Origin of the sequence: Chlorobium sp. (genome assembly GCF_021740465.1) — a bacterium.
Taxonomy (GTDB): Bacteria; Bacteroidota; Chlorobiia; order Chlorobiales; family Chlorobiaceae; genus Chlorobium.
The window spans coordinates 1-57530 of record NZ_JAIOZR010000005.1 but is presented as its reverse complement, the minus strand read 5'-3'; the positions used below and the strand labels follow the sequence as shown (position 1 = coordinate 57530).

The 57530-nt window shown below is 52.6% G+C and carries 53 protein-coding genes and 1 pseudogene (1 of these 54 running past the window's edge); 31 read left to right on the top strand and 23 right to left on the bottom strand.

Translation table 11 applies throughout. From position 1 onward, the window contains the following. A protein-coding gene (locus K9G39_RS03590; protein WP_292003565.1) for a sigma-54 dependent transcriptional regulator crosses the window boundary here: on the top strand, nt 1–264 show its end. Its footprint begins 912 nt before the window's first position; 264 of the gene's 1176 nt are visible here — the last part of the coding sequence; its start codon lies off the left edge, out of view; it ends in the stop codon at nt 262–264. A 31-nt stretch (nt 265–295) separates the two neighbouring features. Here K9G39_RS03590 and lnt read toward each other — a convergent pair whose 3' ends face one another. Further along, nucleotides 296–1918: an apolipoprotein N-acyltransferase gene (gene lnt, locus K9G39_RS03585; protein WP_292003564.1), complete on the bottom strand. Its 1623-nt coding sequence runs from the start codon at nt 1916–1918 to the stop codon at nt 296–298. 210 nt (nt 1919–2128) lie between these two features. Between lnt and K9G39_RS03580 the strand changes: the two genes are divergently transcribed. Beyond that, nucleotides 2129–3229: a bacteriochlorophyll a protein gene (locus K9G39_RS03580; RefSeq protein WP_292003563.1), complete on the top strand. Its 1101-nt coding sequence runs from the start codon at nt 2129–2131 to the stop codon at nt 3227–3229. A 139-nt stretch (nt 3230–3368) separates the two neighbouring features. Here the strand turns inward: K9G39_RS03580 and K9G39_RS03575 are convergent, their stop codons facing one another. Further along, the gene (locus K9G39_RS03575; RefSeq protein WP_292003562.1) at nt 3369–3770 is read right to left on the bottom strand and encodes a MerR family transcriptional regulator; all 402 of its coding nucleotides are present in this window, start codon (nt 3768–3770) and stop codon (nt 3369–3371) included. 203 nt (nt 3771–3973) lie between these two features. Here K9G39_RS03575 and K9G39_RS03570 point away from each other — a divergent pair, with 203 nt between their 5' ends. Continuing rightward, nucleotides 3974–5731 (top strand): ABC transporter ATP-binding protein, encoded by a 1758-nt coding sequence (locus K9G39_RS03570; RefSeq protein WP_292003561.1) that lies wholly within the window; start codon nt 3974–3976, stop codon nt 5729–5731. Between the two features lie 15 nt (nt 5732–5746). On the opposite strand, the gene purT is transcribed toward K9G39_RS03570, so the two are convergent. The 3 genes from purT to mutS all read right to left on the bottom strand — a co-directional run bounded on the left by purT (nt 5747) and on the right by mutS (nt 11156). Next, entirely contained in the window at nt 5747–6916 is a 1170-nt protein-coding gene (gene purT / locus K9G39_RS03565) for a formate-dependent phosphoribosylglycinamide formyltransferase (RefSeq protein WP_292003560.1), read from the bottom strand. Nucleotides 6917–7113: 197 nt separating this feature from the next. Next, nucleotides 7114–8529, bottom strand: a complete 1416-nt coding sequence (locus K9G39_RS03560; protein WP_292003559.1) for a radical SAM protein — start codon at nt 8527–8529, stop codon at nt 7114–7116. Then, nucleotides 8526–11156 (bottom strand): DNA mismatch repair protein MutS, encoded by a 2631-nt coding sequence (gene mutS, locus K9G39_RS03555; RefSeq protein WP_292003558.1) that lies wholly within the window; start codon nt 11154–11156, stop codon nt 8526–8528. Before mutS ends, K9G39_RS03560 begins: the two co-directional genes overlap by 4 nt. A gap of 191 nt (nt 11157–11347) precedes the next feature. Between mutS and K9G39_RS03550 the strand changes: the two genes are divergently transcribed. From K9G39_RS03550 to mdh, 4 genes are all read left to right on the top strand, one after another. Further along, nucleotides 11348–11785 carry a hypothetical protein gene (locus K9G39_RS03550; RefSeq protein WP_292003557.1) on the top strand — a complete coding sequence of 146 codons (438 nt, stop codon included), beginning with the start codon at nt 11348–11350 and terminating at the stop codon, nt 11783–11785. A gap of 84 nt (nt 11786–11869) precedes the next feature. Further along, the gene (gene rplU / locus K9G39_RS03545; protein WP_292003556.1) at nt 11870–12160 is read left to right on the top strand and encodes a 50S ribosomal protein L21; all 291 of its coding nucleotides are present in this window, start codon (nt 11870–11872) and stop codon (nt 12158–12160) included. 39 nt (nt 12161–12199) lie between these two features. Beyond that, nucleotides 12200–12454: a 50S ribosomal protein L27 gene (rpmA, locus tag K9G39_RS03540; protein ID WP_292003555.1), complete on the top strand. Its 255-nt coding sequence runs from the start codon at nt 12200–12202 to the stop codon at nt 12452–12454. Nucleotides 12455–12609: 155 nt separating this feature from the next. Continuing rightward, the gene (mdh, locus tag K9G39_RS03535) at nt 12610–13542 is read left to right on the top strand and encodes a malate dehydrogenase (protein ID WP_292003554.1); all 933 of its coding nucleotides are present in this window, start codon (nt 12610–12612) and stop codon (nt 13540–13542) included. A 784-nt stretch (nt 13543–14326) separates the two neighbouring features. On the opposite strand, the gene K9G39_RS03530 is transcribed toward mdh, so the two are convergent. The 6 genes from K9G39_RS03530 to K9G39_RS03505 are packed head-to-tail and all read right to left on the bottom strand — an operon-like array spanning nt 14327 to nt 19936. Beyond that, a complete protein-coding gene (locus K9G39_RS03530; RefSeq protein WP_292003553.1) occupies nt 14327–15382 on the bottom strand; it encodes an agmatine deiminase family protein in 1056 nt (351 codons plus the stop codon). 28 nt (nt 15383–15410) lie between these two features. Beyond that, nucleotides 15411–16661: a M48 family metallopeptidase gene (locus tag K9G39_RS03525; RefSeq protein ID WP_292003552.1), complete on the bottom strand. Its 1251-nt coding sequence runs from the start codon at nt 16659–16661 to the stop codon at nt 15411–15413. 59 nt (nt 16662–16720) lie between these two features. Next, nucleotides 16721–17596 (bottom strand): carbon-nitrogen hydrolase, encoded by an 876-nt coding sequence (locus tag K9G39_RS03520; RefSeq protein ID WP_292003551.1) that lies wholly within the window; start codon nt 17594–17596, stop codon nt 16721–16723. Nucleotides 17597–17611: 15 nt separating this feature from the next. Continuing rightward, on the bottom strand, nt 17612–18520 hold the full coding sequence (locus K9G39_RS03515; protein ID WP_292003550.1) for a 1,4-dihydroxy-2-naphthoate polyprenyltransferase: 909 nt from the start codon (nt 18518–18520) through the stop codon (nt 17612–17614). After that, nucleotides 18510–19562 carry an NAD(P)/FAD-dependent oxidoreductase gene (locus K9G39_RS03510; protein ID WP_292003549.1) on the bottom strand — a complete coding sequence of 351 codons (1053 nt, stop codon included), beginning with the start codon at nt 19560–19562 and terminating at the stop codon, nt 18510–18512. The genes K9G39_RS03515 and K9G39_RS03510 overlap by 11 nt, the downstream gene beginning before the upstream one ends. A 38-nt stretch (nt 19563–19600) precedes the next feature. Beyond that, nucleotides 19601–19936: a hypothetical protein gene (locus tag K9G39_RS03505; RefSeq protein WP_292003548.1), complete on the bottom strand. Its 336-nt coding sequence runs from the start codon at nt 19934–19936 to the stop codon at nt 19601–19603. 237 nt (nt 19937–20173) lie between these two features. Between K9G39_RS03505 and hisF the strand changes: the two genes are divergently transcribed. Then, entirely contained in the window at nt 20174–20929 is a 756-nt protein-coding gene (gene hisF / locus K9G39_RS03500; RefSeq protein ID WP_292003547.1) for an imidazole glycerol phosphate synthase subunit HisF, read from the top strand. Between the two features lie 7 nt (nt 20930–20936). Here hisF and K9G39_RS03495 read toward each other — a convergent pair. Beyond that, nucleotides 20937–21312 (bottom strand): annotated as a pseudogene (locus K9G39_RS03495) (neutral zinc metallopeptidase); the annotation flags it as partial. Nucleotides 21313–21482: 170 nt separating this feature from the next. On the opposite strand from K9G39_RS03495, the gene K9G39_RS03490 reads away from it, so the two are divergent. The 7 genes from K9G39_RS03490 to K9G39_RS03460 are packed head-to-tail and all read left to right on the top strand — an operon-like array spanning nt 21483 to nt 30126. Then, complete coding sequence (locus K9G39_RS03490) at nt 21483–21713, top strand: hypothetical protein (protein WP_292003545.1); 231 nt, start codon at nt 21483–21485, stop codon at nt 21711–21713. Next, nucleotides 21710–22507: a DUF6602 domain-containing protein gene (locus K9G39_RS03485; RefSeq protein ID WP_292003544.1), complete on the top strand. Its 798-nt coding sequence runs from the start codon at nt 21710–21712 to the stop codon at nt 22505–22507. The genes K9G39_RS03490 and K9G39_RS03485 overlap by 4 nt, the downstream gene beginning before the upstream one ends. 20 nt (nt 22508–22527) lie before the next feature. Then, nucleotides 22528–24072, top strand: coding sequence for a class I SAM-dependent DNA methyltransferase (locus K9G39_RS03480; RefSeq protein ID WP_292003543.1), 1545 nt, complete (start codon nt 22528–22530; stop codon nt 24070–24072). Then, entirely contained in the window at nt 24069–25151 is a 1083-nt protein-coding gene (locus tag K9G39_RS03475; RefSeq protein WP_292003542.1) for a PDDEXK nuclease domain-containing protein, read from the top strand. Before K9G39_RS03480 ends, K9G39_RS03475 begins: the two co-directional genes overlap by 4 nt. Next, nucleotides 25120–26241 carry a restriction endonuclease subunit S gene (locus tag K9G39_RS03470; protein ID WP_292003541.1) on the top strand — a complete coding sequence of 374 codons (1122 nt, stop codon included), beginning with the start codon at nt 25120–25122 and terminating at the stop codon, nt 26239–26241. The genes K9G39_RS03475 and K9G39_RS03470 overlap by 32 nt, the downstream gene beginning before the upstream one ends. After that, complete coding sequence (locus K9G39_RS03465) at nt 26241–26933, top strand: abortive infection family protein (protein WP_292003540.1); 693 nt, start codon at nt 26241–26243, stop codon at nt 26931–26933. Before K9G39_RS03470 ends, K9G39_RS03465 begins: the two co-directional genes overlap by 1 nt. Then, nucleotides 26917–30126, top strand: coding sequence for a type I restriction endonuclease subunit R (locus tag K9G39_RS03460; RefSeq protein ID WP_292003539.1), 3210 nt, complete (start codon nt 26917–26919; stop codon nt 30124–30126). Before K9G39_RS03465 ends, K9G39_RS03460 begins: the two co-directional genes overlap by 17 nt. Before the next feature lie 117 nt (nt 30127–30243). Here K9G39_RS03460 and K9G39_RS03455 read toward each other — a convergent pair whose 3' ends face one another. Next, nucleotides 30244–30756: a CIA30 family protein gene (locus K9G39_RS03455; RefSeq protein WP_363319357.1), complete on the bottom strand. Its 513-nt coding sequence runs from the start codon at nt 30754–30756 to the stop codon at nt 30244–30246. 134 nt (nt 30757–30890) lie between these two features. On the opposite strand from K9G39_RS03455, the gene K9G39_RS03450 reads away from it, so the two are divergent. Next, complete coding sequence (locus tag K9G39_RS03450; RefSeq protein ID WP_292003537.1) at nt 30891–31382, top strand: YqhA family protein; 492 nt, start codon at nt 30891–30893, stop codon at nt 31380–31382. Between the two features lie 19 nt (nt 31383–31401). Here K9G39_RS03450 and corA read toward each other — a convergent pair whose 3' ends face one another. After that, nucleotides 31402–32523 carry a magnesium/cobalt transporter CorA gene (corA, locus tag K9G39_RS03445; protein WP_292003536.1) on the bottom strand — a complete coding sequence of 374 codons (1122 nt, stop codon included), beginning with the start codon at nt 32521–32523 and terminating at the stop codon, nt 31402–31404. Nucleotides 32524–32540: 17 nt separating this feature from the next. Here corA and K9G39_RS03440 point away from each other — a divergent pair, with 17 nt between their 5' ends. From K9G39_RS03440 to dxs, 4 genes are all read left to right on the top strand, one after another. Further along, the gene (locus K9G39_RS03440; protein WP_292003535.1) at nt 32541–32720 is read left to right on the top strand and encodes a hypothetical protein; all 180 of its coding nucleotides are present in this window, start codon (nt 32541–32543) and stop codon (nt 32718–32720) included. 26 nt (nt 32721–32746) lie between these two features. Further along, the gene (locus tag K9G39_RS03435; protein WP_292003534.1) at nt 32747–34189 is read left to right on the top strand and encodes an alpha-amylase family glycosyl hydrolase; all 1443 of its coding nucleotides are present in this window, start codon (nt 32747–32749) and stop codon (nt 34187–34189) included. A gap of 37 nt (nt 34190–34226) precedes the next feature. Further along, on the top strand, nt 34227–34652 hold the full coding sequence (locus K9G39_RS03430; protein ID WP_292003533.1) for a secondary thiamine-phosphate synthase enzyme YjbQ: 426 nt from the start codon (nt 34227–34229) through the stop codon (nt 34650–34652). A gap of 95 nt (nt 34653–34747) precedes the next feature. After that, nucleotides 34748–36679: a 1-deoxy-D-xylulose-5-phosphate synthase gene (gene dxs / locus K9G39_RS03425; protein ID WP_292003532.1), complete on the top strand. Its 1932-nt coding sequence runs from the start codon at nt 34748–34750 to the stop codon at nt 36677–36679. Here the strand turns inward: dxs and K9G39_RS03420 are convergent. The 3 genes from K9G39_RS03420 to K9G39_RS03410 form a co-directional block, all read right to left on the bottom strand. Next, nucleotides 36658–37134, bottom strand: coding sequence for a phosphatidylglycerophosphatase A (locus K9G39_RS03420; RefSeq protein WP_292003531.1), 477 nt, complete (start codon nt 37132–37134; stop codon nt 36658–36660). The two genes, dxs and K9G39_RS03420, sit on opposite strands and share 22 nt — an antisense overlap. A 3-nt stretch (nt 37135–37137) precedes the next feature. After that, on the bottom strand, nt 37138–37734 hold the full coding sequence (gene pgsA, locus K9G39_RS03415; RefSeq protein ID WP_292003530.1) for a CDP-diacylglycerol--glycerol-3-phosphate 3-phosphatidyltransferase: 597 nt from the start codon (nt 37732–37734) through the stop codon (nt 37138–37140). Between the two features lie 158 nt (nt 37735–37892). Continuing rightward, complete coding sequence (locus tag K9G39_RS03410; protein WP_292003648.1) at nt 37893–40283, bottom strand: Smr/MutS family protein; 2391 nt, start codon at nt 40281–40283, stop codon at nt 37893–37895. Between the two features lie 160 nt (nt 40284–40443). On the opposite strand from K9G39_RS03410, the gene K9G39_RS03405 reads away from it, so the two are divergent. From K9G39_RS03405 to K9G39_RS03370, 8 genes are all read left to right on the top strand, one after another. Beyond that, nucleotides 40444–41163 (top strand): pyridoxine 5'-phosphate synthase, encoded by a 720-nt coding sequence (locus tag K9G39_RS03405; protein ID WP_292003529.1) that lies wholly within the window; start codon nt 40444–40446, stop codon nt 41161–41163. Between the two features lie 14 nt (nt 41164–41177). Further along, nucleotides 41178–41870 (top strand): RdgB/HAM1 family non-canonical purine NTP pyrophosphatase, encoded by a 693-nt coding sequence (gene rdgB, locus K9G39_RS03400; RefSeq protein ID WP_292003528.1) that lies wholly within the window; start codon nt 41178–41180, stop codon nt 41868–41870. Further along, nucleotides 41867–42718 carry an undecaprenyl-diphosphatase UppP gene (gene uppP, locus K9G39_RS03395; RefSeq protein WP_292003527.1) on the top strand — a complete coding sequence of 284 codons (852 nt, stop codon included), beginning with the start codon at nt 41867–41869 and terminating at the stop codon, nt 42716–42718. The genes rdgB and uppP overlap by 4 nt, the downstream gene beginning before the upstream one ends. Before the next feature lie 502 nt (nt 42719–43220). Beyond that, nucleotides 43221–44081: a PHP domain-containing protein gene (locus K9G39_RS03390; protein ID WP_292003526.1), complete on the top strand. Its 861-nt coding sequence runs from the start codon at nt 43221–43223 to the stop codon at nt 44079–44081. A gap of 99 nt (nt 44082–44180) precedes the next feature. Then, nucleotides 44181–44975: an ABC transporter permease gene (locus tag K9G39_RS03385; RefSeq protein WP_292003525.1), complete on the top strand. Its 795-nt coding sequence runs from the start codon at nt 44181–44183 to the stop codon at nt 44973–44975. A 4-nt stretch (nt 44976–44979) separates the two neighbouring features. Continuing rightward, nucleotides 44980–45714, top strand: coding sequence for an ABC transporter ATP-binding protein (locus K9G39_RS03380; protein WP_292003524.1), 735 nt, complete (start codon nt 44980–44982; stop codon nt 45712–45714). A 21-nt stretch (nt 45715–45735) separates the two neighbouring features. Next, nucleotides 45736–46614 carry an MlaD family protein gene (locus tag K9G39_RS03375; RefSeq protein ID WP_292003523.1) on the top strand — a complete coding sequence of 293 codons (879 nt, stop codon included), beginning with the start codon at nt 45736–45738 and terminating at the stop codon, nt 46612–46614. A 10-nt stretch (nt 46615–46624) separates the two neighbouring features. Continuing rightward, nucleotides 46625–47764 carry a serine hydrolase domain-containing protein gene (locus K9G39_RS03370; protein WP_292003647.1) on the top strand — a complete coding sequence of 380 codons (1140 nt, stop codon included), beginning with the start codon at nt 46625–46627 and terminating at the stop codon, nt 47762–47764. A gap of 41 nt (nt 47765–47805) precedes the next feature. Here K9G39_RS03370 and K9G39_RS03365 read toward each other — a convergent pair whose 3' ends face one another. Continuing rightward, nucleotides 47806–49734, bottom strand: coding sequence for an FAD-dependent oxidoreductase (locus K9G39_RS03365; protein WP_292003522.1), 1929 nt, complete (start codon nt 49732–49734; stop codon nt 47806–47808). 127 nt (nt 49735–49861) lie between these two features. Between K9G39_RS03365 and queG the strand changes: the two genes are divergently transcribed. Next, entirely contained in the window at nt 49862–50869 is a 1008-nt protein-coding gene (gene queG / locus K9G39_RS03360; protein WP_292003521.1) for a tRNA epoxyqueuosine(34) reductase QueG, read from the top strand. Nucleotides 50870–50989: 120 nt separating this feature from the next. Here queG and purH read toward each other — a convergent pair whose 3' ends face one another. Beyond that, nucleotides 50990–52567: a bifunctional phosphoribosylaminoimidazolecarboxamide formyltransferase/IMP cyclohydrolase gene (gene purH / locus K9G39_RS03355; RefSeq protein ID WP_292003520.1), complete on the bottom strand. Its 1578-nt coding sequence runs from the start codon at nt 52565–52567 to the stop codon at nt 50990–50992. Between the two features lie 951 nt (nt 52568–53518). Here purH and K9G39_RS03350 point away from each other — a divergent pair. Together K9G39_RS03350 and K9G39_RS03345 are read left to right on the top strand one after the other, a co-directional pair. Further along, nucleotides 53519–54862, top strand: a complete 1344-nt coding sequence (locus K9G39_RS03350; protein ID WP_292003519.1) for a hypothetical protein — start codon at nt 53519–53521, stop codon at nt 54860–54862. Between the two features lie 41 nt (nt 54863–54903). Next, complete coding sequence (locus K9G39_RS03345; RefSeq protein ID WP_292003518.1) at nt 54904–55743, top strand: hypothetical protein; 840 nt, start codon at nt 54904–54906, stop codon at nt 55741–55743. Nucleotides 55744–55936: 193 nt separating this feature from the next. Here the strand turns inward: K9G39_RS03345 and K9G39_RS03340 are convergent, their stop codons facing one another. The 4 genes from K9G39_RS03340 to K9G39_RS03325 form a co-directional block, all read right to left on the bottom strand. Then, the gene (locus K9G39_RS03340; protein WP_292003517.1) at nt 55937–56170 is read right to left on the bottom strand and encodes a hypothetical protein; all 234 of its coding nucleotides are present in this window, start codon (nt 56168–56170) and stop codon (nt 55937–55939) included. A 37-nt stretch (nt 56171–56207) separates the two neighbouring features. After that, nucleotides 56208–57089, bottom strand: a complete 882-nt coding sequence (locus K9G39_RS03335; protein WP_292003516.1) for a UbiA family prenyltransferase — start codon at nt 57087–57089, stop codon at nt 56208–56210. 115 nt (nt 57090–57204) lie between these two features. Beyond that, on the bottom strand, nt 57205–57423 hold the full coding sequence (locus K9G39_RS03330) for a hypothetical protein (RefSeq protein WP_292003515.1): 219 nt from the start codon (nt 57421–57423) through the stop codon (nt 57205–57207). After that, nucleotides 57407–57530 (bottom strand): transposase (locus K9G39_RS03325; RefSeq protein WP_292001562.1); only part of this gene is annotated, 124 nt, incomplete at its 5' end. The genes K9G39_RS03325 and K9G39_RS03330, both read right to left, overlap by 17 nt.

The following is a 57530-nucleotide window of genomic DNA, read 5'->3' as shown; positions in this document are numbered from 1 at the left end:
ACCCAGCAACCTGCGCTTCTGTTGCCTCCCCCCGTGGCACAAACCGCCTCAACGCCTGAGCCGGACGAAAACGGAAGCGTTGCGACTCCTCAAAGAGAACAGGCATCCGAAACAGGAACATCCCCCTCGCTTGAGGAGATCGAGAAAAAAACCATTCTCGAAACCCTGCAGCAGCAGCATGGCAACAGGCGACAGACCGCCAGAGTGCTCGGCATCAACGAACGAACGCTCTACCGCAAGATCAAGGCATACGGAATAGGATAGGCTGAATGCCCTCTTTTACCCGTTCCGTCTCTTATGAGCGCTCCCTGCGGAAAAAACCGGTGATGAGCAGCAAAGCCGAAACTGCCGCTGCGACCTTCGGCAAAATATCGGGATACCGGGTATACAAGGTAAGGTGGCTCGAAAGCGGAACATCCGCAGTGAGCGTTTTTGCCTCCCACCAGGGAATTTCCGCATAAATACGACCGAGAGGATCGATAAAAGCGGTAATACCGGTATTTGCGCAACGCGCCATCGCCCGGCGATTCTCGATGCAGCGCAGCTTCGCTATGGCGGCATGCTGGTAGGGACCGTAGGAGGTCGAGTACCACCCGTCGTTGGTTACGAGAGTAAGAAACTGGGCACCATTACGAACAAAGGCGGTAACAAGGGACGGGAAAATGGACTCGTAGCAGATGATGTTGGAGGTTTTCACCGTGCCGTTCGCGCGGGAACTGAACTCCATCACCGGATAGTCCGAACCCTTTCCCCAGCTGCTGATCCCGGCAAGCGAAAAGGTAAACTGGTCGAGCCAGGGCAGATACTCCACATAAGGCACCCTTTCGGCAAAGGGAACCAGGCGGATTTTATGATAGACCTGGGGCTTGCGGGAATCGGGCGTAAGCAGCATGGATGCGTTGTAGGTTTCGAAAAACCGGCTGCTCGTACTGTCGTATTTCACCTCGCCGCTTTTTGCCTCGGCTGATTCGGGATGGAAATACACGATATCTGAAAAACCGCTCAGGAGAGGCACATTCCACTCTTTGAGGGAAAGGCGCAGGGAATGCAGGTAACCGGAATACCGGCTGTCGAGTATGTAGAAGGGAATGGCGGTTTCCGGCCAGATAACCAGTTCCGGATTATCCAGATAGACGGCCCTGACGGTAAGCCGGTAATAGAGCTCCATGATGTCGGCTCCGCTGTACCGCTTCCATTTTTCCATTGGATCGATATTGGGCTGCACCAGCGAAACCTTGACGGAACCTCCGGAATTGTCATCCTGCATGTTTTTCCGGAAGGCAAGCCCCGCGTAGAAAAGCGGCAGGGCTATCATCAGCAGAACACCTGCCAGAAGCTTCGGTCTCACCCTCCCCTGCTGCCGCTCCTGCCAGAACTGCACGGCAAGGACATTGAACCAGAGCAGCCAGAACGTGATGCCCCAGACGCCGGTTATATCGGCATACTGGATCATGAGATTCAGATTGGCCTGCGAATTGCCGAGGGTCAGCCAGCCGAGAGAGAGATCCTGCTGCATGTATGCCCACTCCCACGCCGTCCAGAAAAAAGGGAAAGAAAAAAGAGCGAAACGGAATCCTTTCCACCGCTTCAGAAGAAGAAATACAAGGAAAGGAACCGAAAGGAAAAAAGACTCGGCAAGGATGGTAAGCAAACCTCCCGTCAGGGTGGCCAGAGAGACCCACCAGAGCGAGATGGAAGAGAACGCCAGCATGGACAGCCAGACCTTCCGGAAAGCTTTTCCGAACGGCTCTTCCTGCCGAAGGGAGAGCAGCAGCGGGACAAAAGCGATCCATGCAAGGAGTTCAAGACGAACGAACGGATAGGAGGGAAATGATATGCCAAGCAGGATACCGCTCAGAAGCGGTAACCCGAAAGAGAGAGTTCCTGATTTATGCCGTGCAGGCCGGTTATCGTTCATGGGATTTTGCAGCAGTTTACAGAAAATGCAAAAAGCAGCTGTCAGTATACATTATTTCATGCAAAGCAGCGGAGCTGTGAGATATATTTTCCTTTAATTATTGATTTTTATTCTTTAAATTTATTCCAAGCTGTTATTTAACAGGAACCAACACCGTGTGCTTCCTGAAAATATCCAATTTCAACGCCACCAGAAAAAGGAGAAATCATTATGGCTCTTTTCGGCACAAAAGACACCACCACTGCCCACTCGGATTACGAGATTATTCTTGAGGGCGGATCGAGCTCATGGGGAAAGGTAAAAGGGCGCGCGAAGGTAAACGTACCTCCGGCAAGCCCGCTCCTCCCTGCCGACTGTAACGTCAAGATCAATGTCAAGCCTCTCGATCCCGCAAAAGGGTTCGTCCGGTTCTCCGCAGTGATCGAATCGATTGTTGACAGTACCAAGAACAAGTTGGTCGTCGAGGCCGATATTGCCAATGAAACCAAGGAAAGAAGAATCTGCGTAGGTGAAGGGTCCGTCACGGTCGGCGACTTCTCGCACACATTCTCCTTCGAGGGTTCCGTTGTCAACATGTACTACTACCGCTCCGACGCAGTCCGCAGAAACGTCCCGAATCCGATCTACATGCAGGGGCGCCAGTTCCACGACATCATCATGAAAGTGCCGCTCGACAACCCTGATGTGATCGACACCTGGGAAGGCACCGTAAAGGCCATCCAGAGCACCGGAGCATTCAACGACTGGATCCGTGACTTCTGGTTTATCGGCCCTGCATTTACCGCGCTGAACGAAGGCGGACAGAGAATTTCAAGAATCGAGGTCAACAGCATTGGCACCCAGGGCAGCGACAAGGGTCCTGTCGGGGTTACACGGTGGCGTTTCTCCCATGGAGGTTCCGGTGTTGTAGACTCCATCTCCCGCTGGATGGAACTTTTCCCGGCCGACAAACTCAACAGGCCCGCATCGGTAGAAGCCGGTTTCCGTTCTGACTCTCAGGGTATCGAAGTGAAGGTTGACGGTGATTTCCCCGGAGTATCGGTAGATGCTGGCGGCGGTCTTCGCAGGATTCTCAACCACCCGCTCATCCCGCTGGTACACCACGGCATGGTCGGAAAGTTCAATGACTTCACGGTTGACACCCAGCTGAAAGTCGTGCTTCCCAAAGGATACAAGATCCGTTATGCAGCACCTCAGTTCCGTTCACAGAACCTCGAGGAGTACCGCTGGAGCGGTGGTGCTTACGCCCGTTGGGTCGAGCATGTCTGCAAGGGCGGTTGCGGCCAGTTCGAAGTGCTCTACGCACAGTAAACTTTTCACAGCATCAATAAAAAAGCCGGCTTTCGCCGGCTTTTTTATTGATGCCTGGATTTCGTCGGCCAGGTACTGGTCCGACCTGTCGGAAAAATCCTCTCCCTGCTTGCAGCCAACCGCTTACCGATCACTATCTTCACCCCAGCATCTGCAGCAAATCTTCAACCTCTTCGCGGATCTCTTCGAGCAGAACCCTTCGCCGGTCGTCAACGGTCGAGTTTTTTTTCTGGTCTCGCTCGATCTGTTTGCGCAACTTGAGAATTTCCGCGGTTTTCCGGTCGGAATCGTTCTCCGGCGCATCACCTTTCACCAGCTCGCTGGCCCGGCCAAGCTTGTATCCCTTGTCGTACACCAGCTCCTTGATGTTGAGCACCATGGCGATATCCCGGTTGGTATAGCGCCTGTTTCCCCGGGTATCTCGCGAAGGGGTCAGTTCGGTGAAAAAACTCTCCCAGTAACGAAGAAGATAGGCCGGTACACCGGCTATGCGGCTTACCTCACCGATTGAATAATAGCTTTTCTGCGTCTCGAATGGCATAATTTGAAGGCGCCTCGGTATAATTGTGGAAGCATCCGCGTCAATAGTCGCAACCTGAAAAAAGAGGTATCCCGAAAAACTGAAAGATTTCAGGACACATACAACGTGACGATGCCGCTATGCGGAACAGGCTGACACTGATGCCTTTGTGTTTTGCATCTTCTTTATTATACATTACTACCGCAAAAACAAAAAAACACCGGATGAAAAATCTGCTTGCACTGAAACCCTACCTTCTCGGATATAAACGTCATCTCGGTGAAGGATTCATATACATTATCCTTACCAATATCTTCGCGGTAACCGGACCCCGCTATATCGGCAGCGCAGTTGATGCCATGCAGGAATCGTTCAGGATCGAGGATATCATCGGGTTCACGGCGCTCTATGTTCTTTTTGCCCTCCTCAGCGGATTCTTTCTTTTTCTCGTCCGGCAGAAAATCATCGTTACGTCGCGACACATCGAATATGATCTTAAAAACGATTACTACCGTCACCTGCAACAGCTCCCGCGCAGTTTTTATGATCGTACAAGTACCGGAGAACTGATCTCCAGAGGCACCAATGACCTGAATGCCGTACGCGACTTTCTCGGACCGGGCATCATGTACTCCATCAACACCTTCTTCAGACTTTTTTTTGCAATCATCGCCATGCTGGCGCTCTCTCCGACCCTCACGTTTTTCGCCCTGCTTCCCGCTCCGATTCTGAGTTATTCGGTCTACAGGATAGGACGTTCGATGCAGAAACGATCGAAAAGCATTCAGGAAAGCTATGCCGAAATCACCAACCTTGTCCAGGAAAACCTCACCGGAATCAGGGTAGTAAAAAGTTTTACGCGGGAGGAAGTCGAGATCGAGCGGTTCGAAAAGCTTAACCTCGACTATTATCGGAAAAACCTTTCACTCGGCAAACTCCAGGCGCTCTTTTTCGCCATGCTCACCGCCATGACGGCATTTTCCCTCATACCGGTAATCTGGATAGGCGGGATGGGCGCCATCGGAGGAAAGATGAGCATCGGAGGTATCGCGCAGTTCATCGTCTATGTGACCATGCTGAGCTGGCCCATCATTTCCATCGGCTGGGTAACCGGTATTGTCCAGAAAGCCGCTGCGGCCCAGGGCCGCCTGAACGAAATTCTCGATACTGTCCCGGATATAGCCAATGGCGAGAAGCAGGAAACAGGCGAAGCCGCACCCGGGAGGGGTGAAATTTCATTCAGGAATGTGTCGTTTCACTACCCCTCGCAGCCAGATATTCCGGTACTGAAAAACATTACCTTCAAAGCCGAACCCGGCTCGAAGATCGCTTTTGTGGGTGCAACCGGTACTGGAAAAACAACCCTTGTCAGTCTCATCCCGCGACTTTACGAAGCGAACGGAGGTATGGTCATGCTCGACAGCCGGGATATCAGGGAAATTCCGGTAGAGAACCTTAGACGGCAGGTCGGATTCGTTCCACAAAACAACTTCCTTTTTTCAGATACCATTGAAAACAATATCGGCTATGGAAGCCCGGAGGATGCCGATCCGGGCCGGATTGCCGCTGCCGCCCGCATTGCGATGCTCGACGACGATGTCAGGGATTTTCCGGAACAGTATAAAACCATGCTTGGCGAAAAAGGCATCAACCTCTCCGGAGGACAGAAACAGCGCGCATGTATTGCTCGAGCTGTAGCTTGCCATCCGAAAGTTCTGGTGCTCGACGACGCACTCTCGGCTGTCGATACCTCGACGGAAGCCAGGATTTTCGATGCCCTCCTCGAGCAGCTGCCGGAAACCACCATCATTCTGATCAGCCACAGGATCTCGACCGTTAAAAACTGCGACAGCATTTTTGTGCTCAGTGAAGGCACGATAGCCGAATGCGGAACCCACGATGAACTGCTGCACCAAAAGGGTATCTACTACGGCCTCTACAACCAGCAATTGCTCGAGGACGAAATTCTTTCCCTTGCCTGAAGGAAGAGTAAACGCCTACTCGCTCGTTACCCCTACCTTCCCTGCATTTGCGACGGCTTTTGCTTTCAGCGCATCGACATCGCACCCCGGCATATCATAAGCCAGCGTCACGGCCATTCGCCTGTATGGGCGAGTCGTCGGTTTTCCGAAAATGCGGATGTCGGTACCGGCTTCCCTGAGGGCATCCTCCAGCCCGGTATAACCGGGATTCTTTCCCTCGCTGCCGGCAAGAACAACCGCGCTTGCCCCCACCCGCAGCAACTGGATCTCCGGAATCGGAAGACCGAGCACGGCCCTTGCGTGAAGTTCAAACTCCGAGAGGTTTTGTGTGCCGGCCAGGGTCACCATGCCGGTATCGTGCGGACGGGGGGAGATCTCCGAAAAATACAGCCCGTCAGAGGCGAGAAAAAACTCAACCCCCCAGATGCCGGCTCCGGTCAGCGAACGGGTTACTTTTCCGGCAATCTCCCGGGCCTCGTGCAGATGCTCTTCGCTGATCCGGCATGGCTGCCAGCTCTCCTGATAATCGCCCCGCTCCTGACGGTGGCCGATGGGAGGGCAGAAAAGCGTCGGACCGTTTTTCTGCGTTACGGTCAATAGCGTTATTTCGGTATGGAACGGCACGAAGGCCTCCACGATCACTTCGGCAATATCGCCGCGCCTGCCGCTCTGCGAATAGCTCCAGGCCCGCTCGATGTCCTCCAGGGTTTTAATGGTGGACTGCCCCTTGCCCGACGAGCTCATCAGCGGTTTCACCACGCAGGGAAGGCCGATCTCGCTGACGGCAGCCTGCAGCTCACCGGAAGAAGCCGCATACCGGTATCGGGCCGTTCGAAAGCCGAGTTCCCCTGCGGCAAGGTCGCGAATGGCTTTCCGGTTCATGGTGAAGTTGGCCGCTCTGGCCGAAGGCACCACCTGTATGCCCTGCTTTTCGTAGTCGTAAAACCGTTCGGTACGGATGGCTTCGATTTCCGGCACGATCACATCGGGACGATGCCTGGCCACCAGGGCATCGAGAGCCCTGCCGTCAAGCATGTCGATCACTTCGCGCTCGTCCGACACCTGCTGTGCCGGCGCATCGTTATAGCTGTCGACGGCAATCACGTATTGCCCGAGACGTTTGGCAGCGATAACGAACTCCCTGCCCAGTTCTCCGCTGCCGAGCAGCATGATTTTTTTCATCATTCCGGTTCTGTTGTTGGTTGCTCCCCGGGCATTGCCGGAACTCCCTTCCGGCCTGAAGGTCAGCTCTGGAGTAACGTGGGTATATTACCGTATCGGCGTATCGGCTTTCGAAAAGATACGAACAACCAGGGAGCGCTCAACGGAAAAACAACGCAAAAAGGAAATTTTTCCATTCGTCTGCACAGGCAATTCCGGAATTATGCAAGATCCGCGAGCTGGCGAAGAAGATCCTTGCGGGCCGTACCGTACATGTGCACATAGAGCAGGTTGAACATGAGTACTGCGCTGCGGAGTCTGGGAGCCCGCATGGCGCGCTTCAGGGCATTTCGCACGGTAAAGACCCGTCCTGTCAGGGCCGTGTAGCTCGGTATGAACTCCCTGAGGGCTATCCGCTGCGGACGGTAGAGCATCTCCTGACCCCATGAAAAACGGAAGGCGTCGTGGTCGTCCGGCGAATGGAGCAGGCGGCCTTCAAGCGCAAGCCGGTCGAAAACTCCGGTTCCGGGAATCGGACGCAGAAGATTGATCCCGGGCACGTCGATACCGGTCTCCTCGATAAACTCCTCGAGCATGCACGGCATATCGAGCGTATCCTCGTCGAGGCCGTAAATGAAACTGCCGTAAACACAGATGCCCGCCTGGCGAATGTTTCTGATGCACGCAGCCTGGCGAACTGCCGGGTTATGAAACTTCTGATGGGCGTGGTTGCTGCCGTCAGCGAGACTTTCTATTCCCACCAGGAGCGCACCGCAGCCCGAACGGGCAAACGCGTCGAGCAGGCGCGGCTTTTCGCCCAGAGCGGTGGTGGCCTGGCCTACCCAGCTGATGCCGAAGGGAATGAGTTCGCGGAAAAGTTTTTCGGCATAGTGCTCGTCGGCATTGACGGTGTCGTCCAGAAAGAAAAAAATCCTTTTGTCCTCCCTGAGGAACGCTTCAACCTCCCGGAGCACCGAGGGAATGGTGCGATGGCGCAACCGGTGCCCGTTCATGACATGCACATTGCAGAAATCGCAGCTGTAGGGGCACCCTCTGGTGGTCTGTACCACATTGGTGGTGAAATAGCTGCCGATATCGAGAGCACTCTTGCCGACAATTCGCTCAACCGAAAGGTCGGGAAACGATGCCACCCGGTACTCCGCCTTGAGTGCCCCGCGGCGAAGATCCTCCTGTACCTCGCGCCAGATGTCGTCGGCCTCCCCGATCACCAGCGCATCGCCATGGTCGCGGCACCGGTCGGGAAAGATGGTCACATAAGGGCCGCCAAGCACAACCTTTATGCCTTTCGAGCGAAGCTCCCGTGCAAGATCAAAGGCGGGTTTCACCGCTCCTGTCTGGACGCTGATGCCTGCCATATCCCAGTGGCGGTCAAGAGGAAGGCGATCGAAACGCAGATCGCAGATGGTCTGAGTGACGCCAGGAACCTTAACCGAACTCAGAATCATAAGGGAGAGCGGCGGTATGGCGAACTGTGCACGCCTGATGACGTTGCTCAGTACCCTATCCTTCAGCAATCCCGGCAGTCCGCGCTTTGCCGAAGCACCGTCGAGCGAAGCGGTACCATCAACGCCGCTGTCGGCCTGAATGAAAATCAGTAAAACGGATTTGCCGCTCATCGTGCCGTATCCGGGGTTCTCAGGAGCATCTGCAGCTTCTTCAGCTCGAGCAGCGCCTCGATAGGGGTCATCCGGTCGGTATCGATCCCCTCAAGAGCTTTGCGAAGCCGGTTTTCGAGTTCCTCGAAAAGGCTTATCTGCATGCTCTGGCGCACCGGCTCATGAACGGCCGGAATATCGACATCGCGCCTCTCCATGCCGGCAAGAATCTCCTTCGCCCTTGAAATGACGGTCTGGGGCATACCGGCCATCCGGGCAACCTCGATGCCGTAACTGTTATCCGAAGCGCCCCTGACGATCTTGCGGAGAAAAACCACCCGGTCTGCGGTTTCGATAACCGTGGCGTTATAATTCACGATCCCGGGAAAACGGGCCTCCAGCTCGGCAAGTTCATGGTAATGGGTAGCGAAAAGCGTCCGGGCTCCGATATGGCGGCTGATATATTCGGCGATCGACCAAGCGATGGACAAGCCGTCGCTGGTACTGGTTCCCCGACCGATCTCATCGAGCAGCAGCAGACTTTTCGAAGTGGCGTTGTTGAGAATGGCCGCGGCTTCGTTCATTTCGACAAGGAAAGTGCTTTCGCCCGATGCAAGGTTGTCGGAAGCCCCCACCCTGGTGAAAATGCGATCGACGATACCGATCTCCGCCTTTTCGGCCGGCACGAAGCTTCCCGCCTGGGCAAGCAGCACGATAAGGCCGATCTGCCGGAGAAAGGAGCTCTTGCCGGCCATATTCGGTCCGGTGATCATGAGCATCTGCTGCTTTTCGTTAAAAAGACAGTCGTTGGCGACATAGGCCTCGCCCACGGGCATGATCCGCTCGAGCACCGGATGACGTCCGTTGACGATCAAAAACCCCATATGGCCCGAAATGCCGGGCTTGCAGTAACCATACTCTTCGGCGCACACGGCGAACGAAAGCAAACAGTCGATCTCGGCTATCACAGCGGCATTTTCCTGTATCGGAGCGGCATGGGTGGCAATAGTGCGGCACAGTTCCTGGAACAGCTGCTGTTCGAGCACGATGCTGCGCTCTTCCGCGTTGAGAATCCGTTCCTCATACTCCTTGAGGGTGGGAATGGTGAAGCGCTCGGCGTTGACCAGCGTCTGCTTCTTTTCGTAGTAAGGGGGCACCTTGTCGAGGTTGGCCCGGCTGATTTCTATATAGTAGCCGAATACCCTGTTGAACTGCACCTTGAGCGAGGAAATCGAGGTTCGCTGGCGCTCCTCCTGCTGTATTTCCAGCAGCCGGTCCTTGGCCGTCGATGCCGTAAGACGGAGCACGTCGAGCTCCTCGTGATAGCCTGCACGGATGTAGCCACCGTCCCTCATCGATGCTCCAGCCTCGGGGTCAACAGCCCTGTCGACAAGCTCGACAAGCTCCGGAAGCGGTTCGAGAGAACCGGCAAGCGCAGCGAGACGTTTTGAGGATACCTCCCGGAGAGCTTTTTTCAGACGGGGAATAACGCCAAGCGCCAAACCGAGCTGACGAACTTCGCGGGGTATGGAACGGAGCGTGGCAATCCGCGAAAGCACCCGCTCGAGATCGCTGACTTCCGCAAGCAGGTTGCCAGCCTCCTCTCTAAGGGATTTAACGGTTTTCAGCTCCTCTACGGCATCCTGACGCAGAACGATATCGGCACCTTTCAGCAGCGGACGCTGCAACCATTGGCGAATCAGCCGGCCGCCCATCGGGTTCCGGGTACGGTCCATAACCTCGAGCAAACTGCCGCTCAGCGAGCCGTCCTGCATGGAGAAAATGATTTCGAGATTTTTTTTTGTCTGCAGATCGAGCGTCATAAAGTCACCACTCTGGAGAGGAGTGATCCGCGTGATATAGTGCAGGCTGTTCTGTCGGGTTTCTTCGAGATAGTGCAGGATAACACCCGCAGCAATCCTGGCGGCACCGCCTCCCTGAATGCCGAAGCCTTTCATGGAGTGGGTCCTGAAATGACGGGAAAGCACCTCTCCGGCATGATCTTCCCTGAAAAGCCACTCGTCGAGCGAGGTAATTGCCGTACCATCGGAAAGCACCGTGCGGAGCATCTCCATCCGTTCACGCTCTCCACAAGAAACCAGCAGCTCCGCCGGGTTCAGGGAGCGCAGAAAATCGGCTGCATCGTCGGGATGCAGTTCGGCTATCCTGAACTCGGCGGTCGTGACATCGATAAAAGCCACGCCACAGAGCATCTGGCGGCCGGAACGGAGAAATGCGAGCGCCGAGAGGTAGTTGTTTCGACGGTCATCGAGAATGCTGTCACTGTAGGTGACACCCGGTGTAATAATATCGGTTATCTCCCTGCGAACAATCCCCTTGGCTGTTGCGGGATCTTCAACCTGATCGCATACCGCAACCTTGTAGCCTTTTTTCACAAGCTTCGCGATGTATCCTTCGCTTGCATGATGCGGAAAGCCCGCCATGGGAGTCTCGGACGAAGAACCGTTCGAACGTCTGGTCAGCACGATATTGAGAGCCGCCGCAACCTCGCGGGCATCATCGAAAAAAGTCTCGTAAAAATCGCCGACCCTGAACAGCAGCAGGTAATCCGGATAGCGATCCTTGACGTCCAGATACTGGCGCATCATGGGTGAATGCTCTTTGCGGGCAAGATCCTTGGCACTCATACCTTCTCTTGATCTTCTTTTGGAAACCTGTTAGTGTAGCGAAATCCGGCCTTGCCGGCAGGAGATGTTCCTGAAGCTACTGCAGAACCTTAAAATAAACAAGCCGCCAGTGGCATTCAGCACTTGACAACCCCGCAGGAGAACGATACCTTTAAGCGTCTACCGTTTTTCAATTTCAACCATCTGTGTTTATGGATTTTCACACCATACTGCTCTTCATTCATATCACCTGTTTTGCCGCCTGGTTCGGAACGGTACTGGCTTCGCTCTTTCTGCTTAAAACACTCGAATCAAGGCTGACCGGCACGGCCCTGAGAGCCGGAGAGGATGCGCTCCTGCTCAGGGAGTTCATCAAACGGGAAACGAAGGTCGCCGATGTCGCCTTTATCGGCGTTGTCATGTCCGGAATTCTTCTTGCCTCTTTTTTTTACGGATGGACGATTTGGGTAGTGGTGAAATCCGGCCTGATCGTCCTGCAGGTCGCCCTCACCATGGGCTACATCATTCGCGCCATACAGCCGCTCAGCTACCCCTGTCCACCTGAAATGTTCCGTAACTGGTACAGGCTCTTCGCCATTTCACTCGGCATGTTCGCTCTCGTGCTCTGCGTAACTTTTTTTCTGCTCTGAAGCGGGGTATTGGAGCAAATAATTTGATCTTAAGGTAATGATTGACTATATTCAAACCCTTTATCACTAAACTATAGGTGCAAGATGCAGGCGCTGATCAAGATTTCCGATAAACAGTATCTGGTTAAACAGGGTGACACGCTTTTCGTCCCGCGGCAGAAAGCGGCAGTAGGCGCAACCCTCGAAGTAACGTCCATGGCGGCAATCGATGGAGAGAATACATCTTTAGAGTCTTCCGGAACCGTACAGGTAAAAGTCCTCGGTCATGTCAAGGATGAGAAAGTCGTTGTATTCAAGAAAAAACGCAGAAAACGCTACCAGTCAAGAAACGGGCACCGTCAGCAGATGACCCGTATCGAAGTGGTATCGCTCTGAAAAACCAGTCAGGATTGCTAACGTTAATTATTTTTTACTATGGCTCATAAAAAAGGTGGCGGATCGACAAAAAACGGACGGGACAGCAACCCGAAATACCTCGGCGTGAAAGCGGCCGGAGGATCGACCGTATCAGCAGGCACCATTATTGTCAGACAGAGAGGCACGGTAATCAAACCGGGAAACAATGCCGGAATCGGACGTGACCATACCATTTTCTCACTTGTTGACGGAGTCGTAACATTCCGTAACGGCCGCAACAACAAAAAACAGGTAGATATCCTCCCCGCCTGATTTGGCTTAAAACAAAATAAGCTTATATTTCTTCAAGCCGTCTATTCACCTCTGGGCGGCTTTTTTTATACTTCATCGAAACCAGCTGTAAGCGGCAGAAGAACCCGAACCTCTGCCACGTGAGCATCCTTTACACTTTTAAAACATAGAGCCTTATGAAAATCACTGTTATCGGAGCCGGGAATGTCGGCGCCACAGCAGCTCTTCGCATTGCCGAAAAACAACTCGCGAAAGAGGTTGTGCTGATTGATATCGTCGAAGGAATTCCCCAGGGTAAAGCTCTCGACATGTACGAGTCCGGCCCTGTGGCGCTGTTCGATACCCGAATATTCGGCTCGAATGACTATAAAGATTCCGAAAATTCGGATATCATCCTCATTACCGCAGGTCTTGCAAGAAAACCCGGAATGACCAGGGAAGACCTTTTGATGAAAAATGCAACGATCATCAAAGAGGTTACCCAGCAGGTCATGAAGTATTCGAAAAACCCGATTATCATCATGGTATCGAATCCCCTCGATGTCATGACTCATGTCGCCCATACCATCAGCGGTCTCGAAAAGGAACGGGTTATCGGCATGGCCGGCGTACTCGACACGGCAAGGTTCAGAAGCTTCATTGCCGAAGCGCTCGACGTCTCCATGCAGGACATCAACGCGTTCGTACTGGGCGGACATGGCGACTCCATGGTCCCCGTAGTCAAGTATACCAGTGTTGCCGGAATTCCCCTTTCGGAACTCATGCCGAAAGAGCAGATCGATGCCATTGTAGAACGCACAAGGAATGGCGGCATTGAAATCGTGAACCATCTTAAAACCGGTTCCGCCTATTATGCTCCTGCCGCTTCGGCCGTCGAGATGATCGAGGCCATCGTTAAAGACCGCAAGCGCATTATCCCCTGCACAACGCTCCTCACCGGAGAGTACGGCATCGATAACGTATTCTGCGGGGTCCCGGTAAAAATCGGCAAAAACGGCATCGAGCAGATTCTCGAACTCGATCTTGCGGCAGAAGAACTTGACGCCCTTCAGAAATCCGCAGCACTTGTCGACGAGAACTGCAGAAATCTCAAGAGCCTGCTCGGCTGAGAAATCTTTATTTCATACAATGAAAAAAGCGGCACGAAGCCGCTTTTTTCATGAACAGATGTCCCCCATTACATCTGCTCGACCTCACTGGCGTGAGGAATATGAATTACAGATATTAATTTACAAATTCCATGCCAAAACCATCTTTCACGAGAAAATCGTTCATTTATCACTCTTTTTGGCGAAGAAACAGAGCCCGAAGGCCCTTCGACAGCTAATCGGACGGTGCGGGAAAAAATCAGCACCGGACAATCCGTCTCACTTTCACCTCTTTCTGTCTCTGCCTGAAACATTCAGAACGGCCTTTTTCACTTTCTATACCGGCATAGCTGTTCCAGCTCTGGAAAAGATGCGTGGAAATGGCGGGAACGCTTAAATCGAAGGAAAATATCCTATACCGGAAATTCTGTAGTGAACAAAATGACTTCAGGAGGATCAACGGTAGAAAAAGCTCGTTCGGGCAAAAAAAAAGAGGCCGTAAAGGCCTCCTTTTTTTTGAGCAGATGTCCCCCATTACATCTACTCATCTTCACTGGCGTGAAGATTTCATAAATAATTATGCAATCTTCATGCCAGAAATACCAGTCGCTGCCAATATCAAAGCTATTGCAGCATAAAATGGACAAAAATTCCGGAACCGGTCAGGATCGGGAAAAGGGCTGACGCAAAACCGTCTCAATTCATGACAATAACCATCCCGAAACGAGACAATATGCGATACACTGACACAGTTGTCTCACCCGGATCTGTGAGCACAGGCGGACAACCGGCGGCGTCTGCACTTTCAGGTACAACAGGGTAATGAGGGTTCTTCGTGGGTAATGCAGTGAATCGCGCCAAGCCCCCAGATCAGATCGGAACAGTCGATACCAACAACCTTTCTCCCCGGAAAACATCCCTGAAGCAGATCGAGAGCCGTACGGTCTTTCGATGAACGATAGGTCGGTACCAGTACAACCGTACCGGCTATATAGAAGTTTGCATAGCTTGCCGGCAGCCTTTCACCGTCAAAATAAACCGGCTCGGGCATCGGCAGTCTGAGAATCTGCAGTGGGCTGCCGTCGATATCGGTAGAGCTCCTGAGCCGCTCGTAATTCTCCATGAGCGGAAGATAGTTCTCATCCCGAGGATCATCCTCGACGGCGGTCACCACCGTTGTTTCAGCGACAAAACGCGACATGTCGTCCACATGGCCATCGGTATCGTCGCCGACAATTCCATCGCCAAGCCAGATAACCTTCCGGGCGCCAAGATATTTCCGAAGCTCGCACTCAATCTCAAGGCGGCTCATTGCGGGATTGCGGTTGGGATTGAGCAAGCAGGCCTCCGTCGTCAGGAGCAGCCCTTTTCCGTTTACGTCGATCGCGCCGCCTTCGAGCACCATGCCGGTCGAAACAACCGGAAGCTGCTGAAGAGCCGCTACCCTTTCAGGCACGGCATTATCGTCGTCGTAGGGCTCATACTTGCCGCCCCAGGCGTTGTACTCCCAGTTCACAATAACCTTATCCATCCGGTCGCCCTCCTGCCGGAATACATAGTTGGGACCGTGATCGCGGCACCACGCGTCGTTGGTGGGAATATAGTGAAAGAAAATCCTCTCCATCACCGCCCCGACGTGTGTGTCGGCACGGATAAGTTCGCGCGCCTGACTGGCCATGGCGTCGTCAAGAACGTTGATATGCACCTCCTCCGAGGTACTCAGCCATGCGGCTATTTCAGCAAAGACATAGGGAACCGGTTCGAACTTTCCGGGCCACGATTCAAGCTTGTGCGGCCAGGAAAGCCAGGTTGCCTTGCGGGGTGCCCACTCGGGCGGCATGGTGTACAGGTATTCGGTCATGATGGTAGGAAATGAAAGTCTGTTCTGTTCAGGATACCCCGGAGCCTGACATTTGCCGTATCCTCCGGATGCGATCGACCACTGGCGGATGAGAGTAGTTGAGAAAAACGTAGACCGGATGAGGAGTGAGGTTCGAGAGATTGCTGCGCGAAAGCTTTTTAAGCGCCTCGACAAGAGCTTCGCCGTTTTCCGAGGTGGAAACTGCATAGGCATCGGCCTCATATTCGTGCCTCCGCGACAGCACCTGCAGAAAAATCGAGAGCAGAAATTCAACAGGCGTATAAAGCAACATAAAAAAAACCAGGCTTCCGTAAACCGATACCTCGCTCATGAAAAACGCATCGAAAAGCTGGCGATTCTGCATGAAAAGCGATAGCAGAAAGAAAATAATACCGAGATTGAGCATGCTGAGCACCATATTGATCACCACATGCCGCTTTTTGAAATGGCCTGTTTCATGGGCAAGAACGCCGACAAGTTCTTCAACCGTATGATTGGCTATAAGAGTGTCGAAAAGAGCGATTCTTTTCCGATGCCCGAAACCGGTGAAAAATGCGTTTGCTTTTGAAGAGCGCGTTGAACCGTCTATGACGAAAACACCTGAAAGCGGAAATCCCGTGCGCTGTGCGTATTGCAGAATAGCAGTTTTCAGCTCGCCGTCGCCAAGCGGCTCGAAGCGGTTGAAAAGCGGCATGATCCATGCCGGAGCGACATATTGCAGTATAAGGGTCAACAGCACGAAAACGCCCCATGCCCAGAGCCAGGCGGAATCTCCGGCATAGCCGAAAAAAGAGAGGAGCAACGCAAGCGCAGGAGCTCCGATAAGCAGGGCAAGCAGAAGCGATTTCAATGTGTCGCCAGCAAACACTGCAGGCGTCGTCTTGTTGAAACCGAACCGTTCTTCGATGACAAAGGTGCGGTAGAGCGTAAAGGGAAGCCCCGCCGTTGCGTTCAGGAGCAGAATCGAACCAATATAGAGCAGTCCGGTCGGCAGGGTGCCGAAACCGAAACCCCTGAAAAAGCGGTCGAGCAGATCGAACCCCCCGGCAAACCAGAAAACAAAAAGCACCGCCAGCTCAAAGGCCGCTTCGGCAATCGAGAATCCAGTTGTCACCCGCAGATACTCCTGCGACTTCCTGTAGGCATCAGAATCGAAAACCCCCTGAAACTCCTCCGGAAGATCAGCCCGTGAAGAGGCGAGATTGAGGATGTCGGCAAAAACCTTCAGAAAAAAGGTCAGTAGCAGCGTCCAGAAAACAATCAGTCCATAACCATTCATAGCCGGATCCTTCTACCGGACAGTGTCCGCAACATTTTTTCTCTCCGGAAACCCATGCGTTACTCCTCGATGAAGCGCTTCTGTAAATCCCCATAAGTCTCTATCCGCCTGTCACGTAAAAACGGCCAGTGGGCACGGTAATAACCGATCCTGCTGAGGTCGCAGCTGGCCATGAGAACAGTTTCATCCTGATGGGCGGCTTCGGCGATAACCTGACCGAAGGGGTCGCTTACAAAGCTGTTGCCCCAGAATTCGAGATCACCCTCCACCCCGACACGGTTGACGGCTGCGACGAAAACCCCGTTGGAAATCGCATGACTCAGCTGCATGGTTTTCCATGCCTGTCGCTGTGCGCATCGAACACCCTCCGAATGTTCTTCGGCGGCCCATCCGATTGCAGTAGGATAGAAAAGAATCTCGGCACCATGCAGCGCGGTAAGCCGTGCAGCCTCAGGATACCACTGGTCCCAGCAGATCAGCACGCCGATGCGCGCATAACGGGTATCGAAAACCCGATAGCCGAGATCTCCGGGCGTGAAATAAAATTTTTCGTAAAAGCCGGGATCGTCGGGAATATGCATTTTGCGGTACTTGCCCAGATAGCTTCCGTCCGCGTCGATAACAGCCGCGGTGTTGTGATAGAGCCCCCTTGCCCTTTTCTCGAACAGCGAAGCGACAATCACAATCTCAAGTTCACGGGCAAGCTCCTGCAGCCGGTCTGTAGATGGCCCGGGAATCGGTTCGGCGTACCCGAACGGTTCATAGGCTTCGGTCTGGCAGAAGTAAAGCGTTGTAAAGAGCTCCTGCAGACAGACGATCCCGGCGCCGGAAGAGGCGGCCTGCCTGATTTTCTGACAGGCTTTTTCAAGATTTCCGGCGGGATTTTCCCCGCATGAGGTCTGAACAAGCGCGATGGAAACGGATTCTCGGCTCATGAATCGATAAAAGAGTTAAAAAAGAAGACCTGCCGAAAACAGGAGACCGTGAATGGTCATCACCTTGCCTGTTCCCGCAAGTACGGCGTTGAGCTCCCTCCCCTCCGAACGGTAGAGTTTACCGATCATGCCGAGGGCAAGGGGAAGGGACAAAAGTGAAAGCAGCCCCCAGACGGAGTAACCGTTGATCCATACGAGCAGAGGAACAAGATAAGCCACAGCCGTAAGCAACACATAGAGAGCCTTTGCTCCGGTCGCACCGATGCGCGCCGGAAGCGTCATTTTACCGACCGTCCGATCGGTTGCAATATCCCGGATGTTGTTGACCAGCAAAATATTGACGGAAAAAGCCCCGGGTGCCGCTGCGGCGAGCAGCACCGGAACGGAGAGGTCGAACGCCTGCACATAATAAGTGCCTCCGACAGCCACCAGACCGAAAAACACAAAAACAAAAAGGTCGCCGAGACCCGAATAGGCTATGGGCCAGGGGCCGCCCGTGTAGGCCCAGGCAAAGAGCAGCGACAGGAGACCGATCAGAAGAATCGGCCAGCCGGCAGTGTACACCAGATACATGCCGAGCAGAAAAACCACCGAAACAAGGGCAATGGAAACACGAATCATCCTGTGTTCGCTGATGATGCCGGCAGCGACGGTCCTTGTCGGCCCAAGCCGTTCAGCCGTGTCGGCTCCCTTGCGAAAATCATAGATTTCATTGATGAAATTGGTGGCCACCTGAATGCCGAGCGCACAGACAAGCGCCACAATTGCCGCCGTAAACCGAAAGCGTCCGTCGGCCGCAGCCATGGCGCTGCCGAGAATAACCGGCACCGCTCCGGCAGGAAGCGTTTTCGGACGTACGGCAAGCATCCATGCCTCGAATGGGGTAACGGCAGCACCCGTAGAGACGGAAAGCTTACTCTTCATTCTTTTTCTGCTTTGCCATTTTAACGCTGCTGAAGGTATGCCTGATTTTCTCGCCCGGCCTGATATAGGTCAGGCTATGCCTGACGGCCATGGCAGCATCACTCAGCCCGGTCTGGATGATCTTGAGTTTGCCGGGGTACCATGCGATATCTCCGGCGGCATAGAGGCCGTCCACTGAGGTCTTCATGTGGCTGTCGACCACGAGCGCGTTATCGACAAGTTCGAGATCCCACTCGGCAAGCGGACCGAGGTTCGACTTGAACCCGATCAATATCAGCAGCCGGTCTGCATCAACATCGATGGATGCACCGTTTTTACGGCTAAGCGTCACTTTTTTCAGCTCCCCCGCCTCCTCTTGTATCGAGGAAACTTCCGTGTCCATATACACACCTATGGCCCCCTGCTCCCGGGCTTCCTCAACCTCACGGGCAGTTTTGCCATGCCCCTGGAACTCGTGCATCCGGTGCACCAGCGTTACATGCTCTGCACTCTTGAGTAACCCGACCGTCCAGTCGAGGGCGGAATCGCCTCCGCCGACAATAACCACCTTCTTGCCTGCAAAATCGCTGATATTACGTACCGCATAGAATATCGCCATCCCTTCGAGATGATCGACACAGCCGAGCTGTGGCAGTTTTCGGGGAGTAAACGCGCCGAGACCGGCGGCAAGCAGCAGCGCACGCGACAGAAACACTTTTCCCGAGGTGGTGGTAGTTTCGAACGAACCGTCAGGAAGCTTCCTGTAACGCCTGACCGCCTCGCCGAGAACAACCTCGGGATGGTAGCGTTCGGCCTGTGTCCACAGGCTCTCGACAAGGCCTGCAGCGGGAACCTCGGGAAACCCCGCAACGTCATAGATATGCTTTTCCGGATAGAGCGCGGCAAGCTGACCGCCAAGCTGAGGCATGCTCTCGATAATCCGGCAGGTAATATTGTTCATGCCGCACTGAAAGGCCGCGAAAATCCCTGTAGGCCCGCCGCCTACAATGGTCAGATCCCGAATCTCTTCACCGCCGCTGTAATAGACTTTATTGAGTGTCATGGATATACTTGCCCTTTATAAACGTGAAGCAGTGTTCATTAATCTGCGGCGCCACTGCGGGGGGATTTTTTCAGGTAGATCAACCCTTCAGGATCAACCATGCCATACAGAATCGTCACCAGCATTCCCGATGCATCGAGTTCGTGAATCTCGACATGAACTGCATCGTATTTTGAAACCTGGTTACCGGCATTATCCTTGAAAAAAAACACTGCACGCACGCCGCCATGCGGCGTTTCGCCCTGAAACTCATAGGTGCCGTCATCCATCTCGTCGAGTGCACACCCGGGGGCCCTGCTTTCGATCGGGCATCCTGCACACTGGGAATAAAAACCCTCTACGGAATCGGCGTAGTCACAAACAGGAAACTTCATGGCTCCTCCCTCTTTTTTTCCTCTGAATGGAAACCCTGTGCACTGCAACTCCCCGGATTGACCGGATTGTGAAAAGGAGGTGAACAGCATATGGAATCACAGGATCTGAATGGCCGCGTCAGCACCCGGCAGAGCCGGCTGTCAAGGCGATCTCAATATAATACCTTTACGATTTTGTTGGAGATTTTATGTTTATTGATTTCTTGGTTGGAGAAACGCGAAATTCAAACTCGCCTCATGTTAGCAAAAAGAATCATTCCCTGCCTCGATGTCACGGGCGGCAGGGTCGTCAAGGGAATCAACTTCGAAGGACTCAGGGACGCCGGATCGATCCTGGAACAGGCCCGCTTCTACAACAGCGAACTTGCCGACGAACTGGTATTTCTCGATATATCTGCATCCATAGAGTCACGCAAGACCACTCTGGAGGAGGTGTTGAAAGTTTCGGGCGAGGTATTCATTCCGCTCACCGTCGGAGGAGGCATAAGCTCAGTCGAACGCGCCCGCGAGATTTTCATGCACGGAGCCGACAAGGTGTCGGTCAACACCGCAGCGATCGAAAAGCCGGAGCTGATTTCGCGCATTGCCGAAAAATATGGATCCCAGGCAGTGGTGGTTGCCATCGACGTTAAAAAAAAAGAGGGCCGGCACATGGTGCATACCCACTCCGGCAGAAAACCCTCCACGTATGAAGCGGTGGAATGGGCGCAGATGGTGCAGGAACTGGGAGCGGGAGAAATACTGCTTACAAGCATGGACCGCGACGGCACACAGGAAGGGTACGACAACGACATTCTTTCGAAGGTCTCCACTTCGGTACACATTCCCGTTATCGCCTCGGGAGGAGCGGGCAATCTCGAACATCTCTACGACGGATTCACCAAAGGAAAAGCCGATGCTGCATTGGCCGCATCCATCTTCCACTTCCGCCAGTACTCCATCCGCCAGGCCAAACAGTACCTGCGCGACCGGGGCATTACGGTCAGGCTATAACTCCCTCTCACAGCGCTCCGCCGAAAAAGGTATCGCCGGCGGTGACGTCTCCGGTCGTGAAGCCTTTATAGAACCAGCGCATGCGCTGTTCGGAGGTGCCGTGGGTGAAGGAATCCGGCACCGCGTACCCCCGGCTCTGTTTCTGGATACGATCATCCCCCACCGCCCCCGCGGCATTCACCGCCTCCTCGAGGTCTCCGGATTCCAGCAAATTCATCCGTTTTGCATAATACTCCCGGACACCGGCAAAAAAGTCGGCCTGCAGTTCGAGGCGAACCATGTACCTGTTGAACTCCTCTTCGGAAACCCTCCCTTTCATTGCCATGACCTTCTCGGTAATGCCCCACTTCGTGAGCAATTATGAATGCCGCAGCGAAATCACCCTCCCCTGTCGTCCAAGCCGACACTCGAGCCGTACAAGAACTTTACGGCGTCTCTCACTATCCCCGCAACTCCTCCCGAAATCAAAAACCCTTTACTATATTATCACTTACACCCGATTTCAGAGTAAAAAACCCGGTAACCCCATGGTCATACGCCACCACTCCCGGCCATGCTGCCTGTCTTCACCACAAAAGGCAACCCGGCATGGAAAAAACTCACCAAGCAAGCAATCCTGCTCTACAGCCCTGGGGAGTTTCAGAACAAGCCGAAACCTGAATCCTCCAGGCCATCGACCTTGCTGAAAAAAGGCAGCCCCGAGCATCCCGTTATCCTTGGCACAAAAGATATCCTTGAAAAGATTGAAATAAAGAAACAAGTCAATAAAGGAGCCAAAACATGATTTCAAAAAACACAAAACCAGATTTTTATGCTTTTCATAAATCGGTAACAGAAGAACTTTTTTCCATTAAAGACAGAATAGAAAGTCTGGTTAAAAATCATTGGCTCACTATCGGTGAAGATAAAGAAACTGCTTTACGTTCATTGCTAAGACGTTATTTGCCTGAGTCGGTTATTGCTGGCCGCGGCTTTGTTGTTACTAATAATGAGTGCTCTTCTCAAATCGACATATTGATAGTTGATGCATCAAAACCAACCGTATTTAAAGATGGTGATTTCTTATTAGCGAACCCTGATTCCGTTCTTGGCGTTATAGAAGTAAAGAAGACATTAAACAGTAATAAGAAAAAGATTGAAGCCATACAAAAACTTATAAAAATTGAAAAAATATGTAATAAAATTAAATCGGATGAAGATGCTATATGGTCAGGTCTTTTTGTATTTGAATCAGATAAGAAAATTAAAAATAAGTTTTTAACCGCATTAGGCCATGCAATCAAAGATAAAACAGAGCACATAAACTGTATTGCAAGCAGTAAAGATACTTTGGTAACGTACGATCGATATTATGCCGGTTTTGGCACCCTTGGGCATTATTTCAAGGATTATGAAATCACAGGCATGGCACCCTCAGGATTTATAAATAGTTTGATGGAATTTATAGCAAATAAATGGAGAAAAAGTAATTTCGCTTGGGCACCAATACCTGAAAAATGCGCGACATATACTTCCTTGATTTTGCCTAAAGGCGAAAATATAGTCAGAATATTAAAAGATGAAGACCAAGAAATATAAGACACTTGTAAAATAAAATCATGGCACGAATCAAGTCACAAAAAGAGATAAAAGAAGAGCCCATAGAAAAACAGCTCTGGAAAGCCGCCGACAAGCTCCGTAAAAATATCGACGCCGCCGAATACAAGCATATCGTGCTGGGTCTCATGTTCCTCAAATACATCTCCGACTCTTTCGAGGAGATGTACACCAAACTTCAGGCTGGTGAAGGTGAATATGCGGGAGCCGACCCGGAAGACAAGGACGAGTACAAGGGAGAAAACATTTTCTTTGTGCCTCAGCAAGCACGCTGGTCTTATTTGCTGACGAGTGCCCGCCAGCCGGATATCGGCATCCTTGTCGATGAAGCGATGGATATTATTGAAAAGGAAAATCCCATGCTCAAGGGTGTTCTGCCCAAGGTCTATGCGCGCCAGAATCTCGACCCGGCAAGCCTTGGTGGTCTGATAGACCTTATGGGCAATATCGCCCTGGGGGATGCCAGGTCACGGAGCCGCGACGTGCTCGGTCACGTCTTCGAATACTTCCTCGGCGAATTCGCCCTTGCCGAAGGCAAGCAGGGCGGACAGTTCTATACTCCGCGCAGCATTGTTGAACTGCTTGTCGAAATGCTCGAGCCCTACAAAGGCAGGGTACTGGATCCCTGCTGTGGCTCCGGCGGCATGTTTGTGCAGTCGGAGCGGTTTATTACCGAGCATCAAGGCCGGGTGAAAGATATTTCCATTTACGGTCAGGAGAGCAACCAGACCACCTGGCGTCTGGCAAAGATCAACCTCGCCATTCGGGGTATCGACAGCTCACAGGTAAAATGGAACAGCGAAGGCTCCTTTCTCAACGATGCCCACAAAGACCTGAAGGCTGATTACGTTATTGCCAATCCGCCTTTTAACGACAGCGACTGGAGCGGCGAACAACTGCGTGGTGACGGCCGATGGAAATACGGCATTCCACCGGCAGGCAATGCCAACTTCGCATGGCTGCAGCACTTCATCTTTCACCTCGCTCCCAACGGCAAAGCCGGGGTCGTACTTGCCAAAGGAGCACTCACCAGTAAAAGCAGCGGTGAGGGCGACATCCGTAAATCCATGATAGCCGACGGCAACCTGATTGACTGCATTGTCAATCTGCCCGCCAAGCTCTTTCTGAACACACAGATTCCTGCCGCTCTATGGTTTCTGAACCGGGCTCGCAACAACGGTCACCCTCGAAAGAATGAGATTCTTTTTATCGATGCGCGTAACCTTGGCCACCTCATCAATCGCCGTACCCGTGAGCTCTCAGCTGAGGATATCGACACCATTGCCAAAACCTATCACGTCTGGCGAACCGGCGAAGGTGAGTATGTGGACAGCAAAGGCTTTTGTGCCTCCGTGTCGCTGGAACGGGTGCAGGAACTCGACTACGTGCTCACGCCGGGACGCTATGTCGGCCTTGCTGAGGAAGAGGACGACTTTGATTTTGCCGAACGCTTTGCCGCACTGAAGGCTGAGTTTGAAGCGCAGTTGGAGGAAGAAGCCGCACTCAACAAGGCAATTCTGGAGAATCTGGCGAGGGTGAAAATATGAACGAAAATAACCGATTGTATAATGAATTGCTGGAGCTGGTTCAGATAAAAATCAGACAGGCACAACAGAAGGCGGTTTTTTCCGTTAACCGGGAGTTACTCATTCTTTACTGGGAAACCGGAAAACTTATTGCCCAGCGCCAACAGCAGGAAGGATGGGGAAGCGCCATTATTCCACGGTTGAGTCGTGATATCAATAATTTATTACCTGAAATCAAAGGTTATTCGATACGTAACATCGGGCGTATGATTGCTTTTTATCGCGAATACCCTGATGCCGATCCGTTTTTGCCACAGGCTGTGGCAAAAAACAGGCAACCCTCAAATTTGCCACAGCCCGAGGCAAAAATCGAGTCTCTGATTTTTTCTCTGCCCTGGGGACATAACATCCTGCTCCTGGAAAAGGTCAAAGATCGTCAACACAGGCTGTTTTACATGCAGCAGGCGTTGCTGCATGGCTGGAGCCGCAATGTGCTCGCGTTGATGTACGAAAGTCAACTGCATGCAAGAGAAGGTTGCAAACTTTCAAATTTCAGTACCCTGCTGCCTCCCGGGCAATCCGACATGGCTCGGCAGGCACTGAAAGACCCCTATCTGTTTGATTTCCTGACGCTCACCGAACCCTATCATGAACGGGAACTGGAAACAACGCTGCTCAGGCATATGGAAAAATTTCTGATGGAACTTGGTACCGGATTTGCCTTTGTAGGCAGGCAATACCCTTTGAGTATCGGAGATGATGATTTTTATATCGATCTGCTGTTTTATCATCTCAAGTTGCGTTGTTTTATAGTTATAGAGCTGAAAAAAGGAACGTTTAAACCGGAATATGCAGGGAAACTGAATTTTTATTGCAATGTTGTGGATGGAACGCTCAAACATGTTGATGACCAGCCAACCATTGGTTTGATTTTATGCCAGGACAAAAATGAACTTGTTGCAGAATATGCATTGAAAGGTATTGACAAACCAATAGGCATCAGTGAATACCAGTTAATGAAACAGTTACCGATAGAATTCCAGTCATCCCTGCCGAGTATCGAGCAGATTGAAGCTGAATTGGGAGGTTGCGATGAATGAGGGCCGGAGTGGATGGCGGAAATGTTTATTAGGTGAAATAATCACATTACAGCGAGGTTTTGATATTACCCAAAAAGATCAAAAAGTCGGTAAATATCCTGTTGTTTCTTCATCGGGAATCAAAAGTTGGCACAATGAATGGAAAGTTAAGGGCCCCGGTATTGTAATTGGTCGAAAGGGCACGCTCGGCACAGTATTCTATTTACCTGATCAGTTTTGGCCTCACGATACAACGTTGTGGATAAAACATTTTCACGGTAACTTCCCGCGATTCATTTATTATTTTCTTACTGGGTTTGAGTTTGCTCGATATGATGTTGGCTCATCAAATCCAACGTTGAACAGAAATCATGTTCATCTTGTGCCAGCATATCTTCCACCCCTTTCCGAACAAAAAGCAATTGCCGCAGTCCTCAGCAGCCTCGACGACAAAATCGACCTGCTGCATCGCCAGAACAAAACCCTTGAATCCATGGCCGAAACCCTCTTTCGCCAGTGGTTTATCGAAGAAGCGCAGGAGGAGTGGAAGGAAAGGCCTTTGAGTAGTATTGCCGATTTTCTGAACGGTTTAGCTTGTCAGAAATATCCTCCTCAAAATGAAATTGAAAAACTGCCTGTACTCAAAATTAAAGAATTAAGCAGTGGAATAACCGAGTTATCAGATTGGGCAATGAGTAAGGTTAAACCGGAGTACATTGTAGAATTCGGCGATGTGATATTTGCGTGGTCTGCGTCGCTCATGGTAAAAGTTTGGGATGGAGAAAGGTGTGTGTTGAACCAGCACCTGTTTAAGGTCACTTCGGCTGATTTTCCGAAATGGTTTTATCTGTTGTGGTGTAAATATCACTTGGCGGAATTTATATCAATCTCTTCTGCTCACGCAACCACAATGGGGCATATCAAAAGAGGAGATTTGGATGCTGCAATGGTTATTGTTCCTTCAGAACCTGAACTCAGGGAAATGTCTATGATAATGACACCTTTACTTGAAAAACAGATTGCAAATGCCAAACAAATAAAACTACTTCAAAATCTTCGAGATGTACTTTTACCAAAGCTGATGAGCGGAGAAGCGAGGGTGATTTACTAATGGAAAAGCTACGAGCAACCATAGAAAAATATGGCCATTGGAAGGAACTTGGCGACTATGTTGATAGAATGGAAGCCCATCTTGAGGTTGACTTTAGCCTTTCTATTGAAAATGCAAAGGCATTGCTTGAAAGTATAGGTAAAGAAATTTGTAAATCGAAATCCATAACGCTTGGTACTGTCCCAAGTGTCAATGAGGTTCTGAGAAAATCATTTCGTGCACTCGGTTATTCGAATGATAATTTAGTGAAGATAATTTCCACTTCTCTTGGAACTATTGGTCATGAAATCGGCACTCTTAGGAATGAAATCAGTCCGACTTCGCACGGAAAACCACTGGATGAACTTCGAGAGAGGAATAACAAAGTTGACTTGCTAACGCGCGATTTTTTAATTGATAGTACAGTCATTGTGGCGGTTTTTCTTATTCGTGCTTTTGAAGAGCGTAAGGATGAGGCTGTACAGGTTGAAGATGCAGAACCTTCTGCTGAACGATTGAAATACGATGAATCAGAAGACTTCAATGATTCTTGGGATGAAGCTTTTGGTGAATTTATAATGGGCACTTATTCCTATCCTGCAAGTGAAATTTTGTACGGAGTGGATTACAAAGCGTATGAGACAGAATATAATGCATTTCAGGCCAATCAGTTAGAAGAAGAAACAGAGGAGAGTAATGAGCCGTTTGACTGAATCAGCGATAGAAGAGTTTGCCATCAAGCTGTTTGAGCGGCAGGGGTATAGCTACGTCTACGGGCCGGATATTGCTCCTGATGGCGTTGATCCTGAACGCCGTCATTACGATGAGGTGCTGCTCACTGGAAGGCTTGAGGCTGCGCTTCGCCGCATTAATCCCCGGCACTCTCCATCGGTACTGCAGGCTGCACTCAAAGAGGTACAGCGTATAGCTTCGCCCGACCTTCTGGCAAACAATGAAGCTTTTCATCGCCTGATAACTGAAGGTGTGGGCGTCAGCTACCAGCAGAACGGCAACGAGCGGGGTGAACGGGTGCGGCTGATTGATTTTGATACTCCCGAAAACAATGGGTTTGTTGTGGCAAATCAGTTTACGGTCATCGAGAACCACCAGAACAAACGCCCTGACATGGTGCTCTTTGTCAACGGCATTCCGCTGGTGGTGCTGGAGCTGAAAAATGCTACCGATGAAAACGCAACCATCAAGTCAGCGTTCCGTCAGATTGAGACTTACAAACAGGCCATACCAGCGCTCTTCACTGCAAATGCCATTGTCGTCATCTCTGACGGTCTTGAGGCCCGGGCAGGATCGCTTTCTGCCGGCTTCTCCCGATTCATGGCATGGAAAAGTGCCGACGGCAAAGCCGAAGCCTCGCACCTGGTCAGTCAGCTTGAAACGCTCATTACGGGCATGCTGAACAAGGCAACACTGCTCGACCTTGTGCGTCACTTCATTGTTTTTGAGAAAAGCAAAAAGGAGGATCCCCTTACCGGTATCGTCACCATCACTTCGGTGAAAAAGCTGGCCGCCTATCACCAGTACTATGCCGTCAATGCCGCTGTAGCTTCCACCCTGCGGGCAGTTGACATGGGTGCAGTCATCGTTGGACGTGAAAGTCCGGAACATTACGGCCTTTCCGGGGTCGCCGGGCAGCCTAGGGGCGACATGAAGGCGGGTGTGGTCTGGCACACCCAGGGGTCTGGCAAATCGCTCTCTATGGTCTTTTATACCGGCAAGATTGTGCTCGTACTCGATAACCCGACCATTCTGGTCATAACCGACCGCAACGATCTCGACGATCAGTTGTTCGACACCTTTGCGGCTTCAAAACAGTTGTTGCGGCAGAAGCCCGTGCAGGCAGAGAGCCGGGAGCAGTTGAAAGAACTCTTGAAAGTTGCTTCCGGAGGGGTGATCTTTTCAACCATCCAGAAGTTTCAGCCCGAAGAAGGCAATGTCTATGAGCAGTTATCCCTGCGACGTAACATTGTTGTTATCGCCGACGAGGCACACCGAACCCAGTATGGATTCACCGCCAAAACCATCGACGAGAAAAATGCCGATGGTGCTGTTGTTGGCAAAAAGGTTGTTTACGGCTTTGCAAAGTATCTGCGCGATGCCCTGCCGAATGCCACCTATCTGGGTTTTACCGGCACGCCGATTGAAAAAACCGACATCAACACTCCGGCAGTCTTCGGCAACTATGTCGATATCTACGACATAGCCCAGGCGGTTGAAGATGGCGCCACCGTGCGGATTTTCTATGAAAGTCGCCTGGCCAAGGTAGAACTTGGAGAAGAAGGGAAACAACTGATTGCCGAGCTTGATGAGGAGCTTGATCAGAACCAGCTGACCGAAACGCAAAAAAGCAAGGCCAGATGGACCAGAATGGAGGCGCTGGTCGGCAGTGCCAACCGCACCCGGAATGTCGCGAAGGATATTGTCATTCACTTTGAAGCACGGCAGGAGGTTTTCGCCGGCAAGGGGATGATTGTCTGCATGTCACGCCGCATTGCCGCCGAGCTGTATACCGCGATCATCAATATCCGCCCTGAATGGCATTCCGGCGAGATACTCAAAGGCGCCATCAAGGTGGTGATGACCTCAGCCTCAAGTGACGGCCCGTTGTTATCCGGTCATCATACCACCAAGGAGCAGCGTAAACAGCTTGCCGAGCGCATGAAAGACGACGACGACCCGCTGAAACTGGTGATCGTCTGCGACATGTGGCTCACCGGCTTTGATGCCCCGGCACTGCATACCATCTACATCGACAAGCTCATGAAAGGGCACAACCTGATGCAGGCGATTGCTCGCGTGAACAGGGTGTACAAAGACAAGCCCGGCGGGCTGGTGGTGGACTATCTGGGGATTGCAGCAGACCTGAAAGAGGCGCTATCCTTCTATTCGGATTCAGGAGGAAAAGGCGATCCCACACTGCTGCAGGAACAGGCTGTTGCGTTGATGCTTGAAAAAATCGAAGTGGTATCGGCGATGTACCATGGCTTTGCGTACGAAGAGTACTTCGATGCAGATACCGCAAGGAAGCTCTCGCTCATTCTTGCCGCCGAAGAGCATATTCTCGGCCTTGACGATGGGCGGAAGCGCTATATCAATGAAGTAGCCCTCCTTTCGCAGAGCTTTGCCATTGCAATTCCGCATGAGCAGGCAATGGGCGTTAAAGACGAGGTCGGCTTTTTCCAGGCAGTAAAGGCGCGTCTTGCCAAATTTGACGGTACTGGCAACGGTTACAGCAATGAAGAGATCGAAACCACCATTCGTCAGGTAATCGACAAGGCGCTGGTCTCCGAAAAAGTGATTGACGTCTTCGATGCCGCCGGCATAAAAAAACCGGATATATCCATTCTTTCCGAAGAGTTTCTGGCCGAACTGAAAGGTTTTCAGCACAAGAACGTAGCCCTTGAGGTGCTCAAAAAACTGCTCAACGACGAACTCAAAGTTCGCGCCAAAAAGAACCTCGTTCAGAGCAGGAGCCTGCTGGAGATGCTCGAAACAGCCATCAGAAAATACCAGAGCAAAATCCTCTCGGCCGCCGAAGTCATGGACGAGCTGATAAGAATCAGCAAAGAGATTGTTGCGTCAGACGAGGAGGCCGAACACATGGGCCTCAGCGACTTCGAATATGCCTTTTACACCGCAGTCGCCAGCAATGACAGTGCCCGGGAACTCATGCAGCAGGAGAAACTTCGAGAACTGGCCGTTGTCCTGACCCAGCGAGTCCGCGAAAACGCTTCCATAGACTGGACCATCAAGGAGAGCGTCAAAGCCAAACTGAAAGTAATCGTAAAACGCACCCTCCGCCAGTTCGGCTATCCGCCCGACATGCAGCTTCTTGCAACCGAGACGGTGCTGAAACAGGCAGAGATGATCGCAAACGAACTTGCAGAGTAATCGGTATCGGCAAGTACCACCATAACGAGCTCCCGCCGGTCCTCGACATTGGCGCTCTGCCTGCGTCCTTTCCAAAGCATGATTCGTAAATCCGGTATCGGTTACATAAACGGGAGTTCACTTCCCGGCGACATAGGCCTTGATCCAGTCGATATCGAGCGTGAACGACCCGATCTGTTTTTTCGAAACGAGAATCCCTATCTGCACGATATTTGAAGCGTCGATGGGATGCGTACCCTCAACCGTCCGCCCCCTGAATGCCGCCTTGAATTCCGAAAAAGGAAGCGAAACCTCCATCCACGCGTCCGGAACGGTATCGAAATCGCTTTTGTAGACTATTCCGTCAAAACGGTCATCGTTACGTATCCGGAAACTGTAGCGTTTTCCATCACCCCGTATCCGCAGCCTGATACCTGCATAAGCGCTGAAGTCACGCTCGGGCAGAAAGGTTCGTACCGAAGCGAAACCCCCGCTATTTTCCGTTGAAAGAGTCCCCTCGAAGGTGCCTGTGCTGTCGGGGTTTCGGTAAAAACGGCTCCCCGAGGCCCCCCCCATCACAACATCGTCAACGCTGTACCAGTCAAGACAGTGCGGAGTCGAAAAATCGCAAATCAGTTTATCTGTAGTCATATGCATGAAGCGGTTAAAACACTGATCAAAAGATGCCGGAAACGCGGACGCAACCCGACCTAATCCGTTTGGAGTATGGAACGGAATTTTTATATTCTTGTAAAGAAATAAGTTAACCACTCAAACAAATCATTATGGCCATCGTACGGCAACTGCTCTCTTCAACCCGGTACCTCATCATGATCGCTGTGGCAGGGACTTTCCTTTCAGCGCTGACCCTCCTGATCTACGGGGGCATTTCCGTCATGCAGCAGATCACCGATACGGTACTGAACAGCACAGTCTCGTCGAAGGGAGCAAAGGTGCTTGCTCTCGGATTCATAGAAAACGCCGATATCTTTCTTGTTGCAACGGCGCTCTACATCATGTCGCTTGGGTTATATGAACTATTTATCGACGATACCATCTCCCTGCCCGAGTGGCTTGTAATCCACAATCTCGACGATCTGAAAGGCAAGCTGATCGGCGTGATCGTAGTGGTCATGGCTGTGGTCTTTCTGGGCCATGTGGTAAAATGGCACGGAGAAACAGAAATACTCTACCTGGGCGGAGCCATTGCGCTTGTCGTAGCCGGGCTGACCTACTTTACAGGACAGAAAAAGGCAAAATATGAAGAAAAACATTGAATACCAGCGGGATCAGGACTTAAAACCACCGTTTCGTATGAAAATAACGCATCATACCGACAAAAATGACCGCCATTACACCAAGAACTGAAAAATACCCCCAATGCCATTCAAGCTCCGGCATGTAACGGAAATTCATGCCGTACACTGCGGCAAGGAATGAAAGAGGCATGAACACGGTAGCGATAATGGTCAGAACCTTCATAATTTCGTTCATCCGGTTGTTGACAATGGCAAGCCATGTGTCGTGCATGCCGATAACGATATCCCGGTAGGTTTCAACACTTTCAATGATAAGGATGATGTTATCGTAAAGATCCCTGAAAAAGGGATGGGTCGATGTGCTGTCGATCGTGCTGTACTGTTCACGGCTCAGGCTGTTTATAATCTCGCGAAGAGGCCATACCGACTTCCTCAGAAGAATGAGCTCCTTTTTCAGCAAGTACATGTTCTGAAACATATCGTACCCGACCGTTTCCGGCAGATTGGCATCGAGTTGTTCTATGCGGTTCTCGAAGTGCTCGAGAACCGTGAAATAATGATCGACAACTGCGTCGATAAGGCTATAGGCGAGGTAATCGGCACCTCGTTTCCTGACGGCGGTACCCTCGTTCCGGATTCGCTCCCTCGTCGCATCGAACATGTCCCCCGGCTTCTCCTGAAAGGTGATCAGGTAATTGCTTCCAATAACCATGCTCATCTGCTCTTCGGCAACAGCTCCCGAGTCCGTATCGAGTTCGAGGGCTCTGAGCACAAGAAAGAGATAGCTGTCGAACTCCTCGATTTTCGGTCTCTGCACGGTATGCAGAATATCCTCCAGGGTCAGCGGATGGATTCCGAACAATTTCCCGGTTTCTTCGATAACCCGAACCTCATGCAGGCCGTCAATATTGATCCAGAGCACCTTGAACCGCTCTTTGTACTGTGCGCACTCATGGAGCGATTCAAGTTCACGGTAAAAAAAGCCGGTTTCATCATAACCGAAAACCGTAATGACCGGACGCTCGGTTTTCTGCCGTCCCGTATGGAACAGTGTTCCTGCCGGCTGACCGATCTTTCCTGAAAGGTTCGCCCTGACAGCCTTTTTTACGGAACTGCCCTTCGGCATATCTTTGTGCCCTGCATTTTTTTTCCGCTTCATGGCGCCTCTCATAAGCTATGGATGAATCGAAATCCCTTGAAAAAGTACGCAATTTCCAAACCTTCTCCTGCAAGGGGGCAGGTGGTCTTTTCATTATTCCATCGGGTGCCGTTGTCGGCAGGATTATCCACTATTGGTCATTGCATCCATTAGTTTTGCTGCCGGCAGTTGCTATATTTGTACTACTTTATGCCTGACACATTATGAACCACAACATCCATTCATGTTCCCACTGGTATTCGAAATCAACACACGGGTCTGGCTCCGGAAGCTGAGCGACAGACACAACAGAAAAATCACACTTGCAACGGTTCCCGACGAGGAATTCCGTTTTTTCAGCGAGTGTGGATTCGATTACGTATGGCTGATGGGCGTCTGGCAGCCAAGCCGCTACAGCAAGGCTATCGCCACGGGACACCCCGGGCTCAGAACCACGTTTCTTGAACACCTTGGAGCCGTCGATCCGGACGATATCGTATCCTCTCCCTACTCCATACCATCCTACACGGTCAACAGCGCGCTCGGAGGAGAAAAGGAGCTGAAAGCATTTCGCGAAAAACTCGGGCTTTCCGGCATCAGGCTCATGCTGGATTTTGTACCGAATCACCTTGCCCTCGACAACAGGTGGCTTCCCGAACACCCGGAATATTTCATACCCATCTCTGCCGATGAGCAGCGTCACGACCCGGAATCATGCTTCGAATATGCGGAAGGAAAATACCTTGCTTACGGCAAGGACCCTTATTTCCCTCCCTGGACCGATACCCTGCAGTTGAATTACGCCAATCCCGGCACACACGAAATGATGACCGGAAATCTCCTGACCATCGCCGGCCAGTGCGATGCCGTGCGTTGCGATGTCGCCATGCTTGTCCTGAAGAACGTATTCAATACAACCTGGAGCAATCTGAGCGGTCCCATGAGCGATGAGTTCTGGACAACCGCAATAAAAACCGTCAAGGATCATCACCCTGATTTTCTTTTTCTCGCTGAATCCTACTGGAACAAGGAGTGGGAACTGCAGCAGCTCGGATTCGATTTCACCTACGACAAGCCCTTCTACGACTATATTACCCATGTGCCGGCAAACATCGAAAAACTCATGGGACATATGCAGGCGCAATGGCACTACCAGAAACACCTCTGCCGCTTTCTCGAGAACCATGACGAACCCCGCGCAGCGGAAAAAATGGGCCTGAACAACAGCGCCGCCGCACTGGTGATGCTGACCTCGCCCGGCATGCACCTTGTGCACCAGGACCAGATGGAAGGGTTCAAAAAGAAAATTCCCGTGCAGCTGCTCCTGCAGGCCGAGGAAAAAGAGCACCCCGAACTGCACGCACTCTACCGTGAACTTTTCGCTCTGCAGAAAAGGGCGGTTTTTCAGGAAGGACGCATCGAGTGGCTGCACCTGAACGCATCGAACTCATCCTACTGTTTCGGATACCACAGGTTCACCGAAAATGAACATGCATTCGTTATCGCCAACTTCAGCGTTACCGGTATCGAGATTGCCTTCAGCCACCCTGTGCTGCTGAATCTCGCTTATGAAGGGATAAACCTTCTGAGCACTGTCGAGGGCGACAAAAAAAACAGCATGCATCTGGCTGCCGATACCCTGCATATCATGCTTGCCCCGCATGAAGGGGTGGTTATAACCTGCTGATTTTCAAAAAACCTGTCAACCTGAAGAGGACGACTTGATGCAGATCATCACAAAAACCATTTCGGTGAAAACCGTGAGCCCTGTCGAAATCATCGACATCACTGCAGAAATCAGAAATGCCGTAAGCAGCTCGGGCCTTCGGAACGGAACAGTCACAGTCATCAGCCGGCATACCACCGCCTTCATCAATATCAATGAAAAGGAAGAACACCTGCTTGAGGATATGGTAACCTTCCTCAAGCGGCTGGTGCCGCGTGACGGTAACTACAGCCACAACATCAGCCCGATTGATGGTCGCGACAATGCCCACTCACACCTGCTCGGTCTCTTCATGAACACATCCGAATCGATACCCTTTTCAGGAGGTGACCTGCTGCTCGGCCAATGGCAATCGGTATTTTTTATCGAGCTTGACGGCCCGAGACCCGAACGTACGGTTCTTCTGCAGATTTCCGGTATCTGAAACCGCAGCCCGGAAGCGGAACCGGGAAAAGATTTGCCGGGTTACTATAGGAATATGGGACAATACCCGTAATCATCAACAGATAAGGTAACCACATGCCAGATTCAGTAACGCTTCCCGCCCTTAGGGGAACACCCCTCCTTTCGGCAATTCAGTCGCCGGATGACCTTAAAAAACTTTCGATTCCGGAACTTCAGCGGCTTGCCGGAGAGTGTCGTAAAGAGGTAATCGATCTGGTAGCCGAAAACGGAGGCCATTTCGCCTCAACGCTCGGGGTTGTCGAACTGACCGTCGCCCTCCACCACGTCTATAACACGCCTCATGACAAAATCATCTGGGATGTCGGCCATCAGGCCTATGTACACAAAATCCTGACCGGCAGAAGAGAGCGTATGCACACCAACCGGCAGTACGGCGGTCTTGCAGGTTTCCCGAAAATGACGGAGAGCCCGCACGACGCGTTCGGCACCGGGCATGCGTCCACTTCCATTTCTGCAGCCGCCGGACTGGCTGCCGCCCGTGATCTGGCGGGAAGCGACGAAAAGGTTATTGCAGTGATCGGCGACGGCAGCATGACCGGAGGAATGGCGTTCGAAGCCATGAACCACCTCGGCGACCTGAAAAGCGATGTCCTGGTAATTCTCAACGACAACCAGATGGCTATTTCTCCCAGCACCGGGGGCCTGAAAACCCATCTGATCAACATCACGCTCAACAAGACCTACAACCGTACCCGCAAATTCATCTGGAACTCCATTTCACTCCTGAACAACGAGTTCGGTGATGCCGCGAAAAACGCGGTAAGAAAACTCGAGGACGGCTTCAAGGCCGCCTTCACTCCGGGAGCTTTTTTCGAGGCGCTCGGCTTGCGCTATTTCGGCCCTATAGACGGGCACAACATGGAACAGCTGGTCAAGGCGCTCCGGGAGATGCAGGCATTGCCCCATCCGAAACTGCTCCACGTCATCACGACCAAAGGCAAGGGATTCAAGCCTGCCGAAGACAACCAGAGCAAATGGCACGCCCACAGCGGAGGATTCGACAGGGTTACGGGCATAACGCCGAAAAGCAACGGCAAACCGCAGCCTCCTAAATACCAGGAGGTATTTGGCGAAGCCCTGGTGGAACTTGCCCTGAAGGACCCGCTCATAACAGCCATAACCGCTGCCATGCCGAGCGGCACCTCTCTGGATCTCTTTCAGAACGCCCTGCCGAATCGCTTCTACGATGTCGGCATTGCGGAAGCACATGCCGTCACCTTTGCCGCAGGTCAGGCGACACTGGGGTTCAAACCGGTCTGCGCCATCTACTCCACCTTTCTTCAGCGCGCCTACGATCAGATAATTCATGATGTGGCGCAGCAAAACCTTCATGTGGTGTTCGCCATCGACCGTGCCGGGCTTGTGGGAGAGGACGGGCCGACCCACCACGGATCGTTCGACCTTTCCTACCTGCATGCTGTTCCGAACCTTTCGGTAATGGTACCGGCCGATGAACAGGAACTGCGAGACATGCTCTATACGGCACTCTATGAAATCAGCGGACCGGTAGCGATCCGTTACCCGAGAGGCAACGGGAGAGGCATCACACTCCGCAAAACCTTTACGCCGGTCGAGAACGGAAAGGGCGTCCTTCTGCGAGAGGGATCGCAGATCGCCCTGCTTTCTGCCGGTCCCCTTACCGGCATGGCTCTCGAGGTGGCCGATGCACTGCAAGAAGAAGGACTTAAGATTTCAGTCGCCAACATGCGTTTTCTCAAGCCGCTGGACAGCGCACTTGTCGAAAAACTTGCCGAATGCTCAACCCACTTTGCCGTTATCGAGGAAAACAGCGTCATCGGAGGCATGTCGAGCGCGGTCATCGACTGCCTCAACGAAAAAGGGATAGCGCGTCCGGTACTGAAAATCGGCCTGCCCGACCGGTTTATCACTCACGGCAGCATGCCGGAGCTCTACCGGGAGACCGGCATGACCGCCGAAGCCGTACTGAAAAGGATAAGGGAGTTCTACAGCGGCATTCCGGCCTGAAAAAACGCGGCAGCACCGAGAACAGCCCGAACCGAGAGATTGGCCAGAATGCCGGCGAGCAGATCGTCTGCCATGATGCCCCACCCTCCCCGAAAGTGCTGAACCTGGTCGACAGGGCCGGGTTTGGCGATATCGAAAAAACGGAAAAACAGGAAACCAAGCAGCACGGCAAGGGGAGTTGCCGGAAGCGCGGCAAGGGCGAGCCACTGACCGGCAAGTTCATCGATCGTAACGATAGAGGGATCCTCTCCGTATTCCTCTTCCATGACCCCTCCCGACCAGACGCCCGCAGCGGCAGAGAGCGCAACGGCACAGGTGGTAAAAAAAACGTCCTGAAAAGCCGGAAAACCGAGATAACAGCACACGGCGACAAAACTCACCACAGTGCCGGGAGCAAACGGAAAATAGCCGAGACCGAGGCAGGTCGAGAGTGCTCTGGCAAGCATCATTCTCATAACCTACCGTTCCCTCCCGGAAGGACGAATGGAAACATTCCAGTTTGCCACAAGGTAGGAAACTCCGGTGTAAACGGTAAAAAGCGTAACGGCAAGCATGACATGGTCGAGGTAATCGGACTGGAGAACCCGTTCGATGGCCTTCGAAAACCGGCTGCCGAAAAAAACCTTCTCCTTCATGAGAAGCAGCACCATGATTACGTAAGCAAACAGGTTCTGGGCAAGCGTTTTATACTTGGCCTCACGGCTGGTCACCACCGGACGATCCATGAATTCCGCATAAACCCTGAGCACGGTGATGAGTATATCCCTGACAGCAACCAGAATCACCATCCAGAGCACAAGATAGCCCATATGAACATAGAGCAGAAATGCCGCGGTAATGAGAAATTTGTCGGCAAGGGGGTCGAGAAACGCGCCAAGCCGGGTGGTTTCACCGTATTTGCGGGCATGGTAACCGTCATAGGCATCGGTAATGGAGGCAACGGCGAAAACGATCCCCCCCATCAGCTTCAGCCAGGGATCCTCCTGCAGAAGCAGGGCAACAAAAACCGGAACCAGCACGATGCGAAGCATGGTCAGCTGGTTCGAAACCGTCATTTGTAAGGTAAACTGTTCTTTCACCCTGTTTCGTTTGGTTTAAACGATCCCTGACGGCTGTGAACCGGCAGAGGAGCGTGTGGGGGAAAAATCTTCTGTCTTTTAAGATAAAGCATCATCGGATGTTTTTCAACAAGCCCCGCAACCATAAAAAAACATTATCCTTTCAGCTCGACGACGGTAACTCCTGCACCACCCTCCCCCCACTCGCCGAGCCGGAAACGTTCGACCGCCTTGTGCTGCTGAAGACACTCTGTTGTCCTGCGGCGCAGGGAGCCTGTCCCCTTGCCGTGAATGATGGTTGCCGTTCTTATACGGTTCATGCTCATCCGGTCGAGAAACCGCTCGACTGCGGCGATTGCCTCTTCCCCGGTCATGCCCCGAAGATCGAGGGTCGTCGATTCCACATCGGTGCTCACCGAAGTCCATGACGCCTTCTTTCGGGAAGCATGAGGCTCCCGTTCCATCTTTCGGGCACCGGTTTTCGAGATCTTTTCAAGACTTTTCAGGCTTGTGGTCAGCCGAAAATTGCCGCAAAGGATAACAGCACTTTCTGCATGGAGCGATTCGACCTCTCCGGTGGTATTACTTTCACGAAACCGCACCAGATCACCGACAAGGATCTCATCTCCGGACTCCGTTTCGACACCCTTATCTTCTCCTGCAGCTTTTTCGCCGAGAGTGAGCTGTTTTTTATGCATATCGAGCTTTTTGCGTGCTTCGACAACCGCCCGATCAACGGAAGATGCGGTTTTAAGCTCATGAACGATACCGCGAATCTCCCGACGCGCGTGCTCGACCTCTTTATGCATTTCGCGAAGACCCCGGCTTTTCAGCTCCCGTCGCTCGGCCGAAAGCTCGCCGCGAAGTGAGGAAAGCTCCACCTTCTCCGTTTCGATGAACTGCCTCTCCTTACGGAGATGGGTCTGCATCTCACGATTCTCCTCCATAAGACATTTCAGGTCGTCGAGCATCCGCTCTACCCCGAGATGCTCGCTCTTCATGAAGCTCTCCGCCCGCTTCACAACTGCCGGAGAAAATCCCAGGCGCTGCATCATGGCAAAAGCGAAACTGCTGCCGGGAACACCCTTGATAAACCGGAAAGTCGGCTGAAGCCCTTCGCGGTTGAACTCCATCGCTCCGTTGACCACCCCCTCCCGTTCATGGGCGAAAGCTTTCAGTTCCCCGAGATGGGTCGTTACAATCGTCATGGCGCCCCGATGGAGGAGCTCCTCTATCACGGCTTTCGCTATAGCTCCTCCCTCCTCGACATCGGTGCCGGAACAGAGCTCATCGATAAGCACAAGCGAGTTACTGCCGGCCGATTCCATAATGCTCCTGATTGCAGAAAGATGGGAACTGAAGGTGGACAGATCGTTTTCGATCGACTGTTCATCGCCGATTTCGATGGCAATCGAGCTGAAAAGAGGAAAAACCGAACTTTCGCTGCATGGCAGCAGGTAGCCGTGCGAAAGCATGCAGCAGAGCAGCCCTGCAGTTTTCATGGCGACCGATTTTCCTCCGGCGTTCGGCCCGGAAATCACAAGCACCTGCTCGTCAGGTCCAAGATCGAGATCGAGCGGGTACACTTCGGCCTGTTTCATCCTGTGGGATATCAGCAGCCAGGGATGGTACCCTCTGACGATGCGCAGCTGCCTCCGGGAGGCGATTGCCGGCAGCACTGAACCGGTCTCGACGGCAAGCTTCGCTCTGGCGTAGATGGTATCGAAAGCGGCAAGAATTTCCTGATTGTGGCGAAGATTCTCAAGTTCCGGACGGATCAAGGCAGACACTTCGCGCAAAATGCGTTCGATCTCCCGGCGCTCACTGATTTCGAGTTCCTGAATCCTGTTGCTCACGGTGAGGGCTTCAGCCGGTTCGATAAACACGGTCTGGCCGCTTCCCGAATAGTCCTGAATATAGCCGGGAACCTTGTACTTGTACTCGACCCTGAAACCAAGCGTGAGACGGCCGTTCTTCATGGCTACGGTATCGTCCATCAGCCAGCCGTTCTCAAGACAGCGGCGGAGAAGGCGTTCCATTTTTTTCTGCAGGGCGATGCGGCTCTCCCGCAGTTCGCTGCGGATCATCTGCAGGCCATCACTGGCACTGTCCCTGATCCCACCCTTTTCGTCGACAACGCTGCTGATGGTGAACTGCAGGGTCTTCTCGAGCCAGAGCCTGATGCAGAATTCATTCAGGTGCGGATAGATTTCCCTGTTGGCGAACATGAACTTGCGAAGCTCGGCCGATGCGCGAAGCAGCCGATGAATATCCAGAAGCCCGGAAGCATCGAGATAGCTGTCGAGCACATCGAGATGCTCGAGCAGCGGCCGGGTGTCCGGCAGCGAGGAATAAGGAAGGGCGTACCCTTCAAGCAGAAAATTCCGGAGTTCGAGGACAAGCTCAAGCTCCCCGGTAACCACATCGATTCCTTCAAGCGGCCGGGAGGCGAGCAGGAGGTCGCGCCCCATCGGGGAAAGACAGAACCTTGCGGTATAACCGGCTATTCTGGTAAATTCAAGTTTATGCAGCAGTAATTCGTCCATCATACATACCGGTTCATTTCATGAAACCCGGACTCTGAAAACAGCCGGGAGGATTGAAGATAATCCATCGTTTTTGACATTTGCCACCGAACTCGTTACTTTTGCTGAATCATTTTCACAAGATAACAGCTTTACCCGACGAAATACAGAACAGCCCGTCATGAGACTCTCCGTCAATATCGATCATATCGCCACACTGCGCAACGCCCGCAATGAATTCGACCCCGATCCTGTCGAAGCAGCCCTTCTGGCCGAAAAAAGCGGAGCGGCTGGCATCGTCTGCCACCTGCGCGAAGACCGCCGCCATATCAGGGACAACGATCTTGAACGGCTGCGTCGGGCGGTGACAACAAAACTCGACCTCGAAATGGCCATGACCGACGAGATGCAGCTGATAGCCCTGAAAACAAGGCCGGAACTGGTTACCCTGGTGCCCGAAAAACGCGAAGAACTTACCACTGAAGGCGGATTCGACATCGCGAGGCACTACGAAACGCTCGTCGAATTCATCAAGCCCCTGAACGATGCCGCTATAGCCGTCAGCATCTTTATTGAACCCGATCATCATGCAATCGATCTTGCCCGGCAGGCCGGAGCCGATATGGTAGAACTGCACACCGGCATCTATTCTCTGAAGGAGACCGAGGAAGAACGGGAGAAAGAGCTGGAAAACGTCCGACATGCCGCCCGTTACGCCCGTTCGCTCGGCCTCTCGGTCGTTGCCGGCCACGGCCTGAATTACCGTAACGCGGCACCGTTCAGCCGCATCGACGATATCGAGGAGGTCAGTATAGGACATGCCATCATCGCCAGAGCGGCTTTTACCGGACTGGAAAACGCCGTGAGGGAGATGCTCGTGCTTCTCGGGGGCGATGCATGAGCGGCAGCGGGTCCATGAAAACAATACCGGTCGTGCTTGCAACCGGAAACCCGGACAAGGCAAGAGAGCTCCGGCCGATGCTGGAACAGGTATCGCCGCTCTTTTCCGTGCACGCTCTTTCCGACCTTGGCATCACAGAGGAGATCGAAGAAACGGAAACAACGCTTTCTGGCAACGCGCTCCTGAAAGCCGACGGGATATTCGCACTTCTTGAACAGCGCTTTGCGTTCTTCATCACCATGGCAGACGATACCGGCCTCGAGGTCGATGCCCTCGGCGGCCAACCGGGAGTACTGTCGGCACGCTTTGCACCAGTTCCCGAAGGTACGAAACCTTCCTATGAAGACAATATCCGCCACCTTCTCCTCCGAATGGAGGGCATGGAAAAGAGAACGGCACGCTTCCGGACGGTAATAGCTATCAAAGGACGCATTTCGTCAGGAGGAAAAGCCATCGGGTTCCGCCATACCGCCGAAGGCGTAGTTGAAGGGTTCATAACCAAAGGAAAAAAAGGAGATCAGGGATTTGGCTATGACCCGGTATTTCATGTAAATTCAGCGGGAAAAACCTACAGCGAAATGACCATAGCTGAAAAAAACATGATCAGCCACCGATCCCTGGCCCTGCGGAAAGCCTCGGCAAAGCTTTTCGAAATCATGAGTACGCACTGTTCTTCCGGAAACCAAGACATCCCTCCAGGCATATGAACCTGTTCGAAGCTGTCATACTCGGTATTGTCCAGGGACTGACCGAATTCCTGCCTATCAGCAGTACCGCGCATCTGAGAATCATTCCTGCCCTTGCCGGATGGAAAGACCCTGGAGCCGCGTTTACCGCCATCATCCAGATCGGCACCCTTGCTGCGGTGCTCATCTACTTTTTTCGTGACATAACCTCCATCCTGCGCGAAGTGGTGCAGGGCATCCTGAAGGGAAAGCCGCTCGACACACCCGAAGCGAAAATGGGATGGATGATCGCAGCGGGAACGCTACCTATCGTAGTTTTCGGGCTATTGTTCAAAACCGAAATCGAAACATCACTCCGTTCGCTTTACTGGATCAGCAGCGCACTTATCGGGCTTGCACTGCTGCTTACCGTTGCCGAAGGGCGGGTAAAAAACCGTCTCCGGGAGGGGCTCGGCATGAAATCCATGGAGGAGATCGGCTGGAAAGAGGCGCTTCTGATTGGTCTTGCCCAAAGCATTGCGCTGATACCCGGCTCGTCACGCTCGGGAGTGACTATTACGGGAGGACTGTTTCTGAACCTTTCGCGCGAAGCGGCCGCCAGGTTCTCCTTTCTGCTTTCGCTGCCTTCGGTCTTTGCCGCCGGAATTTTCCAACTCTATAAAACCAGAAACGAGCTGCTCTCCTCTCCGGACAACCTGATCGCCATTCTCGTTGCCACCCTGGTATCCGCCGTGGTCGGCTACCTGTCGATCGCCTTTCTGCTCAACTACCTGAAAAACCACACCACGAAAATCTTTATCCTTTATCGTCTGGTACTCGGCACGGGCATTCTGCTCATGCTTGCATCCGGTATGCTTCCTGCGACCTGAGTGGCAGCAGATGGCCGGCTTGCCGGCAGGGGACCCAATGGACGAAAAGAAACTCGCCACTCGTCCGCACAAGTGACAAAAGGAACTGCAAGTACCTCAGGGATGAACACAGTCACACTCTTTCAACCCCGAGCCTCCGGCTCACCGCTCACCGCTCACCGCCCACGGCTCACACTCTTCAACTCCCGTCTCCTGCCTCCTGACTACTGACTACTGACTACTGACTACTGACTACTGACTACCGACTACCGACTACCGACTACCGACTACCGACTACTGACTACTGACCACTGACTACCGACCACTGACTACCGACTACCGACTACCGACTACCGACTACCGACTACCGACTACTGACTACCGACTACCGACTACCGACTACTGACTACCGACTCCCCCGGCAACTTTTTACCGCTGAAAATAATTCTGATTTGTCTTGAGAGGGCGGGATTTTTTTTCTTATATATAAAGAATTTACTAAACCAAAATCAACCATTCAGCCATGCCATACCGCTTGGAAAGCGTAGGGCAGAATGGCTTTGAAAAAGCAGACTTACACATACATACAAAATGTTCGGACGGAATCTTCTCTCCGGAGGATATCGTTGCCAAGGCAGCGCTTTCCGGATTGGCGGCAATAAGTATTACTGACCACGATTCTGTTTCAGGTATTGACAAAGCAAAGCCATCAGCCTTAGCAAAAGGCCTCGAACTCATTCCGGGAGTGGAAATGAGTTCAACCTACAAGGGTTATGATATTCATATCCTTGGTTATTTTTTTGATTACAGGCATTCCGAGCTGAAAATCTATCTCGACCACTGCCGTCACCTGCGTACCGAAAGAGCCGAGCGCATGGTGGGCAAGCTGGCCAAAATGGGTGTAAAGATCGGAATCGAGGAGATTATCCTCAAAGCCCAGAACGGAAGTGTCGGAAGGCCGCATATCGCCGCGGTGCTTCAGGACGGCGGGTATGTGAAAAGCTTCAGCGAAGCATTCAGCAGGTATCTGGGAGCGCACAGTCCGGCCTACGTCAAAAGCATCGAAACGCATCCGGCAGATGTCATCAGGCTTATCAACGAAGCCTCGGGGCTCTCTTTTCTTGCCCATCCGGCCCAGAACATACCCGACGAGATCCTTAAGCAGCTGATCACGTTCGGACTTGACGGCATCGAGATTGTCCATCCTTCGCACGATACCTACAAACAGAACTACTACCGTGAGATCGCCAATGAATATTTTCTGCTCTTTTCCGGCGGATCTGATTATCACGGCCTGAAAGAGAGGGACGACGAGACCTTCGGCACCATTACCATCCCCTACGAATGGGTAACAAAGATGAAAAGCCGGCTGGTAAAGAGTTGAACAGACCGGTCATTGGGGTATTATGCAAAGATTTGCTATTATCAGATCAAATTTCAGGGCTTCCCTCCGGAATGAGGGTCGCCTCATGACCGAATATCTATGCCCTTAACCGTCATACGCTCTCTTGAAAAAGACCTCTCACTGAAAGCCAAGGAGTTCCTCCTCACCATGCAGGAGTTCTTTCTTTTTTCCCTGAGAGCGTTCTTCACCCTGCCGAAACTCAGGCGCTACTGGCGGGACTTCCTCGATCAGGCCACCATCTGCGGTACCGATTCCATTCCCATTGTGCTTGTCAGCGCCATATCGATCGGCTCGCTGCTTGCCATCGAGGTCGGCAACCTGCTTGAGGATTTCGGCGCAAAAACCATGCTCGGCCGTTCAACCTCGATTTCGGTTATCCGTGAACTCGGCCCCCTGCTCATGGGACTCATGCTTTCGGCCCGGTTCGGCTCGCGCAACGGCGCAGAGCTTGGAGCCATGCAGATTTCAGAACAGATCGACGCACTCAGGGCTTTCGGCACCGATCCGGTGGCCAAACTGGTCATGCCGAGGCTTGCAGCCGCGCTGATCATGTTCATCCCGCTGACTGCCCTTTCCGATTTTGCCGGTCTGCAGAGTGCCGCATATCTGGCCGAACACTATCACCACCTCGATCCGGGCATTTTCTGGAATGCGGTCTATCCACGTCTCGGACCGAAAGATTTCGTCGTCGGGTTCGCCAAGGCGCCGGTATTTGCCATCATCATCACCCTGGTAAGCAGCTATAACGGTTTTATTGCAAAAGGCGGCACCGCCGGAGTCGGGCGCGCCACCATCAAGGGCATCGTCGTTTCCTCGGGACTTGTGCTCATTGCAAACTTCTATGTATCGAAGATAGTACTGGAAAACATGTAAGAAGATGATTGAACTGCGCAATGTCACGTTGAAATACGGAGAAAAGGTGATCCTGAAAAACGTGTCCCTCAGCATCCGGGACAACACCATCAAGGCGATCCTCGGCCCGAGCGGCGTAGGAAAAAGCACGATTCTCAAGCTCATGCTCGGCCTTATCAAGCCCAACAGCGGCCATATCATTGTTGACGGAACCGACATCACGAACCTGAAGGAAACCGAGCTCTACCCGATCCGCAGAAAAATGGGCATGGTCTTCCAGGGCAATGCCCTTTTCGACTCGATGTCCATAAGCGAGAACCTCGGATTTTTTCTCAGGGAAAACCTGAAGCTGCCCGAAGAGGAGGTTCAGCAGAGAGTCGCCGAACAGATAAAGTTCTCCGGCCTCGAAGGTTATGAAGACCAGCTTCCCGAAAATCTCAGCGGAGGAATGCGCAAACGGGTAGCCATCGGCCGTGCACTGATTTTCAAACCGCACATGATTCTTTTCGACGAACCGACAGCAGGACTTGATCCGGTAAGCTCGAAGCGCATTCTGCATCTCATCAGCACGCTTCAGCAGTCAAGCAACCTCGGTGCGGTAATCGTGACACATATCATCGACGACGTTTTCAGCATTGCAGATCATGCCGCCGTGCTCTATCAGGGAGAGATCATTTTCGACGACGAAACGGAAAAACTGCACCGGTCGGAGCACCCGTTCATCCGTTCGATCCTCTCCGACAAGATCCTCGAACTTTAACATCAAGAGTTAACTACCTGTATGAAAAATCCGAATGCACTGAAATGGAGCGATTTGAGAACCGGCATCTTTTTTCTGCTCGGGCTTGGATTTGCTGCCTATCTCGGCCTGGTGGTCGGCAAAAACAGCAGTCTCTTTACCGGCGTAACGACCATCAAGGTTCTTTCCCGGGATGTCCAGGGTCTTGCCGAAAATAACTTCGTATCCGTTTCCGGAAAAAAGATCGGTACGGTTTCAAAACTTGACTTCGTCACCAACAACGACTCGCTCTTCGTTGTCGCCGAACTCAGGCTGCGCAACGAGTTCGCGGTGCTCGTCACCAAAGACGCCAAGGCAACCATCCGCTCGCTGGGCGTGCTTGGCGATAAATATGTCGATATCATAACGGGAAAAGGCCCACAGGTAAAAAACGGAGACTTCATAGCCCTTGATGCAGAGGACGGAATGGCGGAACTTACCGGAGGCGCCAACGATGCCCTTGCGAAAATCAATGAGCTGCTCGACAAGATCAACAGCGGCAAGGGGGTAGCCGGAAGACTGGTTTCCGATGAAAAAATGGGTGCCGAGCTTGCCGAAACAGTCAGCAGCCTGAAAAGCACCTCAGCGGAGCTGTCTGCACTTTCGAAAAAAGCATCCAGCGGCAACGGGCTGCTTCCGAAACTCATCAACGACGGAGAACTTGCGAAAAACACCCAGGAGACCGTCTCCCGCCTGAACAAGGCGGCCGAGAAAACCGAGGCACTTATGGCCAAGCTGGAGAGCGACCAGGGTACTTTCGGCCAGCTGCACTCCAATCCGGCCCTTTACAACAACCTGAACGAGACACTTGCTTCACTCGATTCGGTACTTGTCGATCTGAAAAAGAACCCGAAACGGTACGTCAAGTTCTCGGTATTCTGAGAATATGAACATGGGTATCCGCTGGACACTCTCCGCGCTGCTGCTGACGCTGTGTGCAGTGATCATAGAACCCCGGCCGGCAACCGCTACGGACTTCAGGCCGCTTGAAGAAATTGCGCAGCAGGCTGTCAGTGACGGCGTCTTTCCCGGCACGAGTATCGCCGTGATCCACCGGGGCAGGGTTGTGTTCCACCGGGCATTCGGCCGGCAAGCCTACAGTCCCTCTTCACGCGTTGCCGATACCACCACCATCTATGATCTCGCCTCGCTCACCAAAGCCGTCGTCACCACCGGCCTCGCCATGCAGCTCGTGGAGCGCGACTCACTCGATCTCGACGCGCCGGTCGCACGGTATCTTCCGAAATTCGGCTCACGCGGAAAAGAAAAAGTCAGGGTGCGCAACCTTATGCTGCACAATTCGGGATTGCGGGCGCATACGCTCTTTCACAAAACCTGCAGAACCCCCGACGAGGTGTTCCGGGCAATAGACGCAGACACGCTGCTCTCGGCACCCGGCACCAAAACCCTCTACAGCGATCTCGGCTTCATCACGCTCGGACGCATCGTTGCAACAATTACGGGAAAGAACCTCGAAGCGAACTTCCGCCAGCGCTTCGCCATACCGCTCGGCATGCGCCATACCCTGTTCAATCCGCCATCGATCCTTCTCGGCTCTATCGCGCCGACGGAACAGGATACCTCCTGGCACTTCGAAACAAAACGGCCACTCGTTCACGACCAGAACGCCGCGCTGCTCGGCGGGGTCGCCGGCCATGCCGGACTGTTCTCCACAACCGGAGATCTCGTCCCTTATGTCCTGATGCTGATGCAGAACGGATCCTGCAAAGGGAAACTCTACGCCAGACCTGAAACAGTGCGGAGGTTCACTTCGAGAAGCGGAAGGGATTCGAGGGCTCTCGGATGGGATCTGCGTTCTATCGAAGGCTCATCTTCAGCCGGAACGGCGTTTTCCGCCTCCTCATGGGGACATCTCGGCTTCACCGGCACCAGCATCTGGGTCGATCCGGAAAAGGATCTCGCCGTCATCATGCTCAGCAACCGCGTCCACCCATCTTCGGATAACATAAAAATCCGCAAGTTCCGTCCCCTGCTGCACGACACCGTGGTACGCTGCATATCCGGGCATTAATAATGCAGGGAGGGGCACAGCATGCCATGCCCCTCCCTGCATTATGCGAAAATCCCGTCCATCGGTACAATGGGCAGTGCCGTCGGCTTCAGCGACTCCCTGCGGAAAATCCCGTTGGCCGCCATGCGTCCGGTAAATGCCGCAGCTTCCATGAGAAAAACCGGTGCATCGACCCGCACCCAGTCGCCGGCGAGGAACAGATTGGAAATCGGGGTCTCGACGCCGGGCCGCCCGGCATGATCTCCCGGAGCCCACCGGGTGAAGTTGGACTGCTGCATGTAGAGTTCATGCAGGATCGTCGCCCCCTTTGTTTCAGGAAACATGTGATACAGTTCCTCCTTCATGGCCGCCCTGACGCTCTCCTCCGGCTTGACGTCTTCGGGAGCGATGGCATAGGCGTGCAGCTCGACGACACATCCCCCCCGCTTTTTAGCCCACGAGATGAACGGCTCCTGGAAGTCGGAGTAGATGGACATGGAGTCGGTGTAGGTATACCCTGAAACCGTATAGAAAGGGAATTCAGCGCCAACCAGCGGCCTGTCGAGCCAGAGCCGGTAAACCGCATATGGGTCGGCCTCTCCGAGCGAGGCGACGGCGGATTCAAGCGTCGCCATGCCTGATCCGGAACCGAGCACCAACTCCCTCGTACCTCTGACGTCCGAAGCTACAACACAATAATCCGCAGGAAGCACCTCCCCCGAAACGCCGGGAGCTGCATTCGAAGTCCGAAACACCAGAACGCCTCCCTCCTCGACCACGTCGAGTTTTACAAGCGGAGCCTCGGGCGGTCCACCGACAGGATTACCAGCAGTATCGAAGCGACCTGCATGACAGGGACAGTAGAACCCGCCCGCTTCCGCATCCCAGGTGACCGGACATCCCATGTGGGTACACCGCGCGTCGAACGCCCTGATGACGCCGCCTTCACGCGAAGCGATAACCGGTACGCCCGTATCCGTCTGCAGCAGCGCCCAACCGCTTTCAGGAACGCGTGCCTGGCCGGTCTGGCGAAATACGTCGCTGCCCGCACCGCCCTGCAGCTCCACACCGCTCACCGTTCCGTTCGCAGCAACCAGCTTTACCGCTCTCCTCCCTTTTATGATCGTAACGCCAAGCTCTTTCAGCTTCGATTCGAGCGGATCGATGAGAGCCGTCATGCAATCGCGGTTGGTAATCCGGAAAGCCAGTCCTTCAGGGCTGCCCATAAAATAGAAATGGAAATACCGGATAGCCTCGGCAGCAGAAAGAACCTCGGAACGGTTCATGGTGGCATCGGCGAAGGGGTGCAGCACCGTATCGATAAACGCAGGAAGAATCCCGCCCTCTTTGCAGTAAGTCATGAAATCGATTCCATCGTACAGCCTGAAGGTATTGCCGTAATCGTACCGGAACATGCCGATCACCGGCCGGAGCCCCTTGTACTCTTTCAGAATCGAAATGATGTCGAGCGAACGCGACTGCCCGACCACGGAGAGGACATTGAATGGAAACCATTTAGGCGTCTGCCCGTACACCTCCGCCGGTCTCTGTCGGAACAGCACGGGATAACCAGGAGCCGGGTCGAACACGTTACTCTTGACCCCGGCATAGGCGAACATCTCGTTCAGATTATAATACTGGTCGAAAAAGCCGTGAAACCCGTGCTCCACAGGAAAGCGCTCGCCAAGTGCATCGAGATTCCATCCGGTCAGTTTTCCTCCAAGCGAAGGAGACGCCTCGACCAGCGTAACCCTGAAGCCGCGCCGGGCAAGCTCCAGCGCCGAACTGATGCCGGCAAGTCCGCCGCCGATCACAACGGCGTTTTTTGGTGCTCCAAGACGCTCCCCTCCCTCAGACGGCTCCCCCCCTGACTTGTAAAACTCCTTTCTCGGCTGATAATAGCCAATCGCTCCGCCAGCGACAGCCATGGTAACGCCAGCACCGACACCTGCTCGTGAGAGTACTGTTCTGAGAAACTCGCGACGTTCCATACAAAGAGGATAAGTATGATCCGAAATGGATCGGTTGGAAAATAAAGCAAAGTGTATATTTAACGATAAATAGTAACTCTGGCAACCATTGCCGCACTGGAAACGGCAAACGCAGAATATAATAATCATGCGCCTGCCCGACGAAAACCCTGCGATCGCGATCCGCCGCGAAGCCCAGCGGATCGGTATTGCATCCATCGGATTTTCGCCGCTCCAGCCCCAGGAAAAAGCGATTGCGCGCATCAGCGGCATGATAGAGGAAAAACGGCATGGAGAAATGCGCTATCTCGAAACCGGAATATCGGAACGCGCCGATCCTTCGCAGCTTCTGCCAGGCGTAAAAACCATTATCTCCGCAGCGCTCTGCTACAACAGGCCTGAATACCATGCACCGGCACCCGGAACCGCACGCATCTCACGATATGCAGTCATCGACGACTACCATCGGGTAGTACGAAGTAAACTCGAAGAGCTGCTGACCTTCATCCGCACGATCTACGATGATCCGGTACAGGCCGTCATAGCAGTCGACAGCTCGCCAATGCTTGAAAAAGCATGGGCTGAAAGCTCAGGAATCGGAAAAACCGGAAAAAACACACTGCTCAACACAACCGTATCCGGCTCATACGTCTTTCTCGGTGAACTGATGATCGACCGCGAAATTCATGACGCCGCACAAAAGCTGCCCAACCGGTGCGGAGCCTGCAGGAACTGCATCGAAAGCTGTCCGACAGGAGCACTCCTCGAACCGGGAAAAATCGACGCACGCCGATGCATTTCCTATCTGACCATCGAGCTGAAACGGGAGTTCACCCCGGATGAATCGCGGATGGTGGGCGACTGGCTGTTCGGCTGCGACCTCTGCCAGGAGTCCTGCCCCGCGAACGAGTCACGAAAACCTGCACCCGAAGGGCTTTTCACCTTGAAAAAGGAGCTGCTCGCCCTTACGCCGGACGACATTCTGAGCCTCACCGGCTCCGGCTTCCACAGGCTTTTTTACGGCACGCCCGTCTACCGCATCGGCCTCAGGCGGCTTAAACGCAACGCAAGGGCCGTGAAAGAAAATCTGTCGTCAAGCGCCTCAGTTCAGGCTCCGCAGAAGCGCGACAGCGGTAGCGCAAACGGCGAGCAATAACGCCCCGAGCAAAAAAAAAGCTACCCATTCAGGATAGCTTTTTTCGGTGCAATCTGCATTACCGGCTGCATGTTCCGTTCCTCTCGGCCAAGCCCCGTACAGGGGCGCGAGTATAAAACGTCAGTGCTTGAAATGCCTCATCCCCGTAAACACCATGGCCAGATTGTTGGCATCGGCGGCCTCGATCACCTCGTTGTCCCTGATGGAACCGCCCGGCTGGATCACCGCGGTCACACCGGCCTCTGCGGCGGCAAGCAGGCCGTCGGCGAACGGGAAGAACGCATCTGAAGCCACAACCGAACCGTTCAGGTCCAAACTGACCTCCGAAGCCTTCCAGCGTGCGATCTTCGAAGAATCGACGCGCGACATCTGCCCTGCACCCACACCGTAGGTCTGACGGTTCTTCACGTACAGAATGGTATTCGATTTGATATGCTTGCAGATCTTCCAGGCGAACATCAGGTTGGAAAGCTCCTCTTCGGTAGGCTGACGTTTGGTTACCACCTTCAGATCCCCGACGGCAACGATCTTCGCATCGCGTTCCTGAACAAGCATGCCGAAGGGTGTTGACTTGAACTCCCATCCACCTTTCGGAAGCGGTTGTTTCTGCAGCACAAGACGACGATCCTTCTTCTTCATCAGAAGATCGAGCACGCCCGCCTCGAAAGCCGGAGCGATAAGGATTTCGGTGAAAATCTCGTTCACCGCCATGGCAGCTTCCATGTCGAGCGGACGGTTGAAGGCGATGATGCCGCCAAACGGAGCCTGCGTATCGGTCGAGAACGCCCTCCGGTAGGCCTCCACGAGCGTCGGAGCCTGCGCAACGCCGCACGGGTTGGTGTGTTTAACGATCACCACCGAAGGATCCTCCCCGCGGAACTCCTCGATAAGGGATGTTGCCGCGGCGATATCGAGCATGTTGTTGTACGAAAGCTCCTTGCCGTGCAGCTTCTCGAAACAGGCGCCGAACGAACGGCGGCCATCGCTGCCGGTCATTGCATAGAACCCTGCATTCTGGTGCGGATTTTCACCGTAGCGCATGTCGAGCTCCTTGTCGAGCGCCACGAGCATCTTTTCGGCAGCGCCGTCAGCATTGGCGCCTTCCGCGCCGACAAGATATGCCGCAATGGCGTTGTCGTAACGGGAAGTAAGTTCGAACACCTTGCGGGCAAGCATGAGACGGGTTGCACGCTTCGTAGCGCCTCCGCCCGCACGCATCTCATCGAGTACCTGCGCATAATCGGCACTGTCGGTCAGCACGGTCACCGACTCGTTGTTTTTGGCCGCGCTGCGGAGCATGGAAGGACCGCCGATATCGATATTCTCGATGGCGTCCTCGAAGGTTACATCCGGTTTTGCCACCGTAGCTTCGAACGGATAGAGGTTAACGACAACCATGTCGATGAAGCCGATGCCGTTATCCAGTGCCTGTTTGACATGGTCTGCGTTCTCCCTGACGGCAAGCAGGCCGCCGTGGATTTTCGGGTGCAGCGTCTTCACCCTGCCATCCATGATCTCGGGAAACCCGGTAATGGTTGAAATGGAAGCTGCGGCAATACCGGCATCCTGAAGAGCCTTCAGGGTTCCGCCCGTAGAAAAAATCTCGACGCCGAGCCCTGAGAGTTCCCGGCAGAAATCCACGATACCGGTTTTATCGGATACAGATACAAGCGCCCGCTTGATGACAGGATCAGACATGTGCGAAAAATTTATTTTTATCGTTGAACGGCAGATTGTAAAGCCGGAATCTAAGAAAAAATCCCCAATTATTTGAGGCGGCCCAACATCGCGAAGAAGCGCCTGAGATCCGTTAATTCCGGATAAGCATGCGTCTCCCGCTGCCCTCCTTCACCTTCTTTTTTTTATTCTTTACCCCATGCAGTGGGCCCGACTCTGCAACTGCATCACCCCGGATGAATATTATTTCGCCGATTACAAGCGACAAAAGTATTCGACCCGATCCTGTAGAAGTATAATTTCAGAAAGAGATTGACCTGGTACTGAACGAAATGCAGGAAAATATCGATAAAACACAACCTGAGCGGATCATGGCATCAAAATCGCCCTACAAAACCTTTATTTCATTCTAAAAAAAGAACCTGACTCCAGCACTATCAACGTAAACCTTGAAAGGCATGCAATCCGGTAACGGATTACAGCTCCGGGATGCCCGGTTGCTGACGATATCCTTGCATAAACACCAAAGAAGGTCAGAAGGGTTCAAAACAGAAAAAACACAGTAAAAAACACGAGAACCGAAATTGCATTTAGGCTGTTGGCATAGATAAACTGCATGAAAATTCATATATTTTATTATGTGATCCAATGGCGGGACGGCCTTGGGCGCACCCCCTTCCTCCATATCCCCCTATGAGGGTATCCGGTGATTTTCTAACAGGCACCAGATACCTTTATCGATGTAGCTGAACAAGGATGTCTGATGAGTTATTTATAAGTTCAGCAAGGCTAAAGTGAAACATGATCTGAGCGTATTTCCATTATCGGGCAATGCATTAGTTCGTTTGTGATTGTCTTCACCGTTTATTTTTGAACAGCTGCGCATGGTTGTACTTGACACTATCGTCATGCTTGCTCCTCCATGAGCGCAGCATGTACTGAAGCACCCCAACATCAAATGGAGTTTATGGCATGAACTGGTTTAAATGGCACGGCCTCAATCTCGGACTTTTCTGGAAAAGGGTTTTTGGGTTGTTGAGAAAAAAGGCCATAGCTGATGTGCATGAAATCGGCCAGGGAAAGGAAGAAATCATCAGGAACGGATCTCCCTTTGGCCTGGAGATGCATGTTGCGGACAGATACTATGAGTTCTGGAACCAGGACCACAGTTCCCTCCTGAAGATGAACTTTTTTTTTATAGGTATTTTACTGGTTGCCGTGTCGTTCATGTTGAAATCCGCGCTCGGTATTACCCTTCTGTATGACAATTATTTTGAACTTGGAGGGATTATCGTATCGATTGTCTTTACCGGATTGTTTTTATACGAGATGCTGGCCAGAAAAAGCGAAATTCCCGTCGATGAAGAAGATTACAGAACGGCAAAAGAGTGGCTTCATTACATATGTGAAAAAAGCAGGCGACCGATGCCCAGATGGCTGTTCGGCATAATCTTTGTAGGGGTGCTGATAGAGGCGATCGCCATCATCATCGTCATCATCTCCTGGTTCGCAAACACGACCAGAACCCTGGAGCTGTACTTTGGCATAGGACTCGGCACCGCTGTCTCCGCCACCATTGCCCTGACCGTACATCATGCGGGCGAAGCACTCTACAAGGAACATCATCGAAAAGAGATGTGGTCAGCCATAGACCATGAAAGCAAGGACAACAATGACACCGAAAAGCGACTTATCATCAAGGAACTGAAAAAGATAAATCCCTCCATAACATTCAAGAAAAACGGTTTCGTCAGAACATACGGTCCTGTAGTCTGGGCGGTCATGATGATTCTCCTTTTGTCCGTATTCGCTTTTTTTTCAAGGGCAAACCTCAATATGGGCATCATCAACACCCGCACCGCTGCCGAGCAAGTAGAGGATGCCGAATTTTTCTCATCCTCTCCAACAGATGTAACCGCCCCTCAGGCTATTCCGGAATCCGCCAGAATGCAGGCTATGGAGCAAACGGAGGTCAACAGCATGTATGCAGCACTCCTGGCACTGCTGATCATTTTTCTGATCATCAACTATATGGGTGGACTGAGTGGCTACAAGTACAGTTTTTATAACGATACAAGCGAAGACAGTTATAAAACCGTAAAAAAATATGAGCGGCAGCAGGCCAAAAAGAACAAGAAAAACGAAGGAATTGCCGAAATGCGGAAAATCGCCGAAAAAAAGGCCAACCAGATGTTTTCCGTCTATTACCCGCTTCTGATCACGGCCATATCGATGGAGGACATGCGTGACTCGATGAAGGCGGCTCTGAACGAGCGGGGGGTATACCGGATGAAGTCCTATATCGACAATCAGTAGTATCGTGCACGGCATATGCGCACGCCAACACCTCATGAAGTATGAAAAAAACAATACTCGCCATAGGAATTCTGCTCCTGCTCCCGTTCACTTTGTCCGCAACACCATTCCCTAAAACCTCGTATGATGTGTTGGGTAAAAGAAACATGCAGCCGCAACCATCAGCGGCACTGTTTGTGCTCATTGACCAAAGCATCAGTTATGACGACGCAATCAAGACCAAGGCGCTGGAACTGGTCAGCAACTGGATCGCCGCCGGCCGCGCTGTTGAAGTGTATTCATTTTCTTCGGCGCTTCCCGGCAGGTACACGACACGGATAACCGGCGGCAGATTCGACGATGCGCCGTCTGATGCATTCATCGACAATCTGAAACGGAGTGAACGCGAACGATTCACCCTTATGCACTCACGTCAGAGCGTCATCGCCAGAAAAGCCGTTCTCAGCTCAATGATGGAGGCCTTCAGGGGAAGCAAGAACGGCATCTACCATACCGACATCGTGCGTACGCTAAAGGAGATATCCAATTACATACGCAGCTATCCCGCAGGGACGAAAAATATTCTCCTGGTGTCGGACATGATGGAGAACTCGAGCATGACTTCGTTTTACCACAAAGGCAAGGCAAGACTGCTCTATCCCGAAAAGGAGCTGCAGAAGGTCGCCACAAAACAGATGACCGGCAATTTCGGCGGAAAGACAAGGGTGTACATTCTGGGGCTGGGATTTTACAATACCGGCACCGCGCAGACACAGAGCGAACGGTATCTGGATTCTGACCGGATCAACAGTATCGCAGCTTTCTGGCGCGGCTATTTCGCAAGATCGGGCGCTGTTGTCATTGAAACCGGCAAGCCAATGATGTTCGGCACGATACGCTGAAAGTGCCTCAGCATCATGCCGGCAGTACCTTCAGCTTGCACCCGCCGGTTACGGCAAACCCCTCTCGCTCATAAAACCGGAGGGTACTTTGGAACTGCGGAGGCGAAGCCCCAGGCCATGGTTGCGAAATTCGGAACGCACGTTCAGCTCTGGAATGGTGCCGAACACCCCCTCGGCATACAATGCGAAACTTTCATACAGGGCGATGAATCCGGGCAGGCTTTCCTTCACTGCTGCCGGCAACGAACACGTAGTACATTCCCCTATCGGGAAAATCCACGAGCCTCGATGCCATCCCGACAACATCGAAATTGAACGCTTGCTCGCCGATGTTGCTCATGATCTCCTCAAGCAACTCGCCGACCCATGCCGTGACCCCCGGCACATCTTCTGCTGCAGCCTTCCGGATTGTGAATGTCGTACTCATAAAAAATTATCGTAAGGTGTGTGTGAGGTGATGGGGGTTAACTCGCGCAGGTCATAACAAGGCGGATCACGATCACTACCAGAATCATGCCTGTCCCGCCGAGATAAATCCGTCGAATGTCGTTGATCCGGTCGGGAATCCGGAGATTCAGCAAACGACTGACCGAATAAACAACAACAACATCGAAAAGCGCTACCGGTGGAAGATACCACCATTCGAGCCAACCAGACAGGAATGGAACCGTGCTTCCTGCAACAACGACGGAAAAAATGGCTGCGGCCGTTCGCATAGCTGTTTGCGAACCATATAGCACTGCCAGAGATCGGGAACCGGTTTTCCGGTCCCCCTCGACGTCAAGAGCATCCGCCGCAATTTCCTCCCCGAGATCAACTCCAAAGACCATGGCTCCCATGAACCAGACAAGCGGTTCGGAGAGATTCCCGACAGCCACACCTCCGAAAACGAAGGTCATGCCTACCGACACAGCCACCAGCAGATTACCGGCCAGACCATATTTTTTAAACCTCCAATTATAGAGAAACCCCACAAAGCAGACGATACAGCAGATAGCAAATGCTTCCATACCGAGCATCAAGGCCAAACAGCAACCAAGCAAGGCAACGAAGAAAAAAAGCAAAATGGCTTCAACTTTCGTGACAAGACCGGCTGGCAGCGGACGTGCGGGCGCATTGATCCGGTCGGTCTCGACGTCGAAGACGTCGTTGAGAATCAGGGATGATGCGGAAATCAGGAAAAAGCTCAGGAAACCCACGGCGGCCTGCTGCAACGAAGGCATACGACCAAGTGCAAAAAGTTCTGCAAGCAGCACGCATGCACCGGCGGCAAACGACAGTTCAAAGCGGAACAGGCGAAAAATTCCCGTCAGTTTGGTTTCGATTGAGCGCGCCTCTCTTTTCACTTTGCCTGATTTACTGCTTTACTGAACGTTGCAGACCCGGAAGAAAAAAAGCCCCGGCGGATAAATCCGCCTGGGGCACTACGTCAGACTGTTTAAAAAGAAAAGCAACCAGGACTTAAAATATCCAGGCCGCTGTAAGAAACGGGCCGTTGTATCTGACGTCAAGATCGTGCTCACCGGCATCAGGAGCATCGAAATACAACCGCTCGTGCCGATAACCGGCCTTTAACTCCAGTTCGGGCATCGGCGTCCATACTGCCGCCAATTCAAGGCTGTAGTCATAACCGTCGGTTTCATCATACGGGCTCCTCGCTATTTCAAGTGGGTAAGCCAAAATTAAGCTTCCCGCTGATCAGGTAGATCATATTGATGAGATTTTTGGTAGTGCGGTAACCCCGTGCCCGTGCTTTGGCCGCCTGGATGAGGCTATTGATTCCCTCA

Excerpts from the sequence above, each read along its gene's own strand:
- queG (WP_292003521.1), top strand. The coding sequence starts at position 49,862 with ATGCGCCTGCCCGACGAAAACCCTGCGATCGCGATCCGCCGCGAAGCC.
- K9G39_RS03365 (WP_292003522.1), bottom strand. The coding sequence starts at position 49,734 with ATGGAACGTCGCGAGTTTCTCAGAACAGTACTCTCACGAGCAGGTGTC.
- K9G39_RS03505 (WP_292003548.1), bottom strand. The coding sequence starts at position 19,936 with ATGAAGTTTCCTGTTTGTGACTACGCCGATTCCGTAGAGGGTTTTTAT.
- K9G39_RS03530 (WP_292003553.1), bottom strand. The coding sequence starts at position 15,382 with ATGACCGAATACCTGTACACCATGCCGCCCGAGTGGGCACCCCGCAAG.
- K9G39_RS03570 (WP_292003561.1), top strand. The coding sequence starts at position 3,974 with ATGAAAAATCTGCTTGCACTGAAACCCTACCTTCTCGGATATAAACGT.
- K9G39_RS03440 (WP_292003535.1), top strand. The coding sequence starts at position 32,541 with ATGGATGAATCGAAATCCCTTGAAAAAGTACGCAATTTCCAAACCTTC.
- K9G39_RS03465 (WP_292003540.1), top strand. The coding sequence starts at position 26,241 with ATGGAAAAGCTACGAGCAACCATAGAAAAATATGGCCATTGGAAGGAA.
- K9G39_RS03525 (WP_292003552.1), bottom strand. The coding sequence starts at position 16,661 with ATGAATGGTTATGGACTGATTGTTTTCTGGACGCTGCTACTGACCTTT.
- K9G39_RS03370 (WP_292003647.1), top strand. The coding sequence starts at position 46,625 with ATGGGTATCCGCTGGACACTCTCCGCGCTGCTGCTGACGCTGTGTGCA.
- purT (WP_292003560.1), bottom strand. The coding sequence starts at position 6,916 with ATGATGAAAAAAATCATGCTGCTCGGCAGCGGAGAACTGGGCAGGGAG.
- K9G39_RS03515 (WP_292003550.1), bottom strand. The coding sequence starts at position 18,520 with ATGAAGAGTAAGCTTTCCGTCTCTACGGGTGCTGCCGTTACCCCATTC.
- K9G39_RS03435 (WP_292003534.1), top strand. The coding sequence starts at position 32,747 with ATGTTCCCACTGGTATTCGAAATCAACACACGGGTCTGGCTCCGGAAG.
- rpmA (WP_292003555.1), top strand. The coding sequence starts at position 12,200 with ATGGCTCATAAAAAAGGTGGCGGATCGACAAAAAACGGACGGGACAGC.
- K9G39_RS03420 (WP_292003531.1), bottom strand. The coding sequence starts at position 37,134 with ATGAGAATGATGCTTGCCAGAGCACTCTCGACCTGCCTCGGTCTCGGC.
- hisF (WP_292003547.1), top strand. The coding sequence starts at position 20,174 with ATGTTAGCAAAAAGAATCATTCCCTGCCTCGATGTCACGGGCGGCAGG.
- K9G39_RS03580 (WP_292003563.1), top strand. The coding sequence starts at position 2,129 with ATGGCTCTTTTCGGCACAAAAGACACCACCACTGCCCACTCGGATTAC.
- K9G39_RS03485 (WP_292003544.1), top strand. The coding sequence starts at position 21,710 with ATGATTTCAAAAAACACAAAACCAGATTTTTATGCTTTTCATAAATCG.
- K9G39_RS03430 (WP_292003533.1), top strand. The coding sequence starts at position 34,227 with ATGCAGATCATCACAAAAACCATTTCGGTGAAAACCGTGAGCCCTGTC.
- K9G39_RS03480 (WP_292003543.1), top strand. The coding sequence starts at position 22,528 with ATGGCACGAATCAAGTCACAAAAAGAGATAAAAGAAGAGCCCATAGAA.
- mdh (WP_292003554.1), top strand. The coding sequence starts at position 12,610 with ATGAAAATCACTGTTATCGGAGCCGGGAATGTCGGCGCCACAGCAGCT.
- K9G39_RS03520 (WP_292003551.1), bottom strand. The coding sequence starts at position 17,596 with ATGAGCCGAGAATCCGTTTCCATCGCGCTTGTTCAGACCTCATGCGGG.
- K9G39_RS03560 (WP_292003559.1), bottom strand. The coding sequence starts at position 8,529 with ATGAGCGGCAAATCCGTTTTACTGATTTTCATTCAGGCCGACAGCGGC.
- K9G39_RS03375 (WP_292003523.1), top strand. The coding sequence starts at position 45,736 with ATGAAAAATCCGAATGCACTGAAATGGAGCGATTTGAGAACCGGCATC.
- K9G39_RS03490 (WP_292003545.1), top strand. The coding sequence starts at position 21,483 with ATGCTGCCTGTCTTCACCACAAAAGGCAACCCGGCATGGAAAAAACTC.
- rdgB (WP_292003528.1), top strand. The coding sequence starts at position 41,178 with ATGAAAACAATACCGGTCGTGCTTGCAACCGGAAACCCGGACAAGGCA.
- K9G39_RS03350 (WP_292003519.1), top strand. The coding sequence starts at position 53,519 with ATGAACTGGTTTAAATGGCACGGCCTCAATCTCGGACTTTTCTGGAAA.
- K9G39_RS03380 (WP_292003524.1), top strand. The coding sequence starts at position 44,980 with ATGATTGAACTGCGCAATGTCACGTTGAAATACGGAGAAAAGGTGATC.
- K9G39_RS03460 (WP_292003539.1), top strand. The coding sequence starts at position 26,917 with ATGAGCCGTTTGACTGAATCAGCGATAGAAGAGTTTGCCATCAAGCTG.
- K9G39_RS03345 (WP_292003518.1), top strand. The coding sequence starts at position 54,904 with ATGAAAAAAACAATACTCGCCATAGGAATTCTGCTCCTGCTCCCGTTC.
- rplU (WP_292003556.1), top strand. The coding sequence starts at position 11,870 with ATGCAGGCGCTGATCAAGATTTCCGATAAACAGTATCTGGTTAAACAG.
- dxs (WP_292003532.1), top strand. The coding sequence starts at position 34,748 with ATGCCAGATTCAGTAACGCTTCCCGCCCTTAGGGGAACACCCCTCCTT.
- K9G39_RS03475 (WP_292003542.1), top strand. The coding sequence starts at position 24,069 with ATGAACGAAAATAACCGATTGTATAATGAATTGCTGGAGCTGGTTCAG.
- lnt (WP_292003564.1), bottom strand. The coding sequence starts at position 1,918 with ATGAACGATAACCGGCCTGCACGGCATAAATCAGGAACTCTCTCTTTC.
- K9G39_RS03385 (WP_292003525.1), top strand. The coding sequence starts at position 44,181 with ATGCCCTTAACCGTCATACGCTCTCTTGAAAAAGACCTCTCACTGAAA.
- K9G39_RS03450 (WP_292003537.1), top strand. The coding sequence starts at position 30,891 with ATGGCCATCGTACGGCAACTGCTCTCTTCAACCCGGTACCTCATCATG.
- K9G39_RS03455 (WP_363319357.1), bottom strand. The coding sequence starts at position 30,756 with ATGACTACAGATAAACTGATTTGCGATTTTTCGACTCCGCACTGTCTT.
- K9G39_RS03390 (WP_292003526.1), top strand. The coding sequence starts at position 43,221 with ATGCCATACCGCTTGGAAAGCGTAGGGCAGAATGGCTTTGAAAAAGCA.
- K9G39_RS03410 (WP_292003648.1), bottom strand. The coding sequence starts at position 40,283 with ATGGACGAATTACTGCTGCATAAACTTGAATTTACCAGAATAGCCGGT.
- corA (WP_292003536.1), bottom strand. The coding sequence starts at position 32,523 with ATGAAGCGGAAAAAAAATGCAGGGCACAAAGATATGCCGAAGGGCAGT.
- K9G39_RS03510 (WP_292003549.1), bottom strand. The coding sequence starts at position 19,562 with ATGACACTCAATAAAGTCTATTACAGCGGCGGTGAAGAGATTCGGGAT.
- K9G39_RS03550 (WP_292003557.1), top strand. The coding sequence starts at position 11,348 with ATGGATTTTCACACCATACTGCTCTTCATTCATATCACCTGTTTTGCC.
- K9G39_RS03340 (WP_292003517.1), bottom strand. The coding sequence starts at position 56,170 with ATGAGTACGACATTCACAATCCGGAAGGCTGCAGCAGAAGATGTGCCG.
- pgsA (WP_292003530.1), bottom strand. The coding sequence starts at position 37,734 with ATGACGGTTTCGAACCAGCTGACCATGCTTCGCATCGTGCTGGTTCCG.
- purH (WP_292003520.1), bottom strand. The coding sequence starts at position 52,567 with ATGTCTGATCCTGTCATCAAGCGGGCGCTTGTATCTGTATCCGATAAA.
- K9G39_RS03405 (WP_292003529.1), top strand. The coding sequence starts at position 40,444 with ATGAGACTCTCCGTCAATATCGATCATATCGCCACACTGCGCAACGCC.
- mutS (WP_292003558.1), bottom strand. The coding sequence starts at position 11,156 with ATGAGTGCCAAGGATCTTGCCCGCAAAGAGCATTCACCCATGATGCGC.
- K9G39_RS03575 (WP_292003562.1), bottom strand. The coding sequence starts at position 3,770 with ATGCCATTCGAGACGCAGAAAAGCTATTATTCAATCGGTGAGGTAAGC.
- uppP (WP_292003527.1), top strand. The coding sequence starts at position 41,867 with ATGAACCTGTTCGAAGCTGTCATACTCGGTATTGTCCAGGGACTGACC.